The 57,671-nt window shown below is 64.1% G+C and carries 46 protein-coding genes and 2 pseudogenes (2 of these 48 only partly in view); 19 read left to right on the top strand and 29 right to left on the bottom strand.

Features of this window, described 5'->3' with window-relative positions; translation table 11 throughout:
- Nucleotides 1–592 carry the 3' end of a hypothetical protein gene (locus IB235_RS12315; protein ID WP_192336982.1) on the top strand. Its footprint begins 797 nt before the window's first position, so 592 of the gene's 1,389 nt are visible here — the last part of the coding sequence; its start codon lies off the left edge, out of view; the stop codon is at nucleotides 590–592.
- Nucleotides 593–801: 209 nt separating this feature from the next.
- The gene (locus IB235_RS25560) at nucleotides 802–1,551 is read left to right on the top strand and encodes a calcium-binding protein (protein ID WP_192336981.1); all 750 of its coding nucleotides are present in this window, start codon (nucleotides 802–804) and stop codon (nucleotides 1,549–1,551) included.
- A 70-nt stretch (nucleotides 1,552–1,621) separates the two neighbouring features.
- Here the strand turns inward: IB235_RS25560 and IB235_RS12305 are convergent, their stop codons facing one another.
- Nucleotides 1,622–2,176 (bottom strand): NADPH-dependent FMN reductase, encoded by a 555-nt coding sequence (locus IB235_RS12305; RefSeq protein ID WP_192337025.1) that lies wholly within the window; start codon nucleotides 2,174–2,176, stop codon nucleotides 1,622–1,624.
- 141 nt (nucleotides 2,177–2,317) lie between these two features.
- Between IB235_RS12305 and IB235_RS12300 the strand changes: the two genes are divergently transcribed.
- The gene (locus IB235_RS12300) at nucleotides 2,318–2,866 is read left to right on the top strand and encodes an XRE family transcriptional regulator (protein WP_225612256.1); all 549 of its coding nucleotides are present in this window, start codon (nucleotides 2,318–2,320) and stop codon (nucleotides 2,864–2,866) included.
- Between the two features lie 68 nt (nucleotides 2,867–2,934).
- Entirely contained in the window at nucleotides 2,935–3,456 is a 522-nt protein-coding gene (locus IB235_RS12295) for a GNAT family N-acetyltransferase (protein ID WP_192336979.1), read from the top strand.
- Between the two features lie 2 nt (nucleotides 3,457–3,458).
- Here the strand turns inward: IB235_RS12295 and IB235_RS12290 are convergent, their stop codons facing one another.
- Nucleotides 3,459–4,358, bottom strand: a complete 900-nt coding sequence (locus tag IB235_RS12290) for a DMT family transporter (RefSeq protein ID WP_225612255.1) — start codon at nucleotides 4,356–4,358, stop codon at nucleotides 3,459–3,461.
- A 30-nt stretch (nucleotides 4,359–4,388) separates the two neighbouring features.
- Here IB235_RS12290 and IB235_RS12285 point away from each other — a divergent pair, with 30 nt between their 5' ends.
- Nucleotides 4,389–4,943, top strand: coding sequence for an XRE family transcriptional regulator (locus IB235_RS12285; protein WP_192336977.1), 555 nt, complete (start codon nucleotides 4,389–4,391; stop codon nucleotides 4,941–4,943).
- 110 nt (nucleotides 4,944–5,053) lie between these two features.
- Nucleotides 5,054–9,052, top strand: coding sequence for a TIR domain-containing protein (locus tag IB235_RS12280; RefSeq protein ID WP_192336976.1), 3,999 nt, complete (start codon nucleotides 5,054–5,056; stop codon nucleotides 9,050–9,052).
- A 6-nt stretch (nucleotides 9,053–9,058) separates the two neighbouring features.
- On the opposite strand, the gene IB235_RS12275 is transcribed toward IB235_RS12280, so the two are convergent.
- From IB235_RS12275 to IB235_RS12240, 8 genes are all read right to left on the bottom strand, one after another.
- A complete protein-coding gene (locus IB235_RS12275) occupies nucleotides 9,059–10,381 on the bottom strand; it encodes a TRAFs-binding domain-containing protein (RefSeq protein WP_192336975.1) in 1,323 nt (440 codons plus the stop codon).
- Between the two features lie 34 nt (nucleotides 10,382–10,415).
- Entirely contained in the window at nucleotides 10,416–11,618 is a 1,203-nt protein-coding gene (locus IB235_RS12270; RefSeq protein ID WP_370576884.1) for a patatin-like phospholipase family protein, read from the bottom strand.
- A 189-nt stretch (nucleotides 11,619–11,807) separates the two neighbouring features.
- Entirely contained in the window at nucleotides 11,808–15,554 is a 3,747-nt protein-coding gene (locus tag IB235_RS12265) for a TIR domain-containing protein (RefSeq protein ID WP_192336973.1), read from the bottom strand.
- Between the two features lie 14 nt (nucleotides 15,555–15,568).
- Entirely contained in the window at nucleotides 15,569–16,591 is a 1,023-nt protein-coding gene (locus IB235_RS12260) for an ABC transporter substrate-binding protein (RefSeq protein ID WP_192336972.1), read from the bottom strand.
- A complete protein-coding gene (locus tag IB235_RS12255; RefSeq protein WP_192336971.1) occupies nucleotides 16,588–18,387 on the bottom strand; it encodes an SLC13 family permease in 1,800 nt (599 codons plus the stop codon). Before IB235_RS12255 ends, IB235_RS12260 begins: the two co-directional genes overlap by 4 nt.
- A 44-nt stretch (nucleotides 18,388–18,431) precedes the next feature.
- Entirely contained in the window at nucleotides 18,432–19,112 is a 681-nt protein-coding gene (locus IB235_RS12250; protein WP_155040973.1) for a class I SAM-dependent methyltransferase, read from the bottom strand.
- Nucleotides 19,109–19,939: a hypothetical protein gene (locus IB235_RS12245; protein ID WP_192336970.1), complete on the bottom strand. Its 831-nt coding sequence runs from the start codon at nucleotides 19,937–19,939 to the stop codon at nucleotides 19,109–19,111. The genes IB235_RS12250 and IB235_RS12245 overlap by 4 nt, the downstream gene beginning before the upstream one ends.
- Nucleotides 19,940–20,040: 101 nt before the next feature.
- Complete coding sequence (locus IB235_RS12240; RefSeq protein WP_192336969.1) at nucleotides 20,041–21,213, bottom strand: hypothetical protein; 1,173 nt, start codon at nucleotides 21,211–21,213, stop codon at nucleotides 20,041–20,043.
- A 413-nt stretch (nucleotides 21,214–21,626) separates the two neighbouring features.
- Between IB235_RS12240 and IB235_RS12235 the strand changes: the two genes are divergently transcribed.
- Nucleotides 21,627–22,931, top strand: a complete 1,305-nt coding sequence (locus tag IB235_RS12235; protein WP_192336968.1) for an OmpP1/FadL family transporter — start codon at nucleotides 21,627–21,629, stop codon at nucleotides 22,929–22,931.
- A gap of 12 nt (nucleotides 22,932–22,943) precedes the next feature.
- On the opposite strand, the gene IB235_RS12230 is transcribed toward IB235_RS12235, so the two are convergent.
- The gene (locus IB235_RS12230; protein WP_192336967.1) at nucleotides 22,944–23,501 is read right to left on the bottom strand and encodes a hypothetical protein; all 558 of its coding nucleotides are present in this window, start codon (nucleotides 23,499–23,501) and stop codon (nucleotides 22,944–22,946) included.
- Nucleotides 23,502–23,752: 251 nt separating this feature from the next.
- On the opposite strand from IB235_RS12230, the gene IB235_RS12225 reads away from it, so the two are divergent.
- From IB235_RS12225 to IB235_RS12210, 4 genes are read left to right on the top strand one after another with little or no spacing between them, the layout of a single operon-like run.
- Nucleotides 23,753–24,418 (top strand): hypothetical protein, encoded by a 666-nt coding sequence (locus IB235_RS12225; protein ID WP_192336966.1) that lies wholly within the window; start codon nucleotides 23,753–23,755, stop codon nucleotides 24,416–24,418.
- 21 nt (nucleotides 24,419–24,439) lie between these two features.
- On the top strand, nucleotides 24,440–25,462 hold the full coding sequence (locus IB235_RS12220) for a hypothetical protein (protein ID WP_192336965.1): 1,023 nt from the start codon (nucleotides 24,440–24,442) through the stop codon (nucleotides 25,460–25,462).
- A gap of 12 nt (nucleotides 25,463–25,474) precedes the next feature.
- Nucleotides 25,475–27,148, top strand: a complete 1,674-nt coding sequence (locus IB235_RS12215) for a peroxidase (RefSeq protein WP_192336964.1) — start codon at nucleotides 25,475–25,477, stop codon at nucleotides 27,146–27,148.
- Nucleotides 27,149–27,172: 24 nt separating this feature from the next.
- Nucleotides 27,173–28,531, top strand: a complete 1,359-nt coding sequence (locus tag IB235_RS12210) for a cytochrome P450 (protein WP_225612253.1) — start codon at nucleotides 27,173–27,175, stop codon at nucleotides 28,529–28,531.
- A gap of 1,033 nt (nucleotides 28,532–29,564) precedes the next feature.
- Here IB235_RS12210 and IB235_RS12205 read toward each other — a convergent pair.
- The 5 genes and pseudogenes from IB235_RS12205 to IB235_RS12185 form a co-directional block, all read right to left on the bottom strand.
- A pseudogene (locus tag IB235_RS12205) lies at nucleotides 29,565–30,657 on the bottom strand (IS256 family transposase).
- A 666-nt stretch (nucleotides 30,658–31,323) separates the two neighbouring features.
- Nucleotides 31,324–31,800: a DUF411 domain-containing protein gene (locus IB235_RS12200; protein WP_192336963.1), complete on the bottom strand. Its 477-nt coding sequence runs from the start codon at nucleotides 31,798–31,800 to the stop codon at nucleotides 31,324–31,326.
- Between the two features lie 33 nt (nucleotides 31,801–31,833).
- On the bottom strand, nucleotides 31,834–33,270 hold the full coding sequence (locus IB235_RS12195; RefSeq protein WP_192336962.1) for a multicopper oxidase family protein: 1,437 nt from the start codon (nucleotides 33,268–33,270) through the stop codon (nucleotides 31,834–31,836).
- 72 nt (nucleotides 33,271–33,342) lie between these two features.
- Nucleotides 33,343–33,699 carry a hypothetical protein gene (locus tag IB235_RS12190; RefSeq protein ID WP_192336961.1) on the bottom strand — a complete coding sequence of 119 codons (357 nt, stop codon included), beginning with the start codon at nucleotides 33,697–33,699 and terminating at the stop codon, nucleotides 33,343–33,345.
- Nucleotides 33,700–33,880: 181 nt separating this feature from the next.
- Entirely contained in the window at nucleotides 33,881–34,546 is a 666-nt protein-coding gene (locus IB235_RS12185) for a TerC family protein (RefSeq protein WP_155040984.1), read from the bottom strand.
- Nucleotides 34,547–34,977: 431 nt separating this feature from the next.
- On the opposite strand from IB235_RS12185, the gene IB235_RS12180 reads away from it, so the two are divergent.
- The 8 genes from IB235_RS12180 (at nucleotide 34,978) to IB235_RS12145 (ending at nucleotide 44,660) form a co-directional block, all read left to right on the top strand.
- Nucleotides 34,978–35,745: a DUF2092 domain-containing protein gene (locus tag IB235_RS12180; RefSeq protein ID WP_192336960.1), complete on the top strand. Its 768-nt coding sequence runs from the start codon at nucleotides 34,978–34,980 to the stop codon at nucleotides 35,743–35,745.
- Nucleotides 35,742–36,323, top strand: coding sequence for a hypothetical protein (locus IB235_RS12175; protein ID WP_192337031.1), 582 nt, complete (start codon nucleotides 35,742–35,744; stop codon nucleotides 36,321–36,323). The genes IB235_RS12180 and IB235_RS12175 overlap by 4 nt, the downstream gene beginning before the upstream one ends.
- Nucleotides 36,324–36,474: 151 nt before the next feature.
- Nucleotides 36,475–37,149 (top strand): response regulator, encoded by a 675-nt coding sequence (locus IB235_RS12170; protein WP_155040987.1) that lies wholly within the window; start codon nucleotides 36,475–36,477, stop codon nucleotides 37,147–37,149.
- Nucleotides 37,136–38,542, top strand: a complete 1,407-nt coding sequence (locus IB235_RS12165; RefSeq protein WP_192336959.1) for a sensor histidine kinase — start codon at nucleotides 37,136–37,138, stop codon at nucleotides 38,540–38,542. The genes IB235_RS12170 and IB235_RS12165 overlap by 14 nt, the downstream gene beginning before the upstream one ends.
- A gap of 85 nt (nucleotides 38,543–38,627) precedes the next feature.
- Nucleotides 38,628–39,620, top strand: a complete 993-nt coding sequence (locus IB235_RS12160; RefSeq protein ID WP_192336958.1) for a tripartite tricarboxylate transporter substrate binding protein — start codon at nucleotides 38,628–38,630, stop codon at nucleotides 39,618–39,620.
- A gap of 91 nt (nucleotides 39,621–39,711) precedes the next feature.
- Nucleotides 39,712–41,019 (top strand): CitMHS family transporter, encoded by a 1,308-nt coding sequence (locus IB235_RS12155; protein ID WP_155040989.1) that lies wholly within the window; start codon nucleotides 39,712–39,714, stop codon nucleotides 41,017–41,019.
- Between the two features lie 229 nt (nucleotides 41,020–41,248).
- Nucleotides 41,249–44,233 (top strand): adenylate/guanylate cyclase domain-containing protein, encoded by a 2,985-nt coding sequence (locus IB235_RS12150; protein ID WP_192336957.1) that lies wholly within the window; start codon nucleotides 41,249–41,251, stop codon nucleotides 44,231–44,233.
- 85 nt (nucleotides 44,234–44,318) lie between these two features.
- The gene (locus IB235_RS12145; protein WP_192336956.1) at nucleotides 44,319–44,660 is read left to right on the top strand and encodes a zinc ribbon domain-containing protein YjdM; all 342 of its coding nucleotides are present in this window, start codon (nucleotides 44,319–44,321) and stop codon (nucleotides 44,658–44,660) included.
- 24 nt (nucleotides 44,661–44,684) lie between these two features.
- Here the strand turns inward: IB235_RS12145 and IB235_RS12140 are convergent, their stop codons facing one another.
- From IB235_RS12140 to IB235_RS12080, 13 genes and pseudogenes are all read right to left on the bottom strand, one after another.
- Nucleotides 44,685–45,365: a response regulator gene (locus IB235_RS12140; protein WP_192336955.1), complete on the bottom strand. Its 681-nt coding sequence runs from the start codon at nucleotides 45,363–45,365 to the stop codon at nucleotides 44,685–44,687.
- Nucleotides 45,362–48,049, bottom strand: coding sequence for a sensor histidine kinase KdpD (locus IB235_RS12135; protein ID WP_192336954.1), 2,688 nt, complete (start codon nucleotides 48,047–48,049; stop codon nucleotides 45,362–45,364). The genes IB235_RS12140 and IB235_RS12135 overlap by 4 nt, the downstream gene beginning before the upstream one ends.
- 8 nt (nucleotides 48,050–48,057) lie before the next feature.
- A complete protein-coding gene (kdpC, locus tag IB235_RS12130) occupies nucleotides 48,058–48,636 on the bottom strand; it encodes a potassium-transporting ATPase subunit KdpC (RefSeq protein ID WP_192336953.1) in 579 nt (192 codons plus the stop codon).
- 12 nt (nucleotides 48,637–48,648) lie between these two features.
- The gene (gene kdpB, locus IB235_RS12125; protein ID WP_225612251.1) at nucleotides 48,649–50,691 is read right to left on the bottom strand and encodes a potassium-transporting ATPase subunit KdpB; all 2,043 of its coding nucleotides are present in this window, start codon (nucleotides 50,689–50,691) and stop codon (nucleotides 48,649–48,651) included.
- A gap of 24 nt (nucleotides 50,692–50,715) precedes the next feature.
- Nucleotides 50,716–52,380 carry a potassium-transporting ATPase subunit KdpA gene (gene kdpA / locus IB235_RS12120; protein WP_192336951.1) on the bottom strand — a complete coding sequence of 555 codons (1,665 nt, stop codon included), beginning with the start codon at nucleotides 52,378–52,380 and terminating at the stop codon, nucleotides 50,716–50,718.
- A 9-nt stretch (nucleotides 52,381–52,389) separates the two neighbouring features.
- Entirely contained in the window at nucleotides 52,390–52,476 is an 87-nt protein-coding gene (gene kdpF, locus IB235_RS25860) for a K(+)-transporting ATPase subunit F (protein ID WP_155041021.1), read from the bottom strand.
- A gap of 107 nt (nucleotides 52,477–52,583) precedes the next feature.
- Entirely contained in the window at nucleotides 52,584–52,871 is a 288-nt protein-coding gene (locus tag IB235_RS12110; protein WP_192336950.1) for a hypothetical protein, read from the bottom strand.
- A 321-nt stretch (nucleotides 52,872–53,192) separates the two neighbouring features.
- A complete protein-coding gene (locus tag IB235_RS25855) occupies nucleotides 53,193–53,399 on the bottom strand; it encodes a tripartite tricarboxylate transporter permease (RefSeq protein ID WP_370576883.1) in 207 nt (68 codons plus the stop codon).
- Nucleotides 53,400–54,519: 1,120 nt separating this feature from the next.
- A complete protein-coding gene (locus tag IB235_RS12100) occupies nucleotides 54,520–55,866 on the bottom strand; it encodes an FAD-binding oxidoreductase (protein WP_225612250.1) in 1,347 nt (448 codons plus the stop codon).
- A pseudogene (locus IB235_RS12095) lies at nucleotides 55,859–56,108 on the bottom strand (putrescine ABC transporter permease PotI); the annotation flags it as partial. The pseudogene IB235_RS12095 and the gene IB235_RS12100, both read right to left, overlap by 8 nt.
- A gap of 218 nt (nucleotides 56,109–56,326) precedes the next feature.
- The gene (locus IB235_RS12090) at nucleotides 56,327–56,932 is read right to left on the bottom strand and encodes an ABC transporter permease subunit (protein WP_192336949.1); all 606 of its coding nucleotides are present in this window, start codon (nucleotides 56,930–56,932) and stop codon (nucleotides 56,327–56,329) included.
- A 43-nt stretch (nucleotides 56,933–56,975) separates the two neighbouring features.
- Nucleotides 56,976–57,206, bottom strand: coding sequence for a hypothetical protein (locus IB235_RS12085; protein ID WP_192336948.1), 231 nt, complete (start codon nucleotides 57,204–57,206; stop codon nucleotides 56,976–56,978).
- Nucleotides 57,187–57,671, bottom strand: partial view of an ATP-binding cassette domain-containing protein gene (locus IB235_RS12080; RefSeq protein ID WP_192336947.1) — the 3' portion only. 142 nt of this gene lie beyond the right edge of the window; the window shows 485 of its 627 coding nt (coding positions 143–627); its start codon lies off the right edge, out of view; the stop codon is at nucleotides 57,187–57,189. The genes IB235_RS12085 and IB235_RS12080 overlap by 20 nt, the downstream gene beginning before the upstream one ends.

The following is a 57,671-nucleotide window of genomic DNA, read 5'->3' as shown; positions in this document are numbered from 1 at the left end:
GCAGCCGCAACGGCAGCAACAGACGCGCAGCCCGGATGCTGGTCGCGCCGAAGCTGTCGCGCCGCGCAGGTCGAATGAAAGCCCCGCCCAATGCGCCGCGAGAACCGCGAATGCCCGTGCGGCGGGAACGGTTCTGGAGCGTGCCTGGTGCGTCTACAACCTGAACCGCACCATGGATGCGATGGCCGATTTCCGCACGGCACTGTCGGGACGCCTGACCGCCAAGCAGCAACGCGAGGCGCAATATGGTCTGGCGCTGTCCTATCTGAAACTCGGCATGGCAGAAGAGGCTTCGCGGATCGCCGCCAAAACCGATTTCACCCGCCAGCAGCGCGTCGACGTCGAGCGGCAGATTCTGGACCAGCGCGGCGTGCAGGCCTATCGCGAACGCCGCTTCCGCGATGCGGTCCGCTATTTCGACGCGTTGGAGCAGGTCACTGGCGGCATCCGGCGCGATCTGGCCATCTTGCGGGCCTATGCCTATCTCAATGCCGGGCAGCGCCCCAAGGCGCATGCCGAATTCCTGCGCCTGAACAATGAATTGTCGACGACCGAGACCCGGAAAGGACTGGCCGCGGCGGCTTCGGAATAGGCCTTGTGCCTTCGGCATCCTCGGTTGCAGGGGCTGGGTCAGGATGTGTGACGGTCCGTCGGCAGGGTGTCGATGGGAATCTGGCAAAAGCCTGACAGGTCGCGTCAGGAAGCTGTCAGGACAGATGCGCTAGGAAGCTTACCAAGCTGAGTCTGTCCGGTTCGCGGGCAGTCAGGCCGATGGTAGGTTACATCTGTAGGAGCACAATCATGGCACGCATTACCGGGACCTCGGGCAACGACACGCGCAACGGGACTTCGCTGGCCGACATCATCCGTGGTCTTGATGGCGATGATCGCCTGTATGGCCGCAACGGTAACGATACGATCAATGGCGGAAACGGTCGGGATCGTCTGTTCGGCGAGGACGGCAACGACCGCCTTCTGGGCGGCTCGGGAAATGACACGCTGTTCGGCGGTGCAGGTGCAGATTCACTTGATGGTGGCACTGGCGCGGATGAGCTTGAGGGCGGCGCGGGCAATGACTCGCTTTATGGCGGTCTTGGCAATGACGATCTTGAGGGCGGCTCCGGTCATGACCTTCTGGTGGGGGGCGATGGCCATGATGAGCTTGACGGCGATTCCGGTAACGATTCCTTGCGCGGTGGCGCGGGCAATGACGATCTTGAGGGCGGGGCTGGCAGCGACAATCTGGCCGGTGGCTCAGGTCGCGATACCCTTGAAGGTGGGCGCGCGAACGATCGTCTGATCGGCGGTACGGGGGCTGACTACTTCGAGTTCGAACGTGGCGATGGGCGTGACGTGATCACCGATTTCGAAAATGGCGTAGACCGTCTTCACTTCGACGATTTCAGCACCTCGCAGGTTCGTTCGGCGATCAACTCGGCCGTGCAGAGCGGTGACGACGTGGTCATCAGATTGGATGGCGATACCAGCGTCCGGCTAAGCGATTTCCGCCTGAGCCAGTTGGATATGAAGGATTTCGTATTCGATCTGTGATCGCTAGGCGCATGACGCCTTATGGACCGGCGCGAAAGTGCCGGTCCTATTCGCAAAGAGGATGGCGTTCTTAGCGCGACCCGACGGCAAGGCTGGCGGCAAAGCCTGCGATGAAATCGGCCAAGGCGGTGCGGGACTTTTCGTCGGTCAGATTGCCATTGCCGTCGAACAACCCACCCGCGCGTGAGACCAGCAGCCGACCCTCGGCCCAGACCGAGCAGCGCAGCGTGCGCAGCACCGGCAGCCAGTGGTTCTGCGCCATGATCGTGCCGAACCCCCCGGGCGAGGCCCCGATCACCGCCACCGGCTTGGCGACGAAATGGCCCAGACCCTCGCCCCGCGACATCCAGTCGATGGCGTTCTTGAACACGCCGGGAATGCCGTTGTTGTATTCGGGCGTGACCAGCAGCAACCCATCCGCCGCCTTCAGCTGCTCCTGCAGGGTGACAACCGCAGGCGGCAGGCCGTGTTGGGCCTCAAGGTCGCCATCGTAAAGCGGGACCTCGCGGATGCTGCCGATCTCGATGGTTGTGCCCTCGGGGGCGGCTTCGGCAGCAGCGCGCAGCAAACCGGCATTGAACGATCCCCGACGCAGGCTGCCCGACAGGCCCAGAATGTTGGTCACGATGCGCTCCTTGTGCAGTTGGTCGGGCGGACGATGGCCAGCCAGAATGGCGAAGTCCATAGCCCTTGTTCGCGCGTCCCGTGTGCAGGCTTGTGGCAGGATCAATCCGTCCACTATAATGGCACGATGCAGCAGGATGACATGGATTACAGGATCGGCGCCCGTATCCGCGCCGAAAGGGAAGTTCGCGGCTGGTCGCTGACCGATCTTGCCGCGCGCGCAAGCGTCTCTCGCGCGATGATCCACAAGGTCGAGCGGGGCGACAGCAGCCCGACCGCAAACCTGCTGGGCAAGCTATCGGGGGCTTTCGGGCTGAGCATGTCTACCCTGCTGGCACGGGCCGAGGCGGCGGGCGGGTCGCTTTTGCGCAAGGACGATCAACCCATCTGGACCGACCCCGAGACGGGGTACCTCCGGCGGCAAGTCTCGCCCCGTTCGGACCTGCCGGTCGAACTGGTGCAGATCAGCCTTCCGGCCGGGCAGGAGGTGCCGATGCCTGCCTCGGCCTATACCTTCATTCGCCAGTTGATCTGGGTGCTAAAGGGCGATCTGGTCTTTGTCGAAGGCCCCCTGCGGCATGAACTGCATCAGGGGGATTGCCTGCAACTGGGGCCCCCCTCCGATTGCATTTTTCGCAATGAAGGCGACCGCGACTGCGTCTATGCGGTGACGATCCTGCGTGATGCCTGAAGTGGTTGCGTTGACAGAAAGTCTACAATAGTGGACATTATTGCAACTATAGTGGCGAGTGGGCTAAGATGGATATTCGTGACGCGGACGAGCATGACCTTGAAGGGATCATGGCGATCTACAATGACGCGGTTGAACATACGACGGCGATCTGGAACGATACCAAGGTCGATCTGAACAACCGGGCGAACTGGCTCGCCGATCGGCAGCGGGCGGGATATCCCGTGCTGGTCGCGGTGAATGACGGCGGGGATGTTCTTGGCTATGCCTCGTTTGGTGATTGGCGCGCCTTTGACGGCTATCGCCACACGGTTGAGCATTCGGTCTATGTGCGCGCCGATCAACGCGGTGCCGGTATCGGCAAGGCGCTGATGGTGGCTCTGATCCAGCGCGCGCAAAACATCGGCAAGCATGTGATGGTCGCGGGGATCGAGGCCGGGAATATCGGATCGATCCGCCTGCATGAGAAACTGGGCTTCGAGCAGGTCGGCCTGCTGCAAGAGGTCGGAATGAAGTTCGGCGGCTGGCTGGATCTGGCGTTCCTGCAGCTGAAGCTTGATCAGCGACAGGCTCCGTCGCCCGCCGCCTGAAATCAGGTCGCCGCCCGGCGATCCGTCCGGCTTTTCCAGGATGGTCTAAGCTCGCTGATCAGCACGCCCAGCACGATCAATGCGCCGCCGATCAAGGCATAGGGTCCCAGCCGCTCACCAGCAATGCGCCCGACGATGCCGGCCCAGACCGGCTCGCCGGCATAGATGACCGTGGCGCGCGTCGGGGATACGGTCTTTTGCGCCCAGTTCATGACCAGTTGGATCATGGCGCTGGCAGCGCCCAGGCCAATCACCGCGCCCACCCAGATCCATGAGAATTCCGGCCATTCGACCCCGGCAATCGGCATCGACAGGAAACAGAACAGCGCCACCGCCAGCAACTGGATCGCGGTGACCCGGCGGCTGTCGACATGGGGGGCGAAATAGCCGATCAGCATGATCTCCAGCGCGATGCCGATGGTGCCGCCAAGCGTGGCGATCTCTCCGGTGGACATGCGGAGATGGCCCGCGCTGCCGCCTGAAATCAGCAGCAGGCCGGCAAAGGCCAGACCGATACCGATCCAGCTGAACAATGCCGGGGCCTTGCGGAACAATGCCCATTGCAGCAGCGGAACCAGCGGGACGTAGAGCGCGGTCAGAAAGGCCGACATACTGCTTTCAACGGTTTGCAGGCCGTAAGATTGCAGCACGTAGCCGATGAACAGCGATGCTCCGATCGAAAGACCTGCCAGCAGCTCCAGCCGGGTGACCTGCCGAAGATGCCGCCCTGCAAGAATCGCCGCCAGTATCCCTGCGATCAGGAATCGCAGACCGACCAACAGCAGCGCGCCGGTATATTCGACGGCGATATGGACGATCAGAAAGGTCACTCCCCAGATCATCGTGACGCCGATCAGCGAGAGTTCGGGCAGGGGCAAGTTGCGAAGGCGAGGGATGTGCATCATAATGCGCATAGACCTATAGGCAATATAATGCACAATCAAGAACAGAATCCCGCCATCCTGCGCCATGTGGCCCAAAATCTTCGGCAGACGCGGATTGCGCGCGGTCTGAGCCAGGTGGCATTGGCCGAGGCCTCGGGGATCAGCCGCCGTCTGATCGTCGATGTCGAAGCGGGGCAGGCGAATGTCAGCCTGTCCAGCCTCGACAAGCTGGCCTCGGCGCTGGGGGTCGGCTTTGTCGAACTGGTGGCCGAGCCGGGGCGTCCGCGCACGCAGATCCGCGAAACCACTTGGCGGGGCGCGGATGGCAGTCTCGCACGGCTGCTGGGTGCCGCGCCCGCGCAGGCCGAGGCGCAGATCTGGGAATGGACCCTTGCGGCTGGCGATCACTATCAGGCCGAACCGGACCCTGCCGGATGGCACGAGATGATCTATGTGGTCGCGGGGACGCTGCGTCTTGTCATCGATGGGGTCGCGACATCCGTTCCGGCGGGCGAATTCACCATCTTTCCGTCATCGCAGCATTACAGCTATCACAATGACGGCCCCGATCTGCTGCGCTTTATCCGAAACGTCGTCAGCTGAGCTTGGCAATGCGATGCGGGCCGCATTTTGCAGCCGCGCTATCGGAATAATTTGCGATAGCGCGCGTTTTCCTCAATCCTTTGCGGACGGCTATTCGCAAGGATATGGGGATGAATACGCCCTGCCTGTTTCTCAGTCATTCCGGACTCGATACTGCCGCTGCCATCGCAATAAAGAAACGCCTGCTTGCCAGCCCCGAGGCCCAGCTGATCGGGCTGCGGATCTGGCTGGACAAGGACGATCTGACTGAGGGCAGACCATGGGTCGAGCAGATCGAGGAGGCGATGCAGGCGGCCAGCGCCTGTGCGGTGGTCGTCGGCTCGACCGGTGTGCGCAACTGGGTGCGGGCCGAAACCGATCTGGCCCTGTCGCGGGCGATCAGCGACCCGCGCTTTCGCGTCATCCCGGTGCTGCATGGCGGCGCCAATGCCGAAGGTCTTTCGCCCTTTGCCAGCCGCTTTCATGCGGTTCTGGACCCGCTAAGCGACCCTGCCGCGATGCAGCGCCTGTTGCGCGCGGCCCTTGGCCAGGATGCGGGCGATGCTGGCCTGCCAGCACTGACCGCGGACCCCTTTCCCGGTCTGCGGACCATGACCGAAGATTGGGCGGACCGCTTCTTTGGTCGCCGCAAGGAAACCGATGAGATCCTTGCGCTGCTTGCCGCGCATCCTACGGTCACCATCGTTGCGGATAGCGGTGCAGGCAAGTCGTCGCTGGCGCGGGCCGGGGTTGCCCATGCCTGGCGCGGCGGCGCATTGGCGGGTGACATGGCGCGCGATGGCGATCCCGAAATCTGGCATGTCGTCACCACCCGGCCGCTGCGCGATCCGATGGGCGAATTGCAGAACGCAATCGAAAGCGCCGCAAAGCTGGCCGGTCGCGACATGGCCGAAATTGTCAGCTTTCGCGCTGCGCTGGTGCAGGACCCCGCCTTTGCCTTGCGCTGCGGCCATGATCCCGCCCGCACTCGCACGCTTCTGATCATCGATCAGGCCGAAGAGCTGGTGACCCAAGCCGCTCCGGACGCAAGGGCCGCGTTCGGGCGGCTGGTCGCGCGGCTTTCGGAGAGTCTGGGCGACCGGCTGCGCATTCTGGTCACGCTGCGTTCGGATTATCTGAACCTCGTGGCGGGGATCGAGGGATTGGGCGGGTTGATCAGTCCGCCCGAGACGCAGTTTCGCCTGAAGCAGCCCGCCGACCTGTCCGAGATCGTCAAGGGACCGCTGCGGCTGGCCGGGCATGGCGATGAGGTCGAGCAGGACAAGCTTGTGGTCCGCCTGCGCAAGGATCTTTCCGATCGGCCGGGGGACCTCGCTTTGGCCCAGATGGCGCTGCATCTGACATGGCGCGACCGCGCGCGTCACGGCGGGCTGCTGGCGGCCTTTGCGGCCAATGGCGGGGCGCTTGGCGCGTTGGGACACGAAGGTGAGCGGATCGAAAAGCTGCTGCCACCGGCAGATGTCGACCGGCTGATGCCGATCTTTGTCCGGCTTATCCAGCTGAGCGAAAGTGCCTCGGGGGCGACGCGCCGGATCGCGGCGCTTGATGAATTCGACGAGGATGAGCGGAACCTGATCGACCGGCTGGCGGGATCGGATTTCGGCAGGCTTGTCCAGACCAGCGACAGCCATGTCGAGATCGCCCATGAAGCGCTGATCCGGCAATGGCCGAAACTGCATCAGACCATTCAGGACCAGCCCCGCGACATGCGGGTTCTGGGGCGGTTGATGGCGGATGCAGGGCATTGGATCGAAAACCGCCGTCGCCGCGGCTTTCTGGCGCGGCCATCGGACCTGCCGGATTACCGCATGCTGATGCAGAGCCATCCGGCATGGCCAAGCCCGTCCGAGCGCCAGTTCGTGACACTGAGCCGCAGGTGGCAGAACATCTGGCGCGGCCTGACCGCGGCGGGGGTCGTGGCCATTCTGGTCGCGCTGGTCGCCGTGGGCTACCTGCAGAACCGCACGCGCGAGAACCTGATCCGCGCTGAAGAGGCCGAGGTGAACGCGATTACGCTGCTTGCCCTGTCGCGCGCGGAAACCCGACCGATCGATGCCTTGAAGCTGGTTCTGGCGGCGTGGCCCGAGCAAGCGGGGAAACCGTTTCCGCCGCCTGCGACGGCTTATCAGGCGCTGTCGACCGCGATGAGCTTCACCCAACCCGGCTCGATCCTGCGCGGGCACGAGGGCGGGGTCTGGAGCGCGGTCTTTTCGCCCGATGGGGCCCGTGTCGCCAGCGGCGGTGCGGATGGCATGCTGCGGATCTGGGATGCCGGCTCGGGCGCGCCGCTGGCCGAGCCGCTGCGTGGCCATCAAAGCTGGATCACCAGCGTGGCCTTTTCCCCCGACGGCAAGCGCATTGTCACCGGCGGTTTCGACAGCACATTGCGGATGTGGGACGCTGCGACCGGGGCGCAGCTGGGCTTGCCGATGCGCGGCCATGCGGGCGGGGTCTGGAGCGTGGCCTTTGCCCCCAATGGCGCGCGCATCGCCAGTGGCAGCGCCGATGGTACGGTGCGGCTGTGGGACACGGCGATGGGCCTGCAGCAGGGGGCGCCCATGCGCGGGCATAAGGGGCTGGTCCTGAGCGTGGCCTTTGCCCCGGACGGTCTAAGTCTGGTCAGTGGTGGCGAGGACGGCACATTGCGCCGGTGGGATACGACCTCCGGCGCGCCACTGGGCGATGCGATCCAGGGGCGACAGGGCCGGGTCTGGACCGTCAGCTTTTCCCCCGATGGCGCCCGCATCGTCAGTGGCGGCGACGACGGCTCGTTGCGTTTGTGGGCTGCCGCGACGGGCGCGCCGCAGGGCGAGCCGATGCATGAGCATAGCGGGCAGGTCTACCGCGCGGCCTTTTCCGCCGATGGCACCCGCATCGTCAGTGGCAGCGAGGACGGGACGCTGAGGCTATGGGACGCGGCATCGGGTGCGCCACTGGGCGAACCTTTGCGCGGTCATCAGGGCGCGGTCTGGAGCGTCGCCTTTTCGCCCGATGGCAGCCGCATCCTTGGTGGCGGCGAGGACGGCTCGCTGCGAATATGGGATGCTACGGTCGGCATGCCGCAGGGCGCGCCGCTGCGCGGCCATGTGGACGAGGTCAACAGCATCGCCTTTTCTCCCGACGGCAGCCGCCTTGTCAGCGGCAGTGAGGACGGAACGCTGCGGCTTTGGGATGGGGCGACAGGCGCGGCATTGGGTGAACCGCTGCGCGGACATAATGACGTCGTCCGCAGCGTCGTCTTTTCACCCGATGGCACCCGCGTCCTGAGCGGCGGTGAGGACGGGACGTTGCGGCTATGGGACGCCAAGACCGGCACGCAACTGGGCGCGCCGATGCGCGGCAATGAGGGCGAGGTCTATGACGTGGCCTTTTCGCCCGATGGTTCCCGCATCGCCAGCGGCGGCACAGGCGACACGCTGCGGATATGGGACGTGGCGACCCGCAAGCCTTTGGGCGGGTCGATGCAGGGGGCGGACAGCATCGCCTTTGGAGTCGCTTTCTCGCCTGACGGCGCGCGTATCCTGAGCGGTAGCGAGGACGGGAACCTGCGGCTTTGGGATGCCACGACCGGTGCGCCGCAGGGTGAGCCGATCTTGGGGCATGATGACGTGGTGCGAAGCGTCGCCTATTCCCCCGACGGCAGCCGCATTGTCAGCGGCAGCGATGACGGCACGCTGCGGATCTGGGATGCGGCGACCGGCGCGCAGCGGGGCCAGCCCTTACGCGGACATCAGGGGGCGGTGCTGAGCGTCGCCTTTTCGCCCGACGGGCTTCGGCTGGTCAGCGGCGGCGATGACGGCACGTTGCGGCTTTGGGATGTGGCGACCGGTGCGCAATTGGGCGCGCCACTGCGGGGTCAGCAGGGCTGGGTGAACAGCGTGGCCTTTTCCCCCGATGGCGCGCGCATCGTGAGCGGTGGTGAGGATGGCTCCCTGCGGCTGTGGCGCAACCTGCCGCCCGGCAACATCCTGCAACTGGCCTGTCGCTATCTGCCGAATATCTCGGGCAAGCCCGATCCCGCGACCGATGGGTTGACCGATGAGATCAGGGTCGCCACCCATGCCTTGCCCGATGATTGCGACAGCTACGACCCGCCGCTGCCGCCATAAGCCGCCTTATCCGTGCCCCGTCAGCGCCTGTTCGACCTCAAGCACCCATGTAGCATCCTCACCCCGCGCCTGTCGGGCGTCGCGGATCATGCCAAGGTTCCTTGCGGTGGTCTGGGCCTTCCACGGCTCATCCAGCGCCGCCAGCGCATCGCCAAGATGACCCACCGCGCCGTCCGGGTCGCGGGCCAGCACCGCAAGCTCAAGCAGATTGGCGTGGTCCCAGTAATCAGGCTCTCCGGTTTCGATCTTGCGCGCTACGGCGAAGCGCACGACCGGCAGCAATCGCGCCTGTTCGGGGGCAAGGTTTTCGGCCTGCTCCATCAGCGACAGCGCGTTGATCCCCGGATAGGCATCGCGCCAATCCGTGCTGAAACCCTTGCGATAGGCGTCGATCGCCTTCATCAGCAGCCCCCGCGCCAGCACAGTCTGGCCGCCATCGCGCGCAGTCAGCCACCGGTCCTTGTAGACCCGCCCCAGCAGACCATAGGTCTCGGTCGAGGGGCCGCGGCGCTTGATCAGCTCCAGCAGGATGCGCTCGGCCTCTTCCCCGCGACCAAGCCGATTCAGCGCAAGGCCAAGCTGTTCTTGCACCAGTATCGTGCCCGACAGGTGCTTGGGCATGCGTTCGACAAGGCGAACCATGTCCTGATAGCCCTGCACGGCGCGATAGGACAGGTAGAGGTCGATCAGCACCCCGGCCTGCTCATCCTCAAGCGAACCAAGCGAGGTCTCGACCGCTCGCACCGCCTCGACGCTTTCCGCGTGGCGAGCGCTGGCCAGTCGGTCCTTGATCGACTCGGCATATTGGACCTGTTCGCGGAAGATGTCAGTCAGCGCGGGGTCGATCGCGGGATAGCCGTTGATCAGCTGATAGACGGGGCTGTCGACGGTACCGCCGCGCGCCGAACGCAGCCGATCGGCAAGCGCGTCACGGGTTGGTTCGACCTCGGCGGGTTTGCCTGCGGTCAGTTGGTAGGGCAGCGCACGCAGCAGCCCGACATCGAAGGGCAGTTGCGCGCCATTCGCGGCAAATATCAGGATGGTCGTGTGGGGCTTGGTGGCGTGGCGGACGCCCAGTTCGTAAAACACGTTGGCATTGGCGGCGGTCAGGTCGGCCACCGCGTATTCGCATAGCAGCAGCCGCTCGAACATCGGGGTATGGATCAGCCCGCCGGTCTGTTCGTCATCGGCGCGGATGGGTTCAAGACCCGCCGCGACAATGGCCGGCTTGATCAGCTCGGCATAGACCGCATCGAAATCGACGCTGCCGCCCCGGCCATCGGGCTTGGTCCCGAATGGCATCAGGACGAAGCAATATGGTTTGGTCATCGCGGCCTCCGTTCAAATGCCCGTCCAATCATTTTCAGGTCCACTGCTCCTGGTCGTCGGAGGGACGGTCGCGCTTTTCGCCTGATGGGGCGGACGGAATATCGAATTTAGGATCGAAATGCGCTTCATCGATCAGCGAGATCGCGGCCCGGCCAATTTTGATCAGGTCGGCCATGTTTTCGGGCTTGTCCATCTGCGCCACGGAATCCAGCTGATCCGGGGTATAGTCCAGATCCAGATGCCGCTTCAGCCAGGCGGGATCGAATTCGACATTATAGCGCAGATAGGTCAGCAGCGGATTGCCTCCGCCCAGAAAATCCTCGCGCAGATCGCCGATCTCGCTGTCGATCTCGCGGGCGGTGGGGCTGTCCGACAGCCATTGCAACAGCGTCTCGTTCAGGGCGGAAACATCATCCATCAGCGAGGACAGGCCGCGAACGCCCAGCTCGGCCGCGGTCATCTTCATGACCTTGTCCTGCGCCAGAACGGTCGTGCGCGATCCGGTGCCAAGCGAGACGATCAGGATATTGTCGTTGCCGATCGGCCAGTTCAGCCCGTGACGCTTCAGGGCGGCCAGCATCAGCAGTTGCAAGGCCGGGTTGTTATGCGGGCTGACCCCGCCATCGACAAAGGCGCCCTTGATCTCGGACGACACGCTGATGATTTCGGGCTCGAAATAAGTCGGGGCGGCGGCGCTGGCGCGGACCACCTCGCGCAGCAGGAAATCCTTGTTCGGGGTCGAGCCGCTGCCATGCAACTGATTGAAAAAGACGCCTTTCGGGCAGTTGTGGATGACCCATGGGCTGCCGGTGTCCAGACGCTTGACCACGATCGCCAGCCCGGTCTTCAACTCGGGCCCGCCCAGCTTGATATCCTTGAATTCCCGTTCCAGCCCCACCCGGATCGCATTGGCCGAGAATTTGGGGCGCAGCAGCCCCTTGCGGAACATCGACGACTTGAAGATGTCCAGACCGAATTCCTTGTAAAGCGTTTCGACCCGATCAATCGGCCAGCCAAGCGCCAAGGCCGAGGCGATGATCGCGCCGGTCGAGGTGCCGCCGATCAGGTCGAAGTAATCCGACAGCACCGCTTGCGGATTTCCGGTCCGCTGGCGGACCAGTTCCTCGATCCGGCGTAGCATTTGCAGCGTCAGGATGCCGCGAATGCCGCCGCCATCCAGCGCGAGTATCCTTTTGGGTCCGGGACCGAAAAGATGGCCGTTAAGTTCATGTGCCACAGCGGTATCCTTTTCTATCAGAAAAGCGCAGCCCATTGGATGGGGAAATGATATCGGCGGGGCCGAGCGCCGAAAATCCGAATGCTGGAATACCTTGCCCGAGAAAGCGCGCCCGGCACCGAAAAGTCAATGATTCAGAACGGGTTCCGCAAGGCAGCGTCGCGTATTGGCAATGCATCCGACGCCTTTTCATTGTTTTGAGAAACGCTGCGCAAACCCGTCGAATATCGACATGGCCTGCGACCACAGACTGGAAAAACCGGACGTGGTGGCCCCCGTTTCGGCGCAGCGCTCCGAGAGGGTATATTCCGGTGCCGCGCCCGTGCCCGGCTGCGCGATCTGGTCGGCGCAGATCATCAACTCGCGTGGATCAAGGTGATATTCGAACAGTTCATCGGCAAGGATCGCCAGACGCTGCGAGCCGTCCTTGCTGAAGGCGATGGCGGTCGCATTGCCCTGATAGTCGCTGATGGCGCGCTCTTCCTCGTGCGCCTCGGTGTCGATCACCCGCACGCTGCCTGCCGAAATCATCGCGATCCATTTCGCCTTATGCGTCCCGCCGTTGAACTGGCCAAGATCAAGCCCGCTCTGCCAGTCATGTCCCTGCGTCTGGTCAAACAGCCGCGAGATCCGGATCTCACTGTCGTCGCCGGCACTGGCAAGGAACTGGCTGTCGCCACCAAAGCCAAGGTCGTTCACCGGCCCCAGATGCTGCGCGACGATCCGGGACGAGGTGTTGGCCCCTGCGCCTTGCTCGACATTCCAGACCTGCACCCGGCCATCCCAATCGCCGCTGGCAATCAGGAAACCGTCGCGCGGCTGTCCCAGCGGCGAACGTGCCTCGGCGCGGGTTGCCAGAGACACGACCGGCGCGCCATGGGGCAGCAGGTTCAGCATCTCACCCGTGGCGGTATCCCACAGCCGCACGGTTCCGTCCCAACTGGCGCTGGCCAGAATGGCCGGGTTTGTGTCACCGGGAACGAAGGACAGGGCCGAGATCCGGGCGTCATGGCTGAACTCATGCAGCAGCGCGCCGCTTCGCGTGTTCCACAGCCGGACGGTCTTGTCCCAGCCACCAGTGGCCAGCAGATCGCCGCTGAAGGTCAGCTCGGTCACGGCCTCCGGACTGCCGGAAAGACTGTGCAGCAGCACGCCGCTCGTGGCGTCCCAGATATTGACCGTGCCCTGCCACCCGGCGGTGGCAAGCAGGGTGGCATCCTGATTGAAGGCCAGTGCCGCGATCCGTGACGGTTGACCGGCAAGCGTCATGCTGGCGATTGCGCCAGTGGACGAAAGCTGCGCGATCCGCACCGATCCGGTGCTGTCGGCCGCCGCGATCCGCTGTCCTCCCGGTGCGATGGCCAACGCCGCGACCGGGTTGCCGAAGCTGAAAACCTCGGCCCCCTCGGGCGTCTCTGCCGCCGTATGGTATAGCATGACGGTGCCGTCGGGACTGGCAACGGCGACCGAGCCGCTTTGCGGATCGCCCGCAAGCAGGCTGGCAGGACCTGCAAGCGGATCCGGCATGGGCACGCCGCTGCAAGCGGGCGCGGTGCTGCCCGGAACCCGCCAGATCAGCGCACGGCGGTCCTGCCCCAGCGAGACCAGCGTCTCGGTCGCGCCATCCCCGGCTTGCAGGAACATCGCCTTGCTGACGGCCCGATCATGGCCGCGCAGGATGCGCTGCTTGCGCACCGCATGCACGGCCTGATTCAGCGCGCTTTGCGCATGCGACAGCACCATCCCGTCATGGGATTGCGTCAGGCAGACCGCCGCCTGCGCCATGCCGATGCTTTTCATCGGATCGGTCTGCATGGTGCTGATTGCGGCAAGGGACTGCTCGCGTGCCCATGAGGTGCGTTGCGCGCGCTTGGCGACATGTTCGTTCAGCAGCGCATAGGCCAGCAGCCCCAGAAGCGCCGAAGTCACCAGCAGCACCAGATTGCGCCGCCGCCGCCCTTGCTGCTGACGCATCGCCTGACTGGCCTGAACAAAGGCCTTGGCGATGCGGTCCTCGGGCGAACTGCCGTCCAGCCCGCCGCGCCCCAGCAGATCGACTGCCGCAGAAAGCCTTGCGCCCCGCCACAGGTAATCGCTTTGGCGGTGGCTGGCCTCCCATGCCTCGCTGGTGCGCCTGATCCGCTGGCGCAGCTGCAGTTCCGCGCGGTGCTCCTCGATCCAGCGGCGCAGCGGCAGCCAGGTACGAAAGATCGCCTCATGCGCGACTTCGACGACCCGCCTGTCGCTTTCGGCGCGGGACAGCAGCAGGCGGCGTTCGATGAAACGGTCCAGCAGGTCGTGAACCGGCTGCAGCTCCGGCGCGTCCCAAGCGACGGGCTGGCGGGCGATCTGGCCGTCCTCGGTCAGCCGCACCATCTGCAGGAATGCCGTGCGCAGCTGGGCTTCCTGATCGCGCTGGCGGGCCAGCGCCAGGATGGCGTCGGCCTCGCCGGCCACGGCCCCTTCGACACCGCCAAGCGCGTCGTAGTCGCGCAAGGTCAGCGCGCCCGAGGCATGACCGTCACGCCAGAGCAACCACAGCGTGAAGGACAAAAGCGGCAGCGCATCGGGCGTGCTGGCATCCTGCAGCAACCGGTCGGCCAGCCCGCTTTCCAGTTCGATCGCGCCCAGCTTGGCCGGGGCCTCGATCACCCGGCGCATGCCCTCGATCGGCATCGGGCCAAGGGACAGGGTCTCGAAATCCATGCCGTGATGGGCATTTACGGTCTGGAAAGCCTCAAGGAAATCCGACCGCATCGTCGCCACGACCGTCAGGGGCGAGCCTTCGGCGGCCAGCGACGCGGCCAGCAGGGCAAGGAAGCGGGCGGATTGGTCATCGGGTCCGCCAACGGCCAGCAACTCCTCGAACTGATCAAGGACCAGCAGGACGCGCGCGTCGGGCCGACCGGCGGCGCGGCGCAGGTCATCGGCCATATCGATCAGCGGGGTTGCACCCGTCCGTCCCGCAGCAAGGCCGGGCGTGCGGCCGACGATCCGGCGCAGATCGTCAAGGCTCCAGTCCAGGAACTCCAGCAACGAGGCATCGCGGACATCCGGGGCCTGACGCTTGAGCGCCTCGATTTCGGAGATCAGGCGGCCAAGCCGGGCCTCATCGGGATGCGGCCCGATGGATGGGCGACCCTGCCGCGATACGTCATGCCAGGACCGCAGCCGGTCCAGCAGCGCGTCGGCGTCGTGCGGACCCACAGCGGCATGGCGGCGGAAACTCTGCGCGAAAAGCTGCGCGAGTTCGTAGAATGGCTCCCGTCCGGGTCGGAACGGGTCCAGCACGATCCAACGGTCCGTTTCACGCTTCAGGCGGGGCACGATACCTGCACGGGCCAGCGAGGATTTCCCGCTGCCCGATGCGCCAAGGATCAGGATCAGCCCCGGTGCGCCGCGCTCGATCAACTCGATGGTGGCGCGGATTTCGCTCTCGCGGCCGAAATAGACCGGAGCGTGCTGTTCCTGATAGGCGTTCAGGCCCAGATAGGGCGATTTGCCGGGGTCCCAATCACCGGTCGTACCCAGCAGGTCCAATTCCCTTAGCCCGCGCCACAATCGTTGATAGGCGGCCTCGGGGTCGCGGCGCAGGTCGATGAACTGGCGCTCGGACAGGATCGAGGGCAGCTTTGCCGCATCGTCCAGCGGATCGGCCAGCATGGCGATGATCTGCTTGCCCTCCATCCGGGCAAGGGCGATCTCGGCAAAGCACCAGTAGGATTTCAGGTAGCTGTCGGTGCAAAGCGCGATGACCGCGCGACAGGCGCGCAGCTTGCGGTAAAGCGTCCGCTCCCAGCTTTCGCCAGCGACGATCCCTTTGTCCGGGTCAAGGTCAAGGAACAGGCAGGTATGGCCCTGCTGCTGCAACCGCGCGGCCAGATCGCGGGCCAGATCATTGTCGGCGGAACTGTGGCTGATGAAGATCGTGCTCATGCGCAGGCCATCCGTCAGCAGCCCTTCTCAAAGAAATTGTCGGTGGCCCGCGCCATGGCCTCATAGAGCGCGGGCAGTTTCAGCGACCAGCGTGCCATTGCAGGGGCGCATATCTGGACGATGAATTGCTTCGAGGTGACCACCGGCAGATCGCCGGGCCGGGCGCCGCGCAGGATGTCGCGGGTCAGTTTTGCCGCCACCTCGCCTTGTTCATAGGGCGAGACCGAGACGGTCAGCATCGCTCCGTCCTCGCTGTTCGAGGCGCCGATGCCCAGCACCGGAACCGCGGCATTGGCCTGTGTCCAGTGCATCACCTGATTGGCGGGACGGACAAAGGGACCGCCCTTGCCGTCGCGGATCTGGCGGTAATTGGTGACAAGGATCAGGTCGGCATCCTGCCCGGCCTGCGTCACGGCGGCTTGCCATTGGTCCAGCGTGTCGACCTGCACCGGGTCCAGCCACTGGATCGGGGACCAGTCGATGCTGGTGTAATAGGGGATTTCGGCGGTGATCGAGGACGAGGTATCGCCAATGAACCTGACCCGAGGCGCGTTCGGCGCAATCGTCAGGATGGTTTCCTTGATCGCGTCCAGCGGCTTGCGCTCAAGGATGCCGGTGACAGGGGCGGTTTGCGGGTAATAGCTGCGCGGATCGCCATTCACCCCGGCAAAGATGATATCGGGTCCGTCCTCAAGATTGCGGCCGACCAGATCCTGCGCGGGATCGTCGATCAGGATCAGCACGTCGGGCGACCAGTCATCGACCGCCTTTCGCGCCAGCGTCGCGGCCTTGCGGGTAAAATCCTCGTCAGAGTGGTTCTTGAGATCCATGTAATGGTTGCGAAACAGCACGTTCTGGGTGCCGGTGAAACCGCGGGCCAACCCCTCATTGACCATCTCGACCCATTTGTAGTCGGGGTCATAGCTGTGGATGATCAGCACGCGCGCGGTCTGGGATTTGTGGATGAAGACCAGCGCAAAAAACAGCCCAGTAAAGGCCAGCATCGCCGTCAGCCGCAATCCGCGCCGCAGCCTCATAGCAGGTCCAGCCCTTGCCAATAGGGCAGGCTGGCATAGATCGCCCCGACCCGCAGCGCGATCAGCGCCAGATTGGCGATGATCAGGCGCGGCATGTCGCAGATCTGGTCCAGACCCTGCTGGGCCAGATCGCTGCGCAGCTTCAGGAAATATGAGCTTTGATAGGGGAAGACATAGGTATCGGCGACGGCAAGGATGATGAAGCCGATCACCCACAGCGACATGCCCTGCGCCATGGCCAGCGGAAACAGCGCGGTCGCGAACAGGATGACCGTCACCCCGGTCGGCAAGGCCAGCCGCACCAGCAGGATCATCCCTGAGACTTGCAGCACGAATAGCGGGAAATCCGTCCGCATATGCGCGCCCAGCCATGCCAGATGGCTGATGATCACCTGATCCAGCCCGGTGATCGTGGCCGCCGGGACCCAGCCGACAATCGCACCCAGATAGATCAGGATCGGCCAGTCGATCTGGGCGCGGATTGCCTCGCGGTTCATGGTGCCGAACAGCAGCAGCGTGACAAAGACCGCCAGCGCCACCCATGCCACGTCGATGCGATGGGACTGCTCGGTCAGGATGCCGACCATCATTGCCACGACCGATAGCAGTGCCGCCCATTCCAGCCGCGAGATCGGACCCAGCACCCGGCGCTGCGCGGCAATCGTCTGGCGGGGCACGCTGAAGCGCCGCGCACCGCGAAAGCAGATCACCGAAACGATCCAGAAGCTGACCAGCACGCAGGCCCCAAAGACCAGAGCGGCTTGCAACCATGCCAGCCAGCCAAAGGCATATTGTGTTTGCGTGTCGAACAGGCCGTAGATGACCAGATTGGGCACCGCCGCCGTCAGGAACAGCGGCACCAGCACCGACGCACCGGACACAAGGCTGAAGATCAGCCGGTTGGCGAAAATGTCCCTTGCCCCGGCATTCGAGGCCTGAATCAGCTCGATCAGGAAGGGCGAAACGATGCTGACCCGCCCCAGAACCGATGGGATGATGGGCGACAGCAACGCCCCGATCCCGAACAGGCTAAGATTGTAGCCCGTCGGCGTCTCGGGCACCCTGCTCAGCACCCAGAGCGAGAAGCGATAGGTTAGCCCCGAGGTGACCATCAGCGCCCCGATGCCAAAGATGCTGAGGCTGGCAAAGAAGCTTTCGGATCTGAAGCCCGACAGCACCTGCGCGGCGGGGGCCACGTCCAGCAGGATCATCGCCAGAGCGGCGAAAAGCGGCGGTACATATTCGGGGACCAGCGAAAACAGCCACATGCAGATCGTGGCCGCGATGATGGCCAGAAAATCGGTGGCGGTGGGGCTTAGCCCCCATGACGGCGCGATCCAATAGATGCAGGCGGGCAGGGCGATGGCCATCAGCCAGCCCAGCAGCGGGGCCCATGGCTCGGCAGCGGGCGGGGTGGGGGTTGTATGGTCTGACCGGGTCACCGGGCTGGCATAGGATCGAAAGAACAGTTCGCGAATGTCACGCTGGCGATTGGCCAGCTCGGTCATCCGGGTCGCCGGAAGCACCAGAACGGTCGTGTCGATCTGAGCCCGCGCCGCATCGGCATAGCTGGCCGAGCCCAGCATCGCCTCGATCCCGATATAGCCGCGATCGCGCAACGACTGCCCGCGCGCGCCGTCCAGCAGCACCCGGCCATCCCGGATAAGAAAGACGCTGCGGGCTGCCTCGCCGGGTTGGAACAGGTATTCGCCCGCCTTGATCTGCCGCGTCGTGACATGCGGCATCAGGCCGGACAGCTGCATAGCTGGCAGCCGGGCAAGGATCGGATCGCCCATCAGTGCCTCGGCGGCGATGCCGGGCGTGTCGTCTGGCAGGGATGTCAGGACCGGACCTTTCCCGAGACACGGTAAAGCGGGCGCTGCATCGGTCCGACATGCGTGTCGAAGCGACCGATCGGGGTGATGTCGAGCCCGCTGCAGGTGGAAAAGATCGCCAACTCATCTTCGGGCAGGTGCCGGTCCCAGGTGTAGCCGGGGGGCGGGATTTCGCGGCGCAGGGCCAGTTCGACATAGATGGTCGGAATGCGCGAGGTGATCTCGCGCATCATGTCCTGCATGGCGGCCAGTCCCCGCACCTCGATGATATGGTGCAGCACGCTGAAGAAAAAGGCGTAATCATATTCGCCGGGCGCGATCGTCTCGACGGTTTCCGGGGTCAGGGCGCCAAGGGAAAAGCGCGCCTCGCCCCTGGTCCAGCCCGCGATCTCATTGCAGATCGCGACATTGCGCGGGTCAATGTCGATGCCATGGCCGATCATGCCGCGTTCGACGAAATACAGCGTGTTGTAACCCAGCGAGCAGCCGACATCCCACAGCTTGCGGCCCGCGATGCGGTCGCCCATGCTGGCTTCGACCGCGCGGCAGCGGTCATCGCAGGGGCGAAGCGGGGCGATGGAGGGCGCGAAGGGCGCGTTGTAAAGCGGCTGATAGACATTCTTGCCCTGCACCAGCAGCGCCTCGATGCGGTCGCGGGTTGCGTCGGGGATGCACAGATCGGTCACTTTTCCACTCCGTCAGGAAATATACGCATGGTCTTGGGCGAATAGGCGGCGGTCACGGCCCGGACCGCGTCGAATTTCAGCAACAGATCAGCGGTTTGCGCATTGGGGCGCACCCATTTGTCGATGCTGGGACCCAATGCCTCGCGCCAGAATTCCTGCATCCGGCGCAGGGGAAAGCCCGACTTGCCGCCGCTGCGCTGGCGCAGTTTCCGTTCCCGGTCGAAACGCCAGCGCCGCAGCAGCGGCGTCGGCACATCGAGATAGATGAAGAAATCCAGCCGCCGCGCCAGCACCTCATAGCCGGGCAGGGTCGAGCCGACCATCGCGCCGTCAAACAGGCAGATGGCGGGGCGCGCGATCAGCGGCTCATCGGGCAAGGGCTCATCGCGACCCAGATCGTAGCGCGGCACGGCAATGGTCGCGCCACTATCATCCAGCGCCGAAAGAAAGTCTGCGATCCTGTCGGTGTCATGGGTGCCCGGCAGGGTCCGCCACTTGTAGCCCATGCGCAGCCGGTCCTCTCGTGCCCGGTAAAAGTCGTCAATTGAGAGGCTCAGGCATGTTGCGGCTGGTCGGTCGATCTCCTGCAGGCAGCGCGCAAGCAGGCGCGACATCGTGGTTTTGCCTGCCCCCGGCCCGCCCCCGATTCCGACCAGATAGGCGCCCGTCCGCGCCCTTGCGCGGGCGCGGATGAACAGCACCAGCGGCAGGATGAGGTCATCCAGATATGACGTATCGGAAGGGTCGATGCCCATGTCACGCAGCGCCGCGATACAGATAAGGCGCAACCTGTCATGGATAGCCCCGTGATCGGCGTCGCGATCCATCCCCAGATCCATCAGTGCGGCTTGGATCAGGCCGGTCCGTGCCTGCTGCGATCCCGCTGGGGCTGGCGGGTGGTCCGCGCCTGAGAAAGACAGCGGCCCCCTCATCCCGCGGCCTTTGCCGTGTCTTGGCCGCTGATGCAGGCGCGGTGGTCGCGAATGCTGTCCTGAAAGAACTCGTTCAGTTGCCCGGTCGTGCAGTAGCTGTCCAGAATGTCCCGATCAAAATACAGAACATCCATGTATTCGTCGTGATTGAACTCGCGGAATGTCACGGAATCGACCGCCTTGCGGAACACCCATTCCAGGAATTGCCGACGATCCGCGGGCACGTCTTTGGGGATGAAAAAGCCCCGGTAGCGGTAGTAGGCGCGGCAGTTTTCGCCGCTCGTATCAGGGAAAGAGGCAGTCTGGCCCAGCCGCTCCTTCAGCCGTGCGCTGATTTCAGGGTTAAGATCCTGCTGTGGCAGGAAGGTGAAGATCGGCTTCAGCAACCCGCCCGAGATCAGCTGCGCCACGTCGCCGGGCTGTTCGATCAGCGCATCGCTGCGCTGGTCAGAGGATTGACTGAAAAGGGAAAAATATCGCTCTGAGCCGCTTTCAAAGGCATGGGATACAATGGTCGGTGCGACGCTTGTATCGGCCACGACGTTTGTTCCGTAGTTCACGATGAATTTCCTCAGCAGGATGTTTTCCTGACCCGACCGATCTTCGGCTGCCCCGAACAGTGCCACCCTGAGCGGGACGGGATCGCTGCCTTTTGCGGAGTTTGCCGCATAATCGAGGAATGAGCCCAGATCGGAAAACCGGGTATCGTCCGCGCGAATGTAAAGCTGGCTGAAGGTCACCTGCGCCATGCTGATCGGCACAAGGTTGCCTTCGCCCGTCGAGCTGGCCAGAAGACTGGAATAGGTGTCCATCAACTGGATCACGTTGTAGCCGTTTGGCGGCAAGCCGTTGAAATAGTCCAGCGCGACATTCATGTCGCCGCCGAACTTGAACAGCGTGTTCACCCTAAGGCCAAGCGGGTTTCCGTCCTTATCCTTCAGCGCCTCGATCGCCTCGGCGATCTTCTGGCTGAGGCCCAGTGAGCCCGAGTTGCTGCTGCGGGGAATGAAGATGTTGATTGGCTGTTCCGGGAAATCCGCAGGTCTGGGCACGTCCGGCAGGTTGCAATTCTGCGCCTGCGCCGCGAAAGCGCACAGAAAGGTGGCGGCAAAAGAAAGCGCCGCATGACGCAGCGCGGGCCAACCCCATCTCCTGCCGATATTTACCAATTTCGCGCTCCGCTTTGCGGGGATGTTCGCGCTAAGGATGTGCTCCGTCAAGGACCGTCATTTCGGAATCCATTTGGAGCATGTCGAATCATCGGCGGATGTGACGTGAATTACGCATGTCACGTCACGCGAAAAGGGTGAGGCGAAAATCGCACAGGTTGTGGAATATGAGTGAACAAATATGACAGCAGTTGACAGGAAAGGGTGACCGCGCGCTACTGGAAAAGACAAGTAAAACCCGTGCCTTGCCGATTATGGAAAAAGTGAGGATTCCGCGCACTCGCCAGCTGGCGTTATGGCGGATGGCCTATATTCGGTGTGGCAGTCTGGAATGGAACATGGGCTGTCCTTGATTGGACAAGCGGCTGCGGATTCGAACGAAGCAGCAACCATATATTGAAAGAGATTCGACGATGCGCTTTATTCCCCTTTCGGCATCATCCCACGCGATCATCCTTGGGTTGTTGCCGGCCATGGCTGCGGCAAACGGCTATCAAAACCTCCATCAAAGCGCGACCGGTCTGGGGACGGCATATTCGGCGAATGGCACGGGCATCGACGATATTTCGGCGATCTATTCCAACCCCGCATCGTTGACGCGTTTTCCGGGCACGAATGCCTCGTTCGGGGCGGATCTGATCATGCCGCGCGACAGTTTCGAAAACCTGTCGGCGACGACAGCCAGCGGCGCGCCGGTCACAGATGGCAGCCCCGGCACGCCCACGCAGTTTCTCGACAACACGCTGTCGGGCTATTGGTATATTGGCCATCAGCTGTCGGACCAGCTTTACTTCGGTCTGTCCTTCAACGCGCCCTGGGCGACCGAGTCCGATTACACCGATACTGCCGCCTCGCGCTACACCGCCACCACGACCAAGCTGACGGCCTATAACCTGACCCCGATGCTGGCCTACAAGGTCGATGACAAGCTAAGCATCGCTGCCGGTCTCAATATTCAGTACTATGTCTCGGAATTCTCGACAAACATTTCGTTGACGCCAGACAATCCCTCACAGGCGAGCGACCTGGCGAGCGATTTTGAGGGCAACGACCTGTCCTTCGGCGCGATCATCGGGATCGAGTATCAGGCCACGGATCAATGGCGCTTTGGTGCGTCCTACCGCACCAAGATCACGCATGAATTCGACGGCGACATACGCGTCAATGGCTCGGATGCGAACTTGGCCGTGCTGGAATCGAACGGCGTCTCGCGCGATGGAGACGCCCGCTATGAGATCGCCACCCCGTGGATGCTGCAGCTTGGCGCGCATGGCAAGCTGACCGACCGGCTGGAGACCTATGCCTCGGCCACGCTGACCGGGTGGAGCGCGTTCAAGGACACGAATATCCACACCACCAACATCGGCGATCTGAGGGTCCGGAATGGCTGGGACAACGCCTGGTATGTCGCGGTCGGTCTGGGCTATCAGGTGAACGACAAGGTCAAGGTTTTCGGCGGTGTCGCCTATGATGAGACGCCGACCCCGACCGAGGTCCGCAACCCGCGAGCCCCGAATGCGGATCGCTCTTATGTCGGCCTTGGCGGTTCCTATGAGGTCAGGCCGGGGCGCACATTCAAGGTGGGCTATGCGCATACCTTCTTTGAGGATGCCCCGATCCGCCTGACCAGCGAAAACAATCCGGGTCGCGGGACGCTGAATGGCGATATTAAGATCGATGCGGACATCCTGATGGTGCAATACGTCCATCAGTTCTGATGGCGCGTCCGATCAGAAATCCGCCGGATCAATGATGATGCGATGGGCCACGTGGCGCGTGGCCCGCGCGATTTCGGCTGTCCCGCCATTGCCGTCCGGCGATTTGCCGTCCCACAACAGCAGGACATGCGGCGCGATCGGCGCCGCCTCACGGGCATAGGCCAGCATGATCGCGTTGTTGCGAACAAAGGGCTGCTCGGCCGGCTCAGCGGGGTCGCGGGCCGACGTGGGCCGGTGAACGACCGATGCGGCGCAGAGGTTTCGAAAGCGCTGCTCCCAATCCGAGTCGATCGCTCGGGGCAGGCTGACCGAACTTTCCAGAAACGCACCCTCGGGCAGGGGCAGGAACAGATGCACCTTCGCGCCAAGGGTCAGGCAATGTTCGGCAAACAGGATATCGCCACCTCTTGCAGCCCCGCAAATGCCGATATCGCCTGCTCCGACTTGCCAACCGGACAAGGCGTCGTGGATCGCCGCACTGATCGGGCCCTCCTTGTCCGCAGGGAAACGAGGTTGGGCTCGGCCGGGACCGTCGGTCATGTGCCCGCTGAACAGGATCACCTTTTGCATGAGCGCATGATGCCACGCCTGATCAGGTTGGGAAGGAAAATTTCCACATGGCCCAGACGCTACTTTCACGCGGAAATACGCGCATAGGTTGATCTCCCTTGACGCGAGTTCAAGGATGTCGCAAGGATTGCAAACTGCACAACCGATGCTTGTCACTATTGACGCAAAAACTTCTGTCAAATACAATATTCTGAATAATAAGGCAGAAAAAGAAAACAGTGACGGAACCGGTCTTCATTTAGAGGGCGCGCATGTCGAATATCGCCGGCAAGGCCTATGCCATGAATGTGGTCACGCCGAGCAATCGCAAGATCACGTGGGTCAATCGTCTGTTGTTCATGGCTTCGCGAGGCTTGCCTGCGAACTTGCTGGGGCTTTTGGGGCTTTCGATCATCCATTTCGCCCGCTGGGTCATCATCAGGCCGCAGGACTGGCCGGATCTGGGTCAGGGCAAGCAGGTCCTGAAAAACGATTACATGCTGTTCTGTTCCAACTTCAACGGGACTTGGGATCAGTATATCGACGCATTTTCGGATGGTATTCCGAAGGGCCTGAACCTGTTCTGGTACTCGGCGAGTAAATACCCGCAATCCATCCCGGTGACGGATTTCAAAAGATATATCACTTATAATCAGATAAATACGGACTTCTACTATAACGCGACTCCGGGTTCGGCGCAGCGCGACGTGAAGGCTGCGATGAAGGTCTATGATGCCGTGCTGGAGCTTGCCGCGACGCATGCCAATCAGACGCCGGATGAATTCGCCGCCGCCTATCGCGACGCGATGTTCAGAATCCAGCACTGTCTGGGTGAGCCGGGGCTTGGTCCCGTCGCCAGCCTTGATACGGAACGCGCCGACATCAACCGCGGCTCCTATGTCCGGGGTGCCCAGAACATGTTCAACCGCGAGAGATGATCGCTCTCCTAAGGTGTCATCATGGCCGATCTTGATTCAGGGCATATCTTTCTGACCACATTGGCCCCGATCAAAGGGGCCAAGGACGATCCCGATATCGGCGTCTCGTATGAGCAGCGGGTACGGATCGCATTGGCGGAACTGCCGACCGCGCTGCAAAGCCCGGCGACGCAGAATATCGGGCTGAACAGCCCCTTCGCCCGCAACAGGCGCACGCATCTGGCCCGGATGTTCGTCCTGAGCGACGTCGTCTATAACGGTCGCAATGCGCAGAACCCGGTCGTCGCCACGGCCAAGGGCATCAACCCGGTCGATCCGCTGCCGATTGACGAACTCAATGCGCCCTATCTGGTCTTTTGTGCCGATATCGATGCCGTGACCTCGGATGGCGCACCCTTGCCCCACAACCTGACCGCAAAGCAGCAGAAAGAGGTGCGCGCCTCGTATGCCCGGGAATTGTGGAACACGATGGGTCCCGAGCTGAAGGACATCTACTGCAATTGCGTGGGCTTTGACGATGTCGCGACGGCGGATGATTTCGCCACCTATCTCGACCGTTGCCATGTCGAGACGACGATGCCCTTCCACGATTACTACCTGGAACTGCCCAAGTTCAACGACCTGCCGGTCAAGTCGCTTCTGGCGGCGGTGGGCGTGCCCGCTGCAATCACCGTGCTGATGTTGCTGCTGCGGATTCTGGGCTGTCTGAACCTTCCGATGCTGGGTTTCAGCACGCTGTGGACGGCAGTGGTGGCGGGACTGGTGACCGCCGGTGCCGCGATGTTCAGTCTGGGCTACGCGCTGCGCAACGGGGCCAAGCCTCTTGCGCCGGGGAAATATGACGACCTGCCCTCGGTCCTGAAGGCGCTTTATACGCAGCAGACATTTTCGGACTTCATCGTCGCGCATCAGGGCGCCGATCCCGACAAGCTTTATGCGGATTTCGCCGCCTTCCTGACCGAGCACAAGCCACAAGACAAGCACGCGCCGACACAAACGCCCGGAGTCATCTCGATCCGGGAGCAGGGCGGAATCTCAATCTAGGACTGGACGATCATGGGACGCAGGCTTGACCTGGACGACATTCAGGGAAACGTCATCCGCGCTTACGGGCGCTATTCCTTTCCTTTCGCACGCTATTTCTTTCTGAACATCGCGGATTGCGGCAAGGGTCGCCGCTTCGTCGACATTGTTCGTAAAAAGATCACCACCGGCGCGACCTGGCCCGAGGACAAGAAGCCCGCCGTCACCTGGAACATCGCCTTTACCTTCTTCGGTCTTTACAAGCTGCAGGTGCCGCAGCGCACCCTGCGCGGCATGCCCGAAGAGTTCATCTCGGGCATGCGCGACCGCGCCTTCATCCTTGGGGATCGCGATGTCACCAAGACCGAGGCCGAGGCCGTCGGCTGGGATTCGCAGTGGGACCCGATCTGGCGCGCGAACCGCAACGGCGACGGCGACGATTCCGACAATGTTCATATCTGGATCGCCCTGAACGCCCAGTTGAAGAAGCTGGGCACGGATGAGCCGGTCGATGAGCTGGAGCTCGAGACCCAATGGCTGCGCGATCTTTGCGCCGAGCTTGGCGGCGGGGTGAGCATTCTTGCGACCAATGGCCAGAATGGCGATCAGGAATACCAGTCGGCCTCGGCGCTGTTCTTTGAGAAAAACGGCCTGCTGGTCCCCTCGCCGACCGAGCATTTCGGCTTTGCCGATGCCATCGGCGATCCGGTCTTCAGGGGGCAGTTCTCGCCCGAACTGGAAAAGGAAGCCGTGATCGGCCGCGGCAAATGGATGTCCAAGGAAAAGGGATGGGAGCCGATCGAGACCGGTGAGTTCGTCCTGGGCCATCCCGACGAAAGCCAGGAACTGCCCCCGATCGCCCGGCCGCCGGAATTCATGACCAATGGCAGCTTCATGGCCTATCGCAAGCTGCACCAGAACGTCGCCACTTTCGATCAGATCGTCGCCGAAGAGGCCGAGACCTTTGCCAAGGTGCAGGGCGTCGGTCTGGAGGAAGCCCGCGAAACCCTGCGCGGCAAGATGTGCGGGCGTTGGTCCAATGGCGTGCCGCTGGCAGTTGCCCCGACCTATGCCGAATGGCTGGCCTTCAACGACAAGATGGGTTTTGCCGACCCCGATCCGTTCAAGGCGCTCAGAAAGCAGCTGGATTATATCCGCTCGCCCGCCGCGTCCGATTTCCGCTATGCCGATGACATGTTGGGCTACAAGACGCCGGTCGGCTCGCATCTTCGGCGGATGAGCACGCGGGACTATCTGGACCCGCTGAACCAGATCGGCATCGATCCCGCGACCGGTGAGCAGTTCAAGAATGAGAATGCGACATCCGGCCTGAACAAGCGCCGCCGCATCCTGCGCCGTGGTCTGCCCTATGGTCCGCGCGCCGGTGTCCAGAAAACCGACCAGACCGAACAGGGCGTCGCGATGATGTCGATGTGCGCCAGCCTGTCGCGCCAGTTCGAATTCGTGCAGCAGCAATGGACGCAATACGGGCTGGACTTCCATCAGGGCAACGACACCTGTCCGATGCTGGGCAATCACGACCGGCACAAGCGCTTCACCATCAATTCGGACCCGAAATCCGGCAAATGTCCCTTTGTGATGAGCAAGCTGAAAACATTCGTCGAATGCCGGGGCGGGGATTATTTCTTTGTCCCTTCAATGACATCGCTGCGCATGATGGCGATGGGCATTATCGACCCGACATGACGCGTTCGCCGAAAGGATAAGAGCATGTTTGCAGCACTGCGCAACGCGGTCACGACGGTTTTTGCGGTTCTGATGGTCTGGCTTGAGGGGATCGGGGCGGCTCTGGGGCTTCTGGTGCTGGGGGCGCGTCTGGCAGTGAGTGGCGGCTTTCGCCAGAATCTTGCCGTGGCCTTCAAGCAGGTCCCGACCCAGCGCATGGTCATGCAGGTGCTGCGGGCATTCGCGCCGAACCTTTCGCTCAAGCGGCAATTGGTGAAAGCCTATGACAACAGCGGCACGGTGATCGTGACCCGCAGCAATGACTGCCTTGATGTGCTGCGCCGCGACGAGGATTTCGAGGTCGTCTATGAAAGCCGGATGCGCCAGCTGACCGATGGCGATAATTTCTTTCTGGGGATGCAGCCGGGCTGGGATTACACGCGCGACACCTCGGCGATGCGGCTTGCGGCTCGCCGTCCCGACGTGGCCGAGATCGTCCTGCCTCGCGCGCGTGCCTTGGCGGATGAGATCGTCGCGAGCGGCAACGGCAGGTTGGATCTGCCCGCGCAACTTTCGCTTCAGGTTCCATGGGATATGACTGCGCGCTATTTCGGGGTCGGCGGCCCCGACGCCGCAACCATGCAGGAATGGACCACGACCCTGTTCTGGTACCTGTTCGAGGATCTGCCCGCCGACCCCGCCTTGCACGCGCGGGCGATGCAGGCCGCATCCGGGCTGCGCGTCTATCTTGATGCCGCGATCGCTGCACGCAAGGCGAACCCTTCTGATAATGCCGATCTGCTGAACCGCTGTCTGGCGCTGCAATCAGCGGGCACGCCGGGGATGAGCGATCTGGGCATCCGCAACAACCTGCTGGGCCTGCTGATCGGTGCGATTCCTACGATTTCAAAGGCTTGCTGCTATGCTCTGGATGAGCTGCTGAACCGCCCCGACGCCCTGCGCATCGCGCATCAGGCGGCTGTCTCGGGCGACGACGCCCTGCTTTCCCGCTGCATCTGGGAGGCGCTGCGCTTCAACCCCCATAACCCCATCATCTATCGCCGCGCCACCCGCGATGCGGTCATCGCCCAGTCGACCCTGCGCGAGGTTCGCGTCCGGAAAGACCAGATGGTCTTTGCCGCAACCCTCTCGGCGATGTTCGACCGCTATGCCGTCCCCAAGCCCAATGAGTTCCGTACCGACCGCCCGTTCGAGACCTACATCATCTGGGGTTACGGCCTGCACACCTGCTTCGGCGCCGCAATCAACGAGGCTGTCATCCCCGCTATCCTGAAACCCGTTCTTGCCCGCAAGAACCTGCGCCGGGCAGATGGTCCGGCCGGCCAGATCGACACCGGCCCCACCCCGCATCCGCAGCATTTTCATATCGAGTTTGACCGCTGAGAGCGTTCAGGTGCGTCCTTCGGGGATAGCGTCACACAGCAGAGTGATACTGTCTATGGCCTAAGGTTCTTCAGTTCGACGATGTTTCCGATTCCCAACCACGTGACTGTATTGGCGTCAAACCCAACCACATCGTGCAACAGGGCAGGGAGATGCGGCGACTTGTAGCCATCTCACGGTGTTTTCCTGCCAAACCGTGCCTCTAAACCCACGGCGCGGGCGCAGCTTGTGCTTACGTGGCTGTTCTGGCGCGGTCTACCGAGACGGCGATGCGCGCCGAGGATCGCCGCCTGTTACGCAGTGTCGAGCAGATCAAATCCGCCGCTTACAGACACAAGCTGCGACGTTGGAGGCGCCCCTTCCCACGACCCGATGATCGGGAGTGAGCTGACTGGATCGGCGGCCTCTTTCGCAGCATTCTCCATTCGAGGGGTGCCACCAGCTTGACTGGTGGTGAGCCTCAAGAATGCGGGAGAGGCCGAATGCATTTTTGCCGGGCTGGGTGTCCACCGGGCCACGCCTTCTGTCGCGGTGGCGCAGGCTGACCGCCTTGGTAATATCCGCCACTGTAGAATGAGTCCATATCGTCCCAACGATATCAGGAGGTTGACCGAGTGGCTGGGCGCCGGAGATGTCCAGCTTCACGTCTGCGATGAAGCAATACCTCTCGGATATGGGCGGACTGTCAGTTTGTCGAGTTTGGATATGACAGCACGTAACGGTGCCCTCGCTCACTCCAAATCAAAACGGTAGACCGGGTAAAAACCGATCGCCGAGACGCGGTGATGTGGGAAAAATTCACCGCGTTGGATAGCTGACCGGGGGTGTGGTACCGGACGCTAGCGCATGAGGCGATGCGGAATCTGATCTGGCCTCGAGTAATCGCGATGCGGGTGGTGCCGCAGGGCTTTCTGCTGCGTCATGGTCGGAACTATACCCGGAAAGAAGGTTGGACGTGGTCTACCGGCGCTGACTGGATCGTGTCCGAAAGCATGGCGCAGGAACGCCGACCTCCAGCGAGGTCTGAGGCAGTTCAGGAGGCCACAGCAAGCAGCCTGACGTTTTGATTGTCAGCGGGCGAGGCCTTCAAGGCTCATTTAGCGCCGCGCGACAGCCCATTCGTCATTGGTCTTGAGCATCGGTGCTCCGACGATGCGGACGAAGGCGTCGTCATGCGGGAAATCCCGATGACATCGGCCCGGCGCTTGATCTCGCGGCTCATCCTTTCGAGCGGGTTCGTCGCGCGATCTGTGTCCAATGCTCGCGTGGAAAGCACATGTAGGCGAGGACATCGTCGCGCGAGGCATCCATGAGAACACCGAGCGTGGGCTGTTTTTCGCGAAGCACCTAAGTCGCGACAGCGCACTACTCCTCGGCTACCTCCTTGGTGTCCTGAGCGAATATCGTCTTCAGCATTCCCGCCACCGTGCTGTGCTGCTTGGTGGGGGCATGGGCCAGCGCGTTTTGCATCCATTGCATGCGGCAGCCCGAAGGGGCTTGTGGCCGTCTGCGATCACCAGCTTCACGCCACGCAGCCCACGGTCGGCCAAAGACCGCGGGAACTCGGTCCAGAACCTCGGCCTCCGAGGGTCCGGTGGCCACGCCCAAAACTTCGCGCTTGCCATCCTCGTTGACCGCCACGGCCACTATGACGGCGCGGCTGATGATACGAACGCCTTGGCGCACCTTCAGGTAGGTGGCATCGAGCCAGAGGTTGGGCCCTGCGCCCCTCCGACGGGTGGTTCAGGAAGGTATTCACTCGTCGTTGATCTCGCCGCAGAGCCGGCTGACCTGGCCCTTGCACATCCCGCCCGCACCCATGGCTTTCACCAGTCGTCAACCGAACGCGTGGAAATCCCCTGCACATAGGCTTTCTGGATCACGGCCACGAGGGCCTTCTCGGCCGTGCGCCGGGGCTCAAGAAAGCTGGACAGATAACTGCCCTTGCGCAGCTTCGGAATCTGCAGCGCGATCCGCCCGGCCCGGGTGTCCCAGTCACGCTCGCGATATCCATTGCGCTGAACATCCCGCGGGGTCGTGCGCTCGCCTTTGGCCGCACAGGTTCGAAGCTCTATCTCGGCCTCCATGATACGCTCGGCCGCATAGGCCGGAATTTCGCGCAGCATTTCGCCGTCAGCCTGCTTTTCAATGAGTTCAAGCAGCGCCACTTTTTTTATCGGTCATCGTCATCGTCATCGTCATCGTCATCGTCATCGCAACCCAAACCTACCTCGAAGATCGACGATGGCCGCCGCCGTCGCGCCCGGTCGCGCGCGGGGCTAGGCCGGGGCTCCGCGCACGGCCTCCTACACCATCACCCGGGACACGGCCGGTGCCGGCTACAGACGGGATTGTATTGCCCTGCAGATCGTCCAGAGAGTCCGCTGTCGATCAGCGCACGATCCAACACCCGGGCTGTGTCTTGTTCAAAAATTGGAAAAGGATCGGGGAAATCTACGGCTGAACCAAGGCTGCCTGCGGACTGGCCTCGATCAACCTCGCTGCCTCGAGCGGGCCTATATCCGGAAATCTCAGCCGACCGCCAAGATTGTCGGCGATACGAAAACCAGAATACCCGCGCAAGAACACCGGCGACGCTCCGCACTAGCGGGGTGAAAACAGGGCCGGGGCAAAGGCCAATCACTGCCGACGCCTTCCCGGCCTGATCGCATTACATCGCCACGCGGCGAGGGCCTTTCCTCGCCGCATAGGTTTTGCAGGTCCATCCTTGGGCCGTTCGGTCAGCCGGAAGTCTTTGCCAGTCCTCCAGCAACGCCAACCCGCAACCGAAGTCAGGTCGCGTCGTAATGGCTGAAGACCGTCGTGCTGCCGTCCCTCTGGATGACGAAAACGTCATAGGCCTCGCGCTCGGATTCCGGTCCCATGCCCGGCGATCCCATCGGCATGCCGGGCACGGCCAGACCGATGGCGTCGGGGCGCTCATCAAGCAGGCGGCGGATATCGGCGACGGGCACATGACCTTCCAGCAGATAGCCACCGACCCGCGCGGTGTGGCACGAGACCATTTCCTCGGGGATGCCACCTTCGGTCTTGAAGCGCATGAGGGCGGCTCCGGCGCTGAGTTCGGTCGTCACCCGGAACCCCGCGGCCTCGACGATCTCGATCCAGGCGGAGCAGCAGCCGCAATTGGGGTCCTTCAGGACATGCATTTGCGGCCCGGTTCCCTGTGCTACGGCGGGCAGTGAGGCTGCAATCAGCACCACCCCGGCGGCCATCGTCGCCCTGCGCGAAAGCTTGATATCGTTCATTTTCGTGTCCTTTCAATCATCATGTCAGTGTTGTCAGGCAGAGACAGCGAACTCGGTCATCATGCCGGTCGCCAGATGCGGCATGTGGTGGCAATGCAGCATCCAGCGGGCGGCCTCACCTGCATCCAGTGCAATATCGACCATCGACATCGGCGGCACATAGACCGTGTCGCGCCTCGCGCCCGAGATCCGGCGACCGTTCAGGCCGACGACCTGAAACACATGACCATGCAGGTGCATCGGGTGGCCCATCATCGACATGTTGTGGAATGTCAGGACCACCCGCTCGCCCGTTCGGGCGATGACGGGCTGATGGTCGCCCCATGTCGCGCCATTGATCGTCCACCGATAGGGCTGCATCGTGCCGCCCAGCATCAGCATCTGGCTACGCGCGACGGGCCGGTCGGGCAGGGGGGCCATCGCGACAAGGCGTGCCTCTTGTGCCATGTCGGTATCGAAGGGCGGGGCATCGGCCTGCGCAAGCGGCGCGATGCGGGTGACCTTGGCCCCCGGCGGGGCAAGGATCAGGCCGGTGCGCTCTTTCGCGCCCTCGCGCAGCGCAAGGATCGGCCACGCGCCGCCTTCACCCGGCAGGTCGATTTCCAGATCCAGCCGCTGGCCCATGGCAAGGCCGAAGCGCGTGCCCGCAATCGGTTGAACCGGATGCCCGTCCACCGCGACCAGCCGCCCTTCGACCGCGCCGGTGTCGATCCAGAAAACCGTGGCGGCAGCGGCGTTGATGACCCGCAGCCGGATGCGACCTGCGCGTTCGACCTGTACCACCTCGGGGTCCGCGAGGGTCCGGTCATTGGCAAGATAGGCGTCCCAGTCATGATCGTTCAGGTCCATGGCCATGCCACCCATGGTGCTGTGGTCCATGCCCTGCATCATGCCCATGCCCGACATGTCATGCGCGGTCGAGGCACCATGCGCGGTCCCGCCGCTGATCTTGGCCAGAACCTCCTCGGGCGATTTGAAGGAAAAATCGTGCAGGAACATGACGACCTCCTGCCGATCCGCGCGCAGGTCCTCGGGGCTGCGAACGATCAGCGGCGCGGCGAGGAGTTGCATCTCTTGCGTGGGGATATGGCTGTGCATCCAGAATGTGCCCGGCATCGGCTGGAAGTCATAGGACCGCGTTTCTCCCGGTGACAGAAGCGGCATCGGCATGTCGGGCACGCCGTCCTGCGCATTGGGCGGGATCTGCCCGTGCCAATGGATGATCGTTGCCATGTCAAGATCGTTGGTCAGATCGACCCGGAAGCGTTGACCGGGGTCAAGGACCAGCCCCTGACCGCCGGGACCGGCAAGGCCAAGGACCGAGGCCGCGCGTCCGTCGATGTCGAGTGTTCGGCGGGTTGCCCTCAACGCTAAAGGCGTTGCCTGCGCAAAAGCGGCATGGGGCAGTTGGGCGGATGCCAAAGTGGCAGCGCCTGCGGCCAGAAAGCCGCGTCGGGTAACCGAATTCATGATCGTCTCCTCGGGATCGGGGTCCCGCGTTTCAGGTCCAATATGGCGCCGCGGGCAGTGGCCCGGACGCGATCAGAGGAGACGGGTTTGAGGGGGGCGTTCGTTCAGGTCCGGACTGTGGCCAAGGCCCATGCTGTCGACAGGTCGGACATGCGTGGTGGTGAAGTGATCGGCAAAGACATCGCCCTGCACCGGGGCAATAAAGCTGATCAAAGCGGCGCAGGCGGCTGCGCAGCTGTCGGCATCGCCAGCGCTGCAACCGGATTTTTCCCCGCAAGCCGTATGGGTGCTGTCCGCCATGGCCGCGTGCCCGGCATGGGCGGCAACGACCGCATCCTCCAGCGTCGTACGTGCCGCATGCGCTGTCGCTGCCGTCGCGACGATGGCAAGGGACAGGGCAGCAAGAAAGGCGATGATGCGGCGGACCATGGGGCAAAAGTTATAAAGGCCAGCAGGTGTTGTCCATTCCTGCCCATGTCGCAGCGCCGGTTCCGCCTGAACAATCGCGTGAACGCCTGCGCCTAGGATGCGCCGCATATTGAGCCGTTCCCGGAGGTCGCGTGGACCATCCCGGAAACGGCGAGAAGGCGAAGGAAACCGTCCGCCTTGATCAGCCCATCGCAAGCGCGTGGCGGACATAGGGCGCGACCTCATGTGCGCCTTCCCAGATCATCTTGAGCGCGACATAGAAGATCACGGCAAGGCCGACATAGGCGATCCAGCGGTGGCGGTTCAGCAGGCGGGCGATGAAGCTGGCGGCCAAACCCATCATCGCGATGGACAGGACCAACCCGACGACCAGAACCGTCAGATGCTCGCGCGCCGCGCCGGCAACCGCGAGGACGTTGTCGAGGCTCATCGAGACATCGGCGATGACGATCTGCGTCACCGCCTGCTTGAGCGTCTTTTGCTGCACTCCGCCCCCGACGGTGCCGTCGCCGTCAAGGTCATGATCCGCCAGCGCTTCCTCGGCCGCATGTTCCTCGGCGGCGCTGGTGCGCAGCTCGCGCCACATCTTCCAGCAGACCCAAAGCAGCAGGATGCCACCGGCCAGCAGCAGGCCGACGATCTGCAGCAGTTGCGTCGCCATGGCGGCAAAGATGATCCGCAGCACGGTCGCCGCGATGATGCCGATAAAGATGGCGCGGGGGCGCTGTTCCTTGGGCAGGCCAGCGGCGGCCAGGCCGATGACGATCGCGTTGTCGCCGGCCAGCACCAGGTCGATCCCGATGACGGCAAGAAGGGCGCTTAGTCCCTCTGGGGTGAATATTTCCATGATGATCGTTGGTCTTTCAGTTCAATCAGGTCGCAAACACGGGCGTCTGGATGAGTCGGGCCGGGCTCGCTCTGCCAGACGGAAAACATCTGTGGTGCCGGAATTCATCTGGTTTATCCATGGCTTGCCTTTGGAGTGCGGGAATCCGGCCGCGTCGTTCGATAGTTTAGGAACCTTGTAGTCCCGGATATCGGGGCTTGCCAGCGGGCAATCGGACGCGGCTTCCAAATCTGCTGACTGTGCCCGTTTGTCGCACATTCCCGCCGGAACAAGGCCGCCCTTGGCGCGTTTTGGCCGGACTATGGCGTGTGAACGGTGGGCTGGATGAAGACCTTCGTGACGTCGGCCCCCTGTGATGGTTCGCCCCATAAACCCTTCCTGCAGCGGGCCGCAGCCCTACCCTTAGGCCACAACCTAGAACCGAGGTAACCATGGGGAATAAGACCCATATCACAGCCCTTCTGCTGGCCGCGACCCTGTCGGGACCAGCATTTGCCCAAGACCCCATCGAACCCGCCGCGATCGAGGCGCTGCATGCCATGGGCGCGCATCTTGCCGGTCTTCAGACATTCGCGCTGACCTCGCAGACCGAGATGGAAGTAGTGCTGGACGACGATCAGAAGCTGCTGATCGGGGGCACCGTCCAGTATCAGGTCCAGCGACCCGATCACATGCGCATCGACCTCAAGACCGATGTCATCGACCGCCAGCTTTACTATGATGGCAAGACCGTCAGCTATGTCTCTCCGACCGAAGGCTATTACGCGCAGATCGAAAACGCGCCGCCGACGATCAAGGAGGTGCTAGACTACACCGCCGACACCTATTCGGTAAGCTTCCCGGCTGCGGACCTGTTCCAATGGGGAACCAAGGACGAGCCGATCGACCAGATCAAGGAAGCCTTCAAGGTCGGCACCGCCACGATCAATGGTGCGCAAACCGACCATTGGGCCTTCCGCACCGATGATCAGGATTGGGAGGTCTGGCTGCGCACCGATGGCACATCTCTGCCCGCGCGGATCTCGGTCGTGGATCGTCAGGACGACGCGCGGCCCCGCTTTGTCGCCACCTATTCCTGGGATGAGCAGGCCAAGCCCGCCAGCGATATCTTCACCTATCAGCCGCCCGAAGGCGCCAAGCAGATCGATTTCCTTGAAACCGAGCTGGCCCCTGACGACGAAACGGAGCCGCAGCAATGAACGTCCTTCTGAACACGCGACGGGGAGTCGCGGCATTGGTCATGGTCAGCCTTGGCGCGGCGGGGTTTGCCCCTGCGGCCGAGGCACGGGGCAGCTTTCACGGCGGTCGCAGCGGCGGGATGCATATGGGCCATCCCGGCACTCACGTGGTGATCCGCCCGAAACACCCCGGCGCGCATCCGAGCACGGCGCATCACAAGCCACCGCCACATGCCGGGCCCCATGCGAAACCCCATCCGCCTGCAGGGCACAAGCCGCCGCCACCGCGTCATGACGCGCATCACCGGCCGCCACCGCCGCGCCATCACGACGACCATCACGATGACCACCACGATCACCACGACCATCATCACCCCCGCGGCCCTTACTGGCCCGGATACTGGCATGACAATGATGATGATATCCTGTGGGGCGCGGCCACTGCGCTTGCGATCGGCAGCATCATTCGCAGTACCCCGTCGGGCTGTTCCGATGTGCAGGTCGGAAACCACATGTACAAGCATTGCGGCAATACCTGGCTGCAGGCCGCCTATAGCGGGCATCAACTTGTCTATGTCGCGGTCAGCGATCCGCGCTGACGGGCAGAGGCCTCGCCGGACATAGCGGTTCCAGGCGCCATTCGCGGTGAATGTCAGCCGTGCTGTACCTGGAGCCGTGCCTGATGCCACCCGCGTTGCAGGCTATCCTGATTTGCGGCATGTACCGTTGCCATGCCGCGAAAGGGACCCGATGCGCTGCCTGCTGATCGAAGACGATGCCGATCTGGCGACCTGGCTGGTGAAATCCCTGTCCGGCCGCGACATCTTTGCCGAATGGGAGGAAAGCGGCCTGATCGGCGTCCGGCGCGGATTGGCCGAGGATTACGACGCCATCATTCTCGATCTGGGCCTGCCCGACCTGAATGGGGCCGAGGTTCTGGCGCGCCTGCGCGCTGCCGGAGGCGCGGTCCCGATCCTTGTCGCCACCGCCCGCGACGATCTGTCCGAACGGGTGGCGCTGCTGCATGCCGGGGCCGACGACTTCCTGACCAAGCCCTTTGCGCTGGATGAGCTGGAAGCACGGCTGGTGGCGTTGGTGCGGCGCAGCCATGGGCGCGCGACCGGGAATTATGCCTGCGGGTCGCTAAGCTATGATCAGGCGACGCGCCAGTTCCGGCTGCGGGGCGATGCCCTGCCGCTCAGCCCTCGGGAACATGCGGTGCTGCGGCTGTTGATCATGCGGCATGGCGAGCCGCTGTCGAAAACCTACATCCTCGACCGGCTGATCGGCGAGGATGACAGCATGAATCCCGAAACCGTCGAGGTGATGATCTATCGCCTGCGCCGCAAGCTGGAAGGTTCGGACATGCGGATCGTGACCATGCGCGGCCTTGGCTACTTCCTTGAAGCCGATGCCGCGGACTAGGGTATCGCTGCGGGCCACCGTCGCCTTGTGGATGGTGCCGACGGTGCTGCTGTTCTTTAGCTCGTCCTGGTGGCTGACACAGGTCAATGTCAGCCAGCTTGCCGACAGCGCCTATGACCGGACGCTGGACGGGGCGCTGCGCGCGATCGAGGCGAATATCTCTTTGCAAAGCGGCGGATTGGGGGTCGATCTGCCCTATGCGCTTTTCGCCAGCCTGCGCACGACCTCGAAGGGAACGGTCTATTTCCGCGTGACCTCGGCGGACGGGCTGGTGCAGATCGGCGATGCGGCCTTGCCGCAGCCCCCCGATCTGAAACCCAACGAGACGCATTTCTTTGACGCGGAATATCTGGATCAGCGCGTGCGCATCGGGGCGCTGCGCACGACATTGCCCGCGCCGCTCTATGGCGCGGGGCAGGCGCAGGACGTGATCATCGAGGTGGCCGAGACGGCGGCCCCGCGCGAGGCCTCGCTGGAGCGTATCGCGAATGCGGCCTACTGGCGCGACGTGGTGGTGACGGGTCTTGGCCTTGGGCTGATGATCCTTGGCTTTGGCGCGGCCCTGCGCCCGCTTGAACGGCTGCGCCAACGCTTTGACCGGCGCGATCCAAGCGACCTGTCCCTGCTGGACGAGGATCAGCTTCCCGTCGAGGTCCGCCCGCTTGTGCAAAGCTTCAACGCGCTGCTTTTGCGTCATGCGGCGCTGGCCGGGGCGCAGCGGCGGTTTCTGGATGACGCCTCGCATCAGTTGCGCACGCCGATCAGCGTCTTGCGGATGCAGCTTGACCATGCGTTGCAAACCGCCGACCCCGCCGAGCGCGAGGAGACGCTGCGCGCGATGCGGGGCGTCATCGAACGCTCGGCCCGGACGACGGCCCAGATGCTGGCCCTGGCCCGTGCCGATGCCACGGCCATCGGGCAGGCGGGCGATCAGGTGGACCCGGCGCGCATCCTGTCCGAGGTCGCGCGTCTGCATCTGCAAGGGGCGCGGCGCAAGCGGCTGGTGCTGGATCTGGACCTGCCCGAGACGCCTCTGACCGTCCCCGCCCATGAAACCCTGATCTATGAGGCGCTGAGCAACCTTCTGGACAATGCCATCCGCCATTCGCCGATGGGCGGCACGATCCAGCTGTCCCTGACCGTGCAGGACGGCAGCATCCGTTTTGGCATCACGGATGAGGGGCCGGGGATGAGCGCCGAGGGGCTGGCCCGTCTGGGCGAAAGGTTCCGTTCCGACGGCGGGCATGGGTTGGGACTGGCACTTGTCCAATCCGTCGCCCGCGCGCATGGCGGGCGCGTGATCGCACAGAACCGCGACGGTGCCGGGCTGGATGTGCAACTGGAAATATCACGGGCAAACGCGGATTTTACCGTTCCCGTGACGGATCTGTAAGCTGTTTGACAGCTTCAAGGCGCTATGACGCCTGCCGGAGGACGGGAATCGCAGCGTTCCCCAGGAAAATATAAGGGGTGGCTGGATGAAAAGGTGTTGGCTTGGCTTGGTCCTGCTGTTGGCAGCATTGCTGCCCGGCATGGTGCAGGCCCAGTCTGTAACCGCGTCCGCGCCCGAGGATCAGACCAGCTGCATCGCCCCGGCCCAGCCCGAAGGCGGCTTCGACCTGACCTGCCGCGTCATCACCGAGGCGCTGAACGCGACGGCAATCCTGCCCCGGCCCATGCAGCGCAGCTTTCTGCCCGGCGGAGTGGGCGCGGTCGCCTTCAACGCCATGACCGGCCCCCGCGCGGCCGAGGCTGGCACTCTCGTCGCCTTTTCCGAGGGCACGATCTACAACCTTGTCAGGGGCAGTTTCGGCGATCACGACATCGGTGATGTGCGCTGGCTGGCGCAGGTCGCGCAGGATTACGGCGCGATCGTCGTGCGGGCCGACGCGCCTTGGGCCGATCTGCCCGCGCTGCTGGCGACTGCGCGCGATAACCCGCAATCCGTGGCCTTTGGCGGCGGCGGAACCATCGGCGGGCAGGACTGGATGCGCGCCGCGATGACCGCCGAACTCAGCGGCATCGACCGCCGCAAGCTGCGCTTCGTCGCCTTTGAGGGCGCGGGCAGCTGCACCGAGGCGCTGTTGGCCGGTTTTGTTCAGGCCTGCATGAATGACGTGGGCGACACGCGCACGGCGATGGATGCCGGCAAGCCTCTGCGCATCCTTGCGGCTTTCGCACCCCAGCGTCTGCCCGGTGCGCTGTCCGACATTCCGACCGCGCGCGAACAGGGGCTGGCGCTGGATTGGCCGGTGATGCGCGGCGTCTATATGGGTGCGCAGGTCAGCGAGCAGGACTTCGCCTTGTGGCAGACCCGGCTGGAACGGGTCATGGCCAGTCCCGAATATGCGCAGATCCTGCGACGATATCACTTGCAACCCCAACCGCTGACCGGAGCCGCGCTGAGGGACGAGATCCTTGGCATGGCGCAGGATGCCCGAGACCGCCTTGCGCGGTTGGGCACCCCCTGACCGGCCGCGAAACCCCGTAAATCCGGGCGGTTTCCGCCGCCCCAACAAGACCCAAAACACCGTCCCCGCGACAGGTGAACAGAGAGACTGCATGCTTACATTCCTTGCCTATGCCATGATCATCGTGTTCATGGCCGCCATCATGACCGGGCGCGTCTCGGCACTGATCGGCCTGATCCTTGTCCCGATCATTTTTGCCGCGCTGGCGGGCTTTGGCCCGGAAATTCCCGACCTGATCATGGACGGGCTGCGCAAGATCGCCCCGACTGCGGTGCTTCTGCTGTTCGCGATCCTCTATTTCGGGCTGATGATCGATGTCGGCCTGTTCGATCCGCTGGTGCGCTTTGTCGTCAAGACCTGCCACGGTGACCCCCTGCGCGTCATCGTCGGGACCTGTGCGCTGTCGATGGTCATTTCGCTGGATGGTGACGGCTCTACCACCTATCTGCTGGTGGTGACGGCGATGATGCCTCTGCATCTGAAGCTGGGGATCAACCCGCTGATCCTGCCCGCCGTGACCGTCATGCCGAACGCGATCATCAACGTCGCCCCTTGGGGCGGGCCGACGGCACGGGTCATGTCCTCGTTGCATACCGATGTCAGCCAGACCTTCCTGCCGCTGGTTCCGGCCATCGTCATGTCCTGCGCCGCTGCCTTGGCGATTGCCGCCTATTTCGGCCTGCAGGAACGTCGCCGCCTTGGCACGCTGGATTACGCGCTGGTCGGCAAGGACGATATCGAACGCCAGATGGCCGAGGCCAGCCGCGCCGTGGTCGAGCGCCCCGTCTGGCTGCAAGCCTTCAACGCCATCCTGACCGCCGGGATGATGACGCTGCTGGTCATGGATGTCGTGCCGCTGGCGCTGGTCTTCATGGTGGGCTTTGGCATCGCGATGCTGGTGAACTTCCCCAATGTGAACGAACAGCGCGACCGTATCGCCGCCCATGCCGGCTCGGTTCTGGCCGTCGTCGCGGTGGTCTTTGGCGCGGGTGCCTTTACCGGCATCATGATGGGCACCGGCATGACCGAGGCGCTGGCGCAAAGCGTCGTCGCCATGATCCCGGAAAGCGCGGGCAGCTATATCCCGCTGATTACCGCCGTGCTGTCGGCCCCCTTCACCTTCTTCCTGTCCAATGACGCCTTCTATTTCGGCGTGGTGCCGGTTCTGGCCGAGGCAGCCTCGCATTACGGCATCCCGCCCGAGGTGATCGCCCGCGCGTCGCTGATCGGCCAGCCGGTGCATATGCTGAGCCCGCTGGTTCCGGCAGCCTATGTGCTGACCGGCCTCGCCAAGGTCGAATTCGGCGCGCATCAGCGCTTTACCCTGAAATGGTCGGTGCTTCTGGCCTGCGTCATGCTGGTCGGCGCGATCATCACCGGCGCATTGCCGCTGGGCTGAGCGAAAGGACGCGGGCGGCCCGGCGCCGCCCGCGTCCATGTTAACAACCTGCCGAACTTGCCCACGCAGCAATCGGCGATGGGCCTGCAGATAGCCATGAAAAAGCCACCGCGCGCTTGGCTTTCGGCACTGCGTGGACCTTATCAAATCCATTCGACAGCGGCAGGCTCCGGGTGCTACAGACAAATAGAACTTATGTGAAATAAAGTCTGAATGCTCAGGAGGTTGTATGCCAGTATCCAAGGGCGGGCATGCGGCTCTTCCCTTGGGAGAGCGGCGGCAGGTGACCGCGATATTCGTGGATCTGGTCGGCTTCAGCAGCCTGGCCGCGCGTGCCGATGCCGAAGACCTGCAGACCTGGCTGGACGACTTCTATCGCCGTACCCAGCAGATCGTCGCGGCTGCGGGCGGCGAGGTGACCGAGTTTCTGGGTGACGGCATCGTGGCCATTTTCGGTCTGGGCCATGCCGATGAGTTTCAGGCCCTGCGCGCGATCGAGGCCGCCGCCCGCATCGTGGCCTCGCCGATGCCCGGTGTGGCGGGCTCCGATCCGGTCGCCCTGCGCGGCGGAATCGCTACCGGTGAGGTCGCGATCAGGCCCGTGCCCCCCTTGGTGGCGCGCCAGTCGCTGCCCCGGCTGACCGGATTGGTCACGACGCTGGCGCAGCGTTTGCAGGCAGCGGCGGCACCGGGTGAGGTGCTGGTCTGCGCCCGCACCGCCGCGCTTTGCCGCGATCGCCGGTTGACCCCGCGCAAGGGTCTGCATCTGAAGGGCTTCGAGGGCGAATATGAAGCCTATTCGGTGGAGCTGAGCGCCACTCCCCATGCCTTGCGGGTCGGCCGGACCTTTGTCGGCAGGCAGGCCGAACGCGCCTGTCTGCGCAATCTCGACCGGCCCTGCCTTGTGACCGGCGAGGCCGGGATCGGCAAATCGGCGCTGGTGAACAGCGTGATCGAGACCGCGCCCTCGCATGTGATCTTTGCAGCGGATGCGCTGAAGCGATCCGAAAGCCAGCATCCGTTCCGACAATGGCTCAGGTCGCGGATGGGCAGTGAATCCAGCGATTTCGCGCTGCTATGCGGCACATTCCCCAATCTTGTGCCGGATGATCAGCTGGCCCTGGCGCTGACGCTTGACCTGCCGCAGGGGCAGGCGCTGGTGGCGCGTTTCGCGCAGCTCGCCTTGCGCCAGCGGATCGAGGACGCGATTGCCCACACCGTCCTGATGGCCGTGCCCGCAGGCGGGGTGCTGGTCTTTGAGGACCTGCACTGGTTCGACCGGGCCAGCCTTGACACCCTGCGCCGTGTGCTTGAGCTGAATGGCGACCAGCGCGGCATCCTGCTGACCAGCCGCGATCCGGAAAGCGCCGCAGAGTTCCTGCAGGACCGGCAGATCATGCATCTGGAGCTTGCGCCGCTGGCCGCATCAGATGCCCGGAAGTTCATGGAGCTGGCGGGCGGCGCGGGTCTGGATGGTGCCGAGCAGAACCGCCTGATCCGCCATGCCGGCGGCGTGCCGCTGTTTCTGGAACAGTTGCTGATCCATCGGCTGGATCATCCGGGCAGCGATGCCTTGCCCGCCACGCTTGAGGACCTGCTGACCGCACGGATCGATGCGGCGGGCCCGGCGCGGGGGCTGCTGATGCAGGCCGCGATCATCGGCCGGGGCTTCTCGTTGCGGCTGCTCAAGGCGCTGGCCGCCCCGGCGGCGGATTGCCCCGAGATGCTGGAACGCGCCAGCGCGATGGGCATTGTCGAACATCTGGGCGATGACGGCTGGCGCTTTGTTCACGCCCTGCTGCATCAGGCCAGCTACCGCCAGATGCTGCGGGCCACGCTCGAGGGGCTGCATGCCCGCGTCGCCGACCTGCTGCAGGGCGAATGCGCCGATCTGCCCGGAAACAGCCCGGCCCTTCGCGCCAGCCATCGCGACCGCGCCCGGCAGTTTCTGCCAGCGGCGCAGGACTATATCGCTGCCGGGCGCGCGGCCATGCTGCAAGGCGCATTTACCGATGCCGAGGCGCATCTGCGATCCGCATTGCGCATGTGCCATCAGGGGGCTGCAGGACCGGGGGCCGATCTGCTGGAAATGTCGGCGCAGACCGCGCTGGGATCGGTGCTGATGCAGATGCAGGGCTATGCCGCCGCGCCGGTCCGCGAGGCCTTCGATGCCGTGCTGAACCTTGCCCGCGGCGCAACCGGGATGCCGGCCAGCGCTGCCGCCGCGCTTTTCGGCAGCTATTCCCATGCCATCATTGCGGGCGACCGGCCCCGTGCCGACCAGCTTTGCACCTTCCTTGAAACCGGCGCGCAGGCCGAACGCGGCCCGCTGCGCGAAACCTATCTGCTGGCCGCCCATACCGCCGCCAATTGCGGGCATTTCTACAGCGGAGAATTTCCCGCCCAGTTCCGCCGCATGGAGCAGATCCGGGCGATCTATGACATCCGCCGCCACGCCCCGATGATCGTCGATTTCGGCATGGACTGTTTCGCCGCCGCGCAGATGTTCGAGGTTCCCGCCCGCGTCATCTGCGGCGAAGGCCACCGTCTGGATGCCCTGATGGCCGAGACCGACGCCCATCAGCGGGCGCTGAACATTCCCGTCATGCAGCCCTATGCGCTGGTCTGGGGCGCGGTCCCGCTGTTTCATGCCGGGCGCAGCGATGAGGCGCTGCAACGTCTGGAACGCGGCATCGTCATCGCACGCGAACAGGGTCAGGCCTTCTGGCAGGTCATTGCGCGCTGCTGGCAACATGTCATCGATCCGACCCAGAGCGCGGATGCCGAGGGCTGCGCGGACTTCGCCCGCACCATCGCCACGCTCGAGACCATCGGCGCGTTGATCGGCATCCCCTATTTCAAGATGCATCTGGCCATGGCGCTGGCCCGAGGCGGCGATACCGCCGCGGCCGAGATACTGGCCGAACAAGCCGTCTCGGACGGGAACCGCTCGCGCCTGTGGTGCTGGCAATCCGAGACCCTGCGCCTGCGGGCGATGCTGCAGCGTCAGGCCCAGCAGCAAGACGAGGCCCTCCTGACCCTGCATCAGGCCTATTCCCTGTCGCAAGAGCAGGGCGCGATCCTGTGGCAGGTGCGCGCCGCGCTGGACCTGATCGATCTTGGCAGCCCCGCGAACCTGCTGACCTCGGCGCTGGCGGCACTGCCACCCGGCGCCGACATCCCGGAACTGCGAAGGGCGGAGCTTTCGCCGTGACGGTGCGCGGAGGCGGGCAATGGCGACCATGTGACGCGCGGCGAGCCTCTATCGTTTGCCCCTGCATCAGGATATAGCTGCGGCCATGACCGATATCCTTCCGCCGTGCCCCGAATGTCGTTCCACCTATACCTATCAGGTGGATGCCCTGCTGACCTGCCCGGAATGTGGCCATGAGTGGTCGCCCGAGGCTGCGGCGGAATCCGGGTTTGAGGTGCGCGACAGCGTCGGCAATCTGCTGGCCGATGGCGATACGGTCACGGTGATCAAGGATCTGAAGCTGAAGGGCTCGTCCAGCGTGATCAAGGTCGGGACCAAGGTGCGCGGCATCCGTGTGGTCGGCGGCGATCACGACATCGATTGCAAGATCCCCGGCGTCGGGCCGATCGGCCTCAAGTCGCAATTCGTCAAGAAGGTCACCGACTAGGACGTGCCTGCATGGGCCGAGCGCCTAGCGTTCGGCCAGCCGGTAGCCCACGCCCGGCTCGGTGAAGATCCAGCGCGGGTCGGCGGCGTCGTCACCCAGCTTCGCGCGCAGGTGACGGATATAGACGCGCAGATACTGGCTGTCCTCGGCATGGGCTGGACCCCAGATCGCTTTCAGAAGCATCTCTTGCGTGACCAGCCGCCCGGCATGGCTGGCCAGCAGCCACAGCAGGTCGAATTCCTTGCGGGTCAGCTTCAGGTCCTGACCGTCCAGACTGGCGCGGTGGTCCTCGGCGTCGATGGCCAGCGGGCCCAGTTCCAGCCGGGCCGCGCCGCCTTCGGACGCGCGGTCGCGCAGCAACCCGCGCAGCCGGGCCAGCAGCTCTCCGGTCGAAAAGGGCTTGGTCACGTAATCCTGCGCGCCCGCGTCCAGCGCGGCGATCTTGCCGGCCTCGTCGCTGCGCACCGACAGGACCAGCACCGGGACCGAGGACCATTCCCGCACCCGCTTCAGCACGGTGATCCCATCCGCATCCGGCAGGCCCAGATCCAGCACGATGGCGGCGGGAACTTCGCGTGCGGCCAGCGCCACCCCTTCATGCGCCGAGGCGGCTTCCGAGACCAGCCAGCCCTCGGCCTCCAGCGCGACGCGCAGGAAGCGGCGGATCGGCGTCTCGTCCTCGACGATCAGGATGCGGGCGGTCATGCGGGGCGCTCCGAGGCGGCAAAGGGCAGGGTCATCACGATGCGGGTGCCACGCCCATCCGGGTGAACGGGTTCGGCGGCAATCGTGCCGCCATGGGCTTCGACGATTCCCTTGCAGATGGCAAGGCCAAGCCCGGTGCCGACCTGTCCGCCATCGCCCTGTCCAGCGCGCCAGAACATGTCGAAGGCCAGCGCGGCAGAGCCCGGCGGCAGGCCCGGCCCCTCATCCTCGATTGCAAGGACGGCGTGGTCGCCCTGGCTGCGGGCGGTGACGCGGATCGGCGTGCCGGGGCCGGAATATTTGCGGGCATTGTCGAGGATATTGACCAGAACCTGTTCGATCAGGATCGGGTCGATGGCGGCGGGGGCCATGTCCTCGGGGACCAGTACCTCGACCGGATGGCCCTTCAGCGGGCCGCGCAGGCGGTGACGGGCGGCGCCGACCAATTCGCGCAGATCGCTGGGGGAAAGGTTCAGCCGCAGCGCGCCATGGCCCAGCCGGGTCATGTCCAGCAGGTTCTGGATGTAGCGATCCAGCCGCTCGCCTTCCTCGCGGATGGTGTCGATCAGGATGTCGCGGCCCGTCTCGTCCAACCCTGGCTGGTCCAGCCCGCCCGCCGCCCCAAGGATCGAGACCAGCGGCGTGCGCAGGTCATGACTGACCGATGAAAGCAGCGCGGTGCGCAGCCGCTCGGCCTCGCTGGCGACGCGGGTCTGGGCCAGATCCTCGGACAGGCGGATACGCTCCAGCGCCAGCGCGACCTGATCGGCAAGGGCCTCCAGCAGGCGACGGTCGCCGGGATCGGGCTCGCGCCCGTCTTCATGCGCGATGCCCAATGTGCCGATGCGGCGTTCGGCCTGACCCAACGGCAGGAACAGCCAGCGCGAAGCGGGCAGCGTGGCCGAGCCGCGCCCGGCAGGCTCGCCATGTTCATAGGCGTAGCGGGCGGCGGACATTTCGCGCGGGGCCAGACGGTCCTCGGGGGGGAAGGCCCCGGCGATGGCCAGCTGACCATTGCCGTCGGGCACCAGCAGGATCGATTCCGCCTCAAGCACGGTGGCGACATGGCTGACGGCCGCCCAGACCACGTCGTCAAAGCCCGCCGCCGCCGCCGCCTTGCGCGAGAAGTCGTAAAGCTTGCGCGTGCGGTCCGCGATGGCGCGCTGCGCGATCACCCGTCCGCGCAGCCGCGCGGCAAGGTTGCCGGTCAGGATCGAGGCGACAAGGAACAGCACCAGCGTCAGGAACTGGCCCTGATCCCAGATTGTCAGGGTAAAGCGCGGCGGGGTGAACAGGAAGTTATAGGCCAGAAAGCTGAGGCCTGCCGTCGCCACCGAAGGCCACAGCCCAAAGCGCGAGGCGACGGCCACGACCGCCGTCATGTAGATCAGCGACAGGCTGAGGACCGGGATCAGCCGGTCCGCCGCCGCCGCAATCAGGCTGACCCCCGCCACCGTGGCTACGACCACGGCGGCAAGGCGCAGGATCTGGGGCAGGGCCAGCGCGGGCGCGCTGCGGCGATGACGCGCCGGACGGCCATCGTCGCCAACCAGCGTCAGTTCGTATTCGGTGGCCATCCGGGTCAGGCCATTTGCCAGCCGCTCATGCGCGGTGGGGATCAGCCGTGCCAGCCGGTTCCGTGCGGGCGGGCGCGGCAGGATGATGCGGCGGATATTCAGGCGGCGGGCAAAATCCAGCACCTCGGCGGCGGCGTCGCCTTCGACCTGCAGCACGGAATTGTCCGCACCCAGCCGCTCGGCCAGCCGCAGTGCCGCGCCGGGCGTGTCGGATGCCTCGCGCCGGGCGGCTTCCTCGGCGCGCAGGCTGGTCAGGGCCAGCACGAACCATTCCGTCCGCGCCCGGTCGGCCGAGCGCTTGCCGATGCGGATCGCGTCGCGCCCGGCGGCGCCTTCGGGCAGCAGGACAAGGATGCGCTCCTGCGTGGGCCAGGGGCCTTCGATGGCATTGGCGGCCATGTGTTCCTGCAATTGCGCGTCCACCCGGTCGGCGGCAGTGCGCATGGCCAGTTCGCGCAGCGCGGTCAGGTTGCCCTTGGCAAAGAAATTCGCCACCGCCCGCGCCGCCTGATCCTGCACATAGACCTTGCCCGCGCGCAGGCGCTCGATCAGCTCATCCGGGGGCAGGTCGATCAGTTCGATCTGGTCGGCCATTTCCAGAACGCGGTCGGGCACGGTCTCGCGCACGCGGATGCCGGTGATGCGGGCAACAGTGTCGTTCAGCGTTTCGACATGCTGGACGTTCAGGGTGGTATAGACATCGATCCCGGCGGCCAGCACGTCCTCGACATCCTGCCAGCGCTTGTCGTGACGTCCGCCCGACAGGTTGGAATGGGCCAGCTCATCGATCAGGGCAATGTCGGGACGGGCGGCGATCAACGCGTCCACGTCCATTTCCTGCAGGATGCGCCCACCATGCAGCACACGGCGGCGGGGCAGCACGGTCAGATCGCGCAGCAGGGCCTCGGTCTCGGCGCGGCCATGGGTCTCGGCCACGCCGACCAGAACATGCTGACCCTCGGCCAGCCGGGACCGGGCGGCTTCCAGCATGGCATAGGTCTTGCCCACGCCCGGCGCCGCGCCCAGAAAGACCTTGAGCCGCCCGCGGTTTTCACGGCGGGCTTCGGGCAACAGGGCCTCGGGTTCGGGGCGGCGCGGTTCGGGCATGGGCGTCCTCAGTTGCCGCCAGAGGGCGTCATCGGCATCGCCTCGTCAAGCGCGAGGTTGGTCAGCAGCACATTGACGCGCGCCTCGCCGTAAAGCCCCCAAAGCGGCTGGGTGACGTGACCTGCGATGACCGCCTGCACGGCGTCGGGATCGACCCCGCGCGCCTTGGCGATGCGGATCGCCTGCGCCGTCGCATTCGCCACCGATATCTCGGGGTCCAGCCCCGAGCCCGAGGCCGTCACCGCATCCACCGGCGCGGGCGCGCCATTCGTCGCCTGATAGGCGGCCCGGCGTTCAGCGATCTGCCGCGCCAGCTCCGCCGAGCCGGACGACAGGTTCGAAGCCCCGCTGGGCATGGTCGCGTAATCGACCGCCGAGGGGCGCGGGTGCAGATAGCCTGCCCCGGCAAAGGGCTGCGCGACCAGCGCCGAGCCGATGGGCTGGCCGTCGCGCAGGATGATGCTGGCTTGCGACAGGTCGGGCGCGATTACCCGCGCCAACCCGGTCATCGCCAGCGGATAGGCCAGCCCGGTCAGCAGGGTCATGGCGACCAGCATGGTCGCGGCGGGGCGGATCTGGTTGAGCATGATGGGCAACTCCTATGCCAGCCCCAGCGCGGTCACGCCCATGTCGATCAGCTTGATGCCGATGAAGGGCGCGACGATGCCGCCAAGGCCATAGATGGTCAGGTTCCGGCGCAGCAATGCCGCAGCGCTGGCAGGCTGGTATGCGACCCCGCGCAGCGCCAGCGGGATCAGGGCCACGATGATCAGCGCGTTGAAGATCACCGCCGAGAGGATGGCGCTTTGCGGGCTGGACAGGCCCATGACGTTCAGCACCCCAAGCCCCGGATAGGCGGCCACAAAGATCGCGGGCAGGATGGCGAAATACTTGGCCACGTCATTGGCGATGCTGAAGGTTGTCAGCGCGCCCCGGCTGATCAGCAACTGCTTGCCGACCATCACCACCTCGATCAGCTTGGTCGGGTCGCTGTCCAGATCGATCAGGTTCGCGGCCTCCTTGGCGGCAGGCGTGCCCGAGTTCATGGCGACGCCCACATCCGCCTGCGCCAGCGCCGGCGCGTCGTTCGAGCCGTCTCCGCACATGGCGACCAGCCGCCCGCCCGCCTGTTCCTTGCGGATGTAGTCCAGCTTCATCTCGGGCGTGGCTTCGGCAAGGAAATCGTCCACCCCGGCCTCGGCGGCAATGGCGGCGGCAGTCAGCGGGTTGTCCCCGGTGATCATCACCGTGCGGATGCCCATGGCGCGCAGCGCGACAAAGCGTTCGCGCATGCCGGGCTTGATCACATCCTTCAGGTGGATCGCGCCAAGGATCTGGTCATTTTCGGCGACCAGCAGGGGCGTGCCGCCGGAACGCGCAATCTCGTCCACGCGGGCGCGCAGGGCGGGATCGGTGCTTTGGCCGGTAAAGCGCTCGATCGCGTCGACCGCCCCCTTGCGCAACCGGATGCCTGCGAAATCCACCCCCGACAGCCGCGACTGCGCCGAAAACGGCACCGGGACCGAGCCTGGCTCGGGGATACGGGTGACGGTCTGCAGCTGCCTTTCGGCCAGCTCGACGATGGATTTGCCCTCGGGCGTGTCATCGGAAAGCGAGGCCAGAAACGCCGCCATCGCCAGCTTGCGCGCATCCGTACCGCGGGCCGGGACAAAGGCGTCGGCCATGCGATTGCCAAAGGTGATCGTGCCGGTTTTGTCCAGCAGCAGGATGTCGACATCGCCCGCTGCCTCGACCGCGCGGCCGGATTTGGCGATGACATTGGCCCGCACCAGCCGATCCATGCCCGCGATGCCGATGGCGGAAAGCAGCCCCCCGATCGTGGTCGGGATCAGCGTTACAAACAGCGCGGCCAGGGTGATGACCGGGATGACGATGCCCGAGTAGCGTGCAAAGGGTTCCAGTGTCACCACCACGATCAGAAAGATCAGCGTCAGCCCGGCCAGCAGGATGTTCAGCGCGATCTCGTTCGGGGTCCTCTGGCGTTCAGCCCCCTCGACCAGCGCGATCATCCGGTCAAGGAAGCTTTTGCCCGGCTCGGCGGTGATGCGGATGATCAGGCTGTCCGAGACGATCCGCGTCCCCCCCGTCACCGAGCAGCGGTCGCCGCCGCTTTCGCGAATTACCGGGGCGCTTTCCCCGGTAATCGCGCTTTCATCGACCGAGGCGACGCCCCGGATCACCTCGGCATCGGTGGGGATCAGATCGCCCGCCTCGACCAGCACCAGCTGCCCGGCCCGCAGCGCGCCCGAGGGCACCAGCCGCGGTGCCTGATCGGCCTCATGCGCCAGCAGCTTGACCGTGGTTTCCGCCTTGGTGGCGCGCAGGCTGTCGGCACGGGCCTTGCCACGGCCCTCGGCCAGCGCCTCGGCGAAATTGGCAAAGATCACGCAGACCCACAGCCAGAAGGCGATCTGGATGCTGACCGCCGCGCCGGGCGTGCCGATGGCCATATCGCGCAGCGCCAGCGCGCTGGTCAGGGTGGCGGTGACGGCGGTGACGAAGATCACCGGATTGCCCATCAGCGCGCGGGGGTGAAGTTTTACGAACGCGGCGCGCAAGGCTGCGCCGTATAGCCCGGCAGGGGGCGATTGGGCGGATATCTGGGCGGTTTCGGTGGACATCTTGATGGTCCTCATGGAATGGGCTCAGAAGCTCTGGCCGATGGCCAGCGCGGTGTGTTCGGCGATGGGTCCCAGCGCCAGCACCGGAAAGAAGGTCAGCGCGCCAAGGATCAGCACGGTCAGCACCAGCAGCGTGACGAATAGGGGGCCATGCGTCGGGAAGGTGCCGACCGTGACCGGGCTTTGACGCTTGGCGATCAGCGATCCGGCGATGGCAAGCATGGGCAGGATGATCGCGAAGCGGCCAAGGATCATCAGCAGCCCCAGCGCCGTGGTCTGCCATTGCGCCGCTGCCCCCCAGCCCGCAAAGGCCGAGCCGTTATTGCCGACGGCGGAACTGTAGGCGTAAAGCGTTTCCGACAGCCCATGCGGTCCGGCCTCCTGTATCGAGGCTGCGGCCGCCGGCACCGTGACCGAGATCGCGCCGCCGATCAGGATGCCCAGGGGCATCGACAGAAAGGCCAGCATCGCCAGCGTGACCTCGCGCGCCTCGATCTTGCGACCCAGATATTCGGGCGTGCGCCCGACCATCAGCCCGGCAAGGAACACCGCCAGCACGGCATACAGAAGCATCCCGTAAAGCCCGGCTCCGACCCCGCCAAAGATCACCTCGCCGATCGCCATGTTGACGATCTCGACCAGCCCGGACAGCGGCATGAAGCTGTCATGCATCGCATTGACCGAGCCGTTCGAGGCCGCCGTGGTCACCACGCCCCAAAGCGCCGACAGGGCCGCGCCGAAACGCATCTCCTTGCCTTCAAGGCTGGCCGCACCGGTCTCTCCGGCCCAGACCACGACCAGGCCGATCAGGAACATGACGCCCATGGCGGCATAGATCGCCCAGCCCTGGCGGGCATCGCGCGCCATGCGCCCGAACAGGAAGCAGAATCCGACCGGGATCAGCAGGATCGACAGGCATTGCAGCATATTCGACGCGACCGTCGGGTTTTCCAGCGGATGGGTCGAGTTCACGCCAAAGAAGCCGCCGCCATTGGTGCCCAGTTGCTTGATCGCGATCTGGCTGGCGGCGGGTCCGCGCGGGATGATCTGCTGCACGCCCTCAAGCGTGGTGACATGCGCCCCGCCCAGCAGCGTCTGCGGCACGCCCTGCAGGATCAGCGCCACGGCCAGCAGGATCGACAGCGGCAGCAGCACATACAGAATCGATCGTGTCATGTCGGTCCAGAAATTGCCCAGACCTGCGCCCTTGGGTGCGGTAAAGCCGCGGATGACCGCCAACCCCACCGCCATCCCCGTCGCCGCCGAGACGAAGTTCTGCACGGTCAGCCCGGCCATCTGCGACAGGTAGCTCAGCTGTGCCTCGCCGGAATAGGCCTGCCAGTTGGTGTTGGTGACAAAGCTGACCGCCGTGTTGAAGGCCAGATCCGGGCTGATCGCGCCGACCCCGTCCGGGTTCAGGGGCAGGAACTGCTGCAATCGCAAGATCCCGTACAGCAGCACGAACCCCAGCAGGTTGAAGGCCAGCGCCGCCAGCGCATAGCCCCGCCAGCCCTGCTGGACCTGCGCATCAATGCCGCTCAGCCGATAAATGCCGCGCTCGACCGGGCCGAGAACGGTTGTCAGAGGGTTCGGCCCGCCCTCATAGACGCGGGTCATCCAGCGGGCCAGCACCCATCCCCCCGCTGTCAGCGCCGCGCAAAACAGCGCATATCCCATCAGGTCATGCATGGCTGGCCCTCAGAAACGGTCCGGGCGCAGCAGCGCCAGAACCAGAAAGCCGAAAATCCCCGCCGCAGTGGCGAGGCCAAGGATCAGGTCGAACATGGGCGGGCCTCATATCCGTTCAATCAGGCGCAGCGCGCCCGCGAAACCGGCAATGCCGATGATCCCCAGTCCCAGATAGACGATGTCTGCCATGGCAGCACTCCTGCTTATGTCATGGCACAGAGATCGGGCAGAGGGGCGTTAAGTCGCCATGTCGAAGATCGCGGATGGCGTAAAAAACGCGTATAAATCCGGGCGGCTATGCGTCCCCGCGCGGCAGAGCTTCTTCGGATATTGGCAACTAGCGCTTCGAAGTCGAAATGGCCGATGCTGTCGTAAAGCTCGGTCCGGGTCTGCATCTCGGGCAGGACCGCGTCGGTGCTGTCATGGTCGCGCAGCGTGGTGTAAAGCCACGCCTGCGCCTTGTTTGCCGCCCACAGCGATGAGATCGGCATGATCCATGCGATAGCCCAGTTCCTGCATCTGCCCCCCGGTCAGGCGCGGGCTGCGGCCGGATTCGGTCATGTTGGCCAGCAGCGGCGCCTGCCTCCTCGAAACGGGCACCATCACCAAGACGTTCAGGGCCTCGCCGTAGCCGATATCGGCATCGACCGGCAGCGGCAGGCCGGCATTGGCGATCTGGCGGACAAAGAAGCAGACATCCTCGATGGTGATCAGCCCCCGGTTCGGCCAGACGTACCGAGGCGCTCATGGCCGCTCCGGAAAAATATAGCCCCTCGAACCCTGCCGAGCGGGTCTAAAATGCGGCCTGCCCGTTATGGGCACCGGACTGTGAAAGCCGCGCGCGAAAGCGTTGCCATGCCGGGACTGGCAGCATCCGGGCGAATACCCCCGACCAGCGGGATACTCATCGCCAGCAATATGACATTGCCGATGAACAGCGACGCGATCAGGCAGCAGACCAGATCGGGCTGCGTGGTGAACAGCGTTGACCCCGGCGTCAAATTGTACAGCGTCAGCACCCCTGCATGATCGCCGTGGCCCCCGGTAGGGAATGCCCAGGGTCAGCATCGGGACGAAGTTCGAATTCGACGCCGAGTTGTTGGCCGCTTCGACCATGGCAAGACCGATGCCGGTCGCCAGCAATGCCTTGACCGGCTGATCGGCCAGCAATCCGGTCAGGCAGGCAAAGGCAAAGACCATCAGCGCGACATATTCCATCGGGCCAAAGGCCAGCGCCTATTTCGACAGGACAGGTGCTGCCAGCACGATCCCTACCGTTGCCAGCATCGAACCCAGACCGAGGTCCGGGCCGTCAGCGACAGCGCCACCCCGGTGCGGCCCTGACGGGACAGTAGATAGCGCTCAAGCGCGGTCATCACCGCCTTCATCCAGTCCTGACTGCCTATGGTGCCGCGGGTCCCAGAATGACCGCGCCGGGATCGGCCCCGAGCGAAACCACCCAGCGCACGTCATCCTCATCATGGGCACCGAACTTGCTTGGAGTGTGGTTCAGTCATGGCGGCGGTGGTCGTCCAAGGCATGGTCATGGGGCCGTGTTTACTTGTGGATGAGCGCGCTAAGATCGGTGTCACCTCAGACCGGCGGTCATGATGCCATCGGCGAACTTGGCGTCAGGCTGGCCTGCTTGTCAGGTTTAGACGGGAATGGGTCGGACTGCTGTTCATGTGCGTAGATACCGCCCTAGGCCGAGCGGAGCTTGATCCCTGCTGAGACTCGGTCGGAAAAGGCGTAATAAATAATAGGAAAGCCTGCCCAGTTCGCCGCGCTAGCCAAGGCGAAGGTCTGTCTGGGCATCGCCCTTCAGCCCATATTCGAAGCGGTCGATCTGCGAAGACCACGCCGGCATTGAGGCCGTTGGAGTTGTATTCGACACAGCGCCTCAGGCGCGGGCTGTGGTGGTTCTGGCTGAACCCGGCGATCACATGCCGGATTTCAGGGCAAGGCCGAGATAGTTTCGCCTTCGGCCTGCGCCGATGAAACTCTGGCCAAAGCCAGCAAGGTGGCCACCAGCATTGGCCCTTGAACAGGAAGCAATATTTCCCCGTCGTTGGTGTACCTTGCTTAAACCGCGCCACTTGCTGCGGCGCGGTTGGCAGAGGGCATTGCAGGGGCAGGGCGCTAGCCCCTGTCCTTGATCCCATAGGCCAGATAGGCCGGATAAAGGAACCCGCGCCGCCATCCTGCCAACGGAAAGCGCCGTGGCTGAACGGACATGAAGGCGGGCAGTTCGTGCGTCTTGCCCAAGGCCATGCGGGCGACCTGCTCGCCGCACCAGCTGCCCATCGCGACGCCATTGCCATGCCAGGCAAAGGCGGCATGGGCGCGTGGCAGGTTGCCCATCTGGCCCACAAAGGGCACCAGATCGCGGGTCATGGCGACAAGGCCGCTCCAGCCATGGGTGAAGGTGACATGGCGCCATTCCGGGAACAGGGCGCGGAAATGCCGGCGGGTGCGGTCGAGGATCGCGGCCTGCGAGGCTGCCGTCCAGCGCACCGCGCCGCGCATCCCGAACAGCATCCGCCCGTCCGGCAGCAGGCGGAAATAATGCAGCAGGTTGCGGCTGTCATAGGCCATGCTGTCGGTGGTCCAGTTCTGGGCCTGACGTTCGGCCTCAGTCAGCGGGCGGGTCACGACGATGCTGGATTGCACCGGAAGGATGCGCCCGGCGATCCATTCGGGGATGTTCTCGGCGCTGTAGCCATTCGTGGCGACGATCAGGTTGCGAGCCAGCAGTCTGCCTTGCGGCGTCACCAGCACATGCCAGCCGTCCCGGTATTCATGGGACAGGACCGGGCTTTCTCCATGCAGCCGGATCGATTGCTGGGTGGCGGCGCGCGCCAGCCCCAGCACGTATTTGCGCGGGTTCAAGCCAAATCCGATCGGCAATGCCAGCCCGCCCTGCATGCCCGCCACGTTCAGCCCCTGCGCGCGCAGATCGTCGGGGGTCAGCAACTGGGGGGTGATGCTGTAATCGGCGACGGTCTGAGCCTGCTCGGCCTGCATGGCGCGGAAGGCTGCGCGGGAATGGGCCAGCTGGATCTCTCCGCCCGGGGACTGGCGATCGACATCCAGCCCCAGCTCGTCGATGCGGTCGGAAACGAATTCGATCGCGCGGCGCTCGGTCCGGCGAAAGGCCAAACGCTGGTCCTCGCCATAGCGCCGCGCCAGTGTCGCGCCATCGGCCTTGGCCCCGCCAAGACAGCAGAAGCCGCCATTGCGGCCGGATGCGCCCCAGCCGGGCCGGTGCAGGTCCAGCACCGCGACATCCGCCCCGGAGCGCGCCAGATGCAGGGCCGCCGAGAGGCCGGTGAAGCCTGCGCCGATCACCGCGAATTCGGCCCGTTGTTCGCCGCTTAGCGGGGTGCTCGGCAGGTCAGGACAGGTTTCCGCCCACCAGCAGCCAGAGAGCGATTCCGAGGCATAGGCTGCGTCCTCATAGATGGGGCGCAGGCGGGGTTCAGTCATGGTTGCCTCCTATCCGGTGGGTGCGGGCCGTGCCACGGCGCGTGACCCGCGAGGCTGATATGCCGCCCAGCGTGACAAGGGCAATGATGATCGTCGACAACGCATTGACCTGGGGCGAGGCCCCCGTGCGGACCAACGGGAAAATTCGCACCGCGCCCACCAGATCGTTCAGCGACATGGAAAGCGCCAGTCGCCAGCCCCGAGATCAGCGCTGGCGCAATTATCGGCAGGGTCACCAGCCGCGAGTCGTTGAAGCTGTAAATGATCATGATCAGCATTGGCAGATCCGGAAACGGGATACCAAGCGCGATTGAGGTCAGGTTAAACCAGCTGCGTTGTCGACTCATGGGGGTAGTTACTTGTCTTGTTGGCTGCGCTGGACCAGCAGGATCACCGCAACCGCCAAGGCGACCGGCCAGTTTCGATCGGCAAAAATTCTTCAGACAGCACCTTGCGATCGTCAGGGTCGAGAACGGCTCAGTAGCATCGGGACGATGAAATCGCAGATGACCGGGACGAAAACCAGAAAGCAGGCCGCGATGATGCCGGGCCGCGACATCGGCACGGTGACCAGCCAGAACGCCTTGAACCACGAACAGCCCAGATCCTGCGCAGCCTCGATCAGCACGTCGTCCAGCTTTTCCATCGTGGCGCAAAGCGGACAGGCTAGCGCAACTCCTGATTTGGACGGGTCAGGAGCGAGGTCCGAAAGGACAGGACGATCAGGATAGGCTGCAGCTTGCGCCAGCGCGCCGGGCTGCGCGCCAAGGCATAGTCTACCAGCAGCGTCAGCGCCGTCGCGATGAAGGCCGTGCGGACGCTGGGCAGATACGCCTTCCAATAAATTTCGTCGCTGGCGAGAAAGCCGGAATTGTCGATGCTTATCTGCAACAGGGCATGTTTGACCTACTGCCAGCCCCCGAAAGATCGAGGACCGACTGATAGGGCGGACGCGGTCGTCATCACCGACAGCGAAATTTCGATCGGGATCAGGAAGGGCATCACGAACAAAAAACAGCGGCCAGACAAAGGCAATGGCGATCAGGACGGTGCGGCGCAGGTTCATGCCACTGCTCCAACATCAAACCGGTGGTCTCAGCCCATGACAGCTAGGCCTCATCGTTTCCGCTGAGTTCGTGGCGCGACTCCGGGCGCAGTGCAGAGAACACCCGCTGCATCCGGCGCGGTATCAGATCCGAGACGGCGCGGATCGGTGTCGCGCCCTCGGCATAAAAAATATCCCATAGGCGGGGACCCGCGCGTTCCGCGATCACCATCTCATCGCCGATGAAATCCGCGACATGGACTGAACTCGGCGTCTCATAAATACCCGCAGGCATTGCGACCTACATGATCCGGCCATGACCCATTACTGCGACGCTTCTGGATAGTCATCGTCTCTTCCTGTTCATGGGGAACGAGGACGAAGGTTGTCCCTGTGCGCTCTTGAGTATCCATCAGTTCGAATTGGGTGTCGTGACGCAGCTTTTTTGTCCAATGCGGCCAGCGGTTCATGCACAAGCAGTACCCTGAGCGCGCGGGCGAGGGCACGAGCTGGCGCTGGCCGCCGGAAATCTGATCGGGCTTGCGGCGGGCGAATTTCCCAAGCCGGATCAGGCGCATTATCTCGCCCACACGAGCTGGCAGTTCGGCTTTCGGCGGGCCGCTGCGGCACAGGCCACAAGGGAGATGTCCCAGACACTCAGATGCGGGAACAGCGCAGCTTATAAACATCATATTGACCGGACGCCAATGAGGCGGGCCGGAAACGATGTCGCGCCCGTCCAGATGGATCTTGCCCTCGG

The sequence above is a fragment of the Paracoccus sp. PAR01 genome (assembly GCF_014851995.1).
GTDB classification, from domain to species: Bacteria; Pseudomonadota; Alphaproteobacteria; order Rhodobacterales; family Rhodobacteraceae; genus Paracoccus; species Paracoccus litorisediminis.
Note: the sequence above shows the minus strand (reverse complement) of the source record. Positions and strands in the feature narration are given on the sequence as shown.

Bases quoted from the DNA above. Each gene is read 5' to 3' on its own strand.
- IB235_RS25560 (WP_192336981.1), top strand. From the start codon at position 802: ATGGCACGCATTACCGGGACCTCGGGCAACGACACGCGCAACGGGACT.
- IB235_RS12300 (WP_225612256.1), top strand. From the start codon at position 2,318: ATGGATTACAGGATCGGCGCCCGTATCCGCGCCGAAAGGGAAGTTCGC.
- IB235_RS12295 (WP_192336979.1), top strand. From the start codon at position 2,935: ATGGATATTCGTGACGCGGACGAGCATGACCTTGAAGGGATCATGGCG.
- IB235_RS12290 (WP_225612255.1), bottom strand. From the start codon at position 4,358: ATGCACATCCCTCGCCTTCGCAACTTGCCCCTGCCCGAACTCTCGCTG.
- IB235_RS12285 (WP_192336977.1), top strand. From the start codon at position 4,389: ATGCACAATCAAGAACAGAATCCCGCCATCCTGCGCCATGTGGCCCAA.
- IB235_RS12280 (WP_192336976.1), top strand. From the start codon at position 5,054: ATGAATACGCCCTGCCTGTTTCTCAGTCATTCCGGACTCGATACTGCC.
- IB235_RS12275 (WP_192336975.1), bottom strand. From the start codon at position 10,381: ATGACCAAACCATATTGCTTCGTCCTGATGCCATTCGGGACCAAGCCC.
- IB235_RS12265 (WP_192336973.1), bottom strand. From the start codon at position 15,554: ATGAGCACGATCTTCATCAGCCACAGTTCCGCCGACAATGATCTGGCC.
- IB235_RS12260 (WP_192336972.1), bottom strand. From the start codon at position 16,591: ATGAGGCTGCGGCGCGGATTGCGGCTGACGGCGATGCTGGCCTTTACT.
- IB235_RS12255 (WP_192336971.1), bottom strand. From the start codon at position 18,387: ATGGGCGATCCGATCCTTGCCCGGCTGCCAGCTATGCAGCTGTCCGGC.
- IB235_RS12245 (WP_192336970.1), bottom strand. From the start codon at position 19,939: ATGGATCGCGACGCCGATCACGGGGCTATCCATGACAGGTTGCGCCTT.
- IB235_RS12235 (WP_192336968.1), top strand. From the start codon at position 21,627: ATGCGCTTTATTCCCCTTTCGGCATCATCCCACGCGATCATCCTTGGG.
- IB235_RS12230 (WP_192336967.1), bottom strand. From the start codon at position 23,501: ATGCAAAAGGTGATCCTGTTCAGCGGGCACATGACCGACGGTCCCGGC.
- IB235_RS12225 (WP_192336966.1), top strand. From the start codon at position 23,753: ATGTCGAATATCGCCGGCAAGGCCTATGCCATGAATGTGGTCACGCCG.
- IB235_RS12220 (WP_192336965.1), top strand. From the start codon at position 24,440: ATGGCCGATCTTGATTCAGGGCATATCTTTCTGACCACATTGGCCCCG.
- IB235_RS12215 (WP_192336964.1), top strand. From the start codon at position 25,475: ATGGGACGCAGGCTTGACCTGGACGACATTCAGGGAAACGTCATCCGC.
- IB235_RS12210 (WP_225612253.1), top strand. From the start codon at position 27,173: ATGTTTGCAGCACTGCGCAACGCGGTCACGACGGTTTTTGCGGTTCTG.
- IB235_RS12200 (WP_192336963.1), bottom strand. From the start codon at position 31,800: ATGAACGATATCAAGCTTTCGCGCAGGGCGACGATGGCCGCCGGGGTG.
- IB235_RS12195 (WP_192336962.1), bottom strand. From the start codon at position 33,270: ATGAATTCGGTTACCCGACGCGGCTTTCTGGCCGCAGGCGCTGCCACT.
- IB235_RS12190 (WP_192336961.1), bottom strand. From the start codon at position 33,699: ATGGTCCGCCGCATCATCGCCTTTCTTGCTGCCCTGTCCCTTGCCATC.
- IB235_RS12185 (WP_155040984.1), bottom strand. From the start codon at position 34,546: ATGGAAATATTCACCCCAGAGGGACTAAGCGCCCTTCTTGCCGTCATC.
- IB235_RS12180 (WP_192336960.1), top strand. From the start codon at position 34,978: ATGGGGAATAAGACCCATATCACAGCCCTTCTGCTGGCCGCGACCCTG.
- IB235_RS12175 (WP_192337031.1), top strand. From the start codon at position 35,742: ATGAACGTCCTTCTGAACACGCGACGGGGAGTCGCGGCATTGGTCATG.
- IB235_RS12170 (WP_155040987.1), top strand. From the start codon at position 36,475: ATGCGCTGCCTGCTGATCGAAGACGATGCCGATCTGGCGACCTGGCTG.
- IB235_RS12165 (WP_192336959.1), top strand. From the start codon at position 37,136: ATGCCGCGGACTAGGGTATCGCTGCGGGCCACCGTCGCCTTGTGGATG.
- IB235_RS12160 (WP_192336958.1), top strand. From the start codon at position 38,628: ATGAAAAGGTGTTGGCTTGGCTTGGTCCTGCTGTTGGCAGCATTGCTG.
- IB235_RS12155 (WP_155040989.1), top strand. From the start codon at position 39,712: ATGCTTACATTCCTTGCCTATGCCATGATCATCGTGTTCATGGCCGCC.
- IB235_RS12150 (WP_192336957.1), top strand. From the start codon at position 41,249: ATGCCAGTATCCAAGGGCGGGCATGCGGCTCTTCCCTTGGGAGAGCGG.
- IB235_RS12145 (WP_192336956.1), top strand. From the start codon at position 44,319: ATGACCGATATCCTTCCGCCGTGCCCCGAATGTCGTTCCACCTATACC.
- IB235_RS12140 (WP_192336955.1), bottom strand. From the start codon at position 45,365: ATGACCGCCCGCATCCTGATCGTCGAGGACGAGACGCCGATCCGCCGC.
- IB235_RS12135 (WP_192336954.1), bottom strand. From the start codon at position 48,049: ATGCCCGAACCGCGCCGCCCCGAACCCGAGGCCCTGTTGCCCGAAGCC.
- kdpC (WP_192336953.1), bottom strand. From the start codon at position 48,636: ATGCTCAACCAGATCCGCCCCGCCGCGACCATGCTGGTCGCCATGACC.
- kdpB (WP_225612251.1), bottom strand. From the start codon at position 50,691: ATGTCCACCGAAACCGCCCAGATATCCGCCCAATCGCCCCCTGCCGGG.
- kdpA (WP_192336951.1), bottom strand. From the start codon at position 52,380: ATGCATGACCTGATGGGATATGCGCTGTTTTGCGCGGCGCTGACAGCG.
- kdpF (WP_155041021.1), bottom strand. From the start codon at position 52,476: ATGTTCGACCTGATCCTTGGCCTCGCCACTGCGGCGGGGATTTTCGGC.
- IB235_RS12110 (WP_192336950.1), bottom strand. From the start codon at position 52,871: ATGCCGATCTCATCGCTGTGGGCGGCAAACAAGGCGCAGGCGTGGCTT.
- IB235_RS12100 (WP_225612250.1), bottom strand. From the start codon at position 55,866: ATGACTGAACCCCGCCTGCGCCCCATCTATGAGGACGCAGCCTATGCC.
- IB235_RS12090 (WP_192336949.1), bottom strand. From the start codon at position 56,932: ATGAACCTGCGCCGCACCGTCCTGATCGCCATTGCCTTTGTCTGGCCG.
- IB235_RS12085 (WP_192336948.1), bottom strand. From the start codon at position 57,206: ATGCCTGCGGGTATTTATGAGACGCCGAGTTCAGTCCATGTCGCGGAT.